Origin of the sequence: Paenarthrobacter sp., assembly GCF_031180005.1 — a bacterium.
GTDB lineage: Bacteria > Actinomycetota > Actinomycetes > Actinomycetales > Micrococcaceae > Arthrobacter.
On the sequence record NZ_JAPSHI010000001.1, the window covers coordinates 230,687 to 288,357 of the forward strand.

General features: G+C 62.3%; 46 protein-coding genes and 2 tRNA genes (2 of these 48 running past the window's edge). 14 read left to right on the forward strand and 34 right to left on the reverse strand.

Going from position 1 to position 57,671, the window contains the following annotated elements; genetic code table 11:
* The 3 genes from RIF72_RS01040 to mnmA all read right to left on the reverse strand — a co-directional run.
* A protein-coding gene (locus tag RIF72_RS01040) for an ABC transporter permease (protein ID WP_309073048.1) crosses the window boundary here: on the reverse strand, positions 1-987 show its 5' portion. It extends 105 nt beyond the left edge of the window; only the first 987 of its 1,092 coding nucleotides appear in the window; the start codon lies at positions 985-987; its stop codon lies beyond the left edge, outside the window.
* Positions 988-1,113: 126 nt separating this feature from the next.
* Positions 1,114-2,742 (reverse strand): ABC transporter substrate-binding protein, encoded by a 1,629-nt coding sequence (locus tag RIF72_RS01045; RefSeq protein ID WP_309073049.1) that lies wholly within the window; start codon positions 2,740-2,742, stop codon positions 1,114-1,116.
* Positions 2,743-2,913: 171 nt separating this feature from the next.
* The gene (gene mnmA / locus RIF72_RS01050) at positions 2,914-4,035 is read right to left on the reverse strand and encodes a tRNA 2-thiouridine(34) synthase MnmA (protein ID WP_309073239.1); all 1,122 of its coding nucleotides are present in this window, start codon (positions 4,033-4,035) and stop codon (positions 2,914-2,916) included.
* A 182-nt stretch (positions 4,036-4,217) separates the two neighbouring features.
* Between mnmA and RIF72_RS01055 the strand changes: the two genes are divergently transcribed.
* A complete protein-coding gene (locus tag RIF72_RS01055; RefSeq protein WP_309073050.1) occupies positions 4,218-5,453 on the forward strand; it encodes an FAD-dependent oxidoreductase in 1,236 nt (411 codons plus the stop codon).
* Between the two features lie 9 nt (positions 5,454-5,462).
* Here the strand turns inward: RIF72_RS01055 and RIF72_RS01060 are convergent, their stop codons facing one another.
* The 4 genes from RIF72_RS01060 to RIF72_RS01075 all read right to left on the reverse strand — a co-directional run bounded on the left by RIF72_RS01060 (position 5,463) and on the right by RIF72_RS01075 (position 9,207).
* On the reverse strand, positions 5,463-6,695 hold the full coding sequence (locus tag RIF72_RS01060) for a cysteine desulfurase family protein (RefSeq protein ID WP_309073051.1): 1,233 nt from the start codon (positions 6,693-6,695) through the stop codon (positions 5,463-5,465).
* Positions 6,696-6,751: 56 nt separating this feature from the next.
* Positions 6,752-7,435 (reverse strand): helix-turn-helix domain-containing protein, encoded by a 684-nt coding sequence (locus RIF72_RS01065; protein WP_309073052.1) that lies wholly within the window; start codon positions 7,433-7,435, stop codon positions 6,752-6,754.
* 65 nt (positions 7,436-7,500) lie between these two features.
* A complete protein-coding gene (locus tag RIF72_RS01070; protein ID WP_309073053.1) occupies positions 7,501-8,178 on the reverse strand; it encodes a hypothetical protein in 678 nt (225 codons plus the stop codon).
* A gap of 135 nt (positions 8,179-8,313) precedes the next feature.
* Complete coding sequence (locus RIF72_RS01075; protein ID WP_309073054.1) at positions 8,314-9,207, reverse strand: diacylglycerol kinase family protein; 894 nt, start codon at positions 9,205-9,207, stop codon at positions 8,314-8,316.
* 154 nt (positions 9,208-9,361) lie between these two features.
* Between RIF72_RS01075 and RIF72_RS01080 the strand changes: the two genes are divergently transcribed.
* From RIF72_RS01080 to RIF72_RS01095, 4 genes are all read left to right on the forward strand, one after another.
* On the forward strand, positions 9,362-10,306 hold the full coding sequence (locus RIF72_RS01080; protein ID WP_309073055.1) for a J domain-containing protein: 945 nt from the start codon (positions 9,362-9,364) through the stop codon (positions 10,304-10,306).
* 38 nt (positions 10,307-10,344) lie between these two features.
* The gene (locus RIF72_RS01085) at positions 10,345-10,812 is read left to right on the forward strand and encodes a tRNA (cytidine(34)-2'-O)-methyltransferase (protein WP_309073056.1); all 468 of its coding nucleotides are present in this window, start codon (positions 10,345-10,347) and stop codon (positions 10,810-10,812) included.
* A gap of 188 nt (positions 10,813-11,000) precedes the next feature.
* On the forward strand, positions 11,001-11,606 hold the full coding sequence (sigK, locus tag RIF72_RS01090) for an ECF RNA polymerase sigma factor SigK (protein ID WP_375164190.1): 606 nt from the start codon (positions 11,001-11,003) through the stop codon (positions 11,604-11,606).
* 1 nt (position 11,607) lies between these two features.
* Positions 11,608-12,441, forward strand: a complete 834-nt coding sequence (locus RIF72_RS01095) for an anti-sigma factor (RefSeq protein ID WP_309073058.1) — start codon at positions 11,608-11,610, stop codon at positions 12,439-12,441.
* 102 nt (positions 12,442-12,543) lie between these two features.
* On the opposite strand, the gene RIF72_RS01100 is transcribed toward RIF72_RS01095, so the two are convergent.
* The 6 genes from RIF72_RS01100 to RIF72_RS01125 all read right to left on the reverse strand — a co-directional run bounded on the left by RIF72_RS01100 (position 12,544) and on the right by RIF72_RS01125 (position 19,026).
* Complete coding sequence (locus tag RIF72_RS01100) at positions 12,544-13,947, reverse strand: gluconate:H+ symporter (protein ID WP_309073059.1); 1,404 nt, start codon at positions 13,945-13,947, stop codon at positions 12,544-12,546.
* Entirely contained in the window at positions 13,944-14,489 is a 546-nt protein-coding gene (locus RIF72_RS01105; RefSeq protein ID WP_309073060.1) for a gluconokinase, read from the reverse strand. The genes RIF72_RS01100 and RIF72_RS01105 overlap by 4 nt, the downstream gene beginning before the upstream one ends.
* A gap of 74 nt (positions 14,490-14,563) precedes the next feature.
* A complete protein-coding gene (locus RIF72_RS01110; RefSeq protein WP_309073061.1) occupies positions 14,564-15,343 on the reverse strand; it encodes a PIG-L deacetylase family protein in 780 nt (259 codons plus the stop codon).
* 5 nt (positions 15,344-15,348) lie between these two features.
* Positions 15,349-16,302 carry an electron transfer flavoprotein subunit alpha/FixB family protein gene (locus tag RIF72_RS01115; RefSeq protein ID WP_309073062.1) on the reverse strand — a complete coding sequence of 318 codons (954 nt, stop codon included), beginning with the start codon at positions 16,300-16,302 and terminating at the stop codon, positions 15,349-15,351.
* A 14-nt stretch (positions 16,303-16,316) separates the two neighbouring features.
* On the reverse strand, positions 16,317-17,120 hold the full coding sequence (locus tag RIF72_RS01120) for an electron transfer flavoprotein subunit beta/FixA family protein (protein ID WP_309073063.1): 804 nt from the start codon (positions 17,118-17,120) through the stop codon (positions 16,317-16,319).
* A 262-nt stretch (positions 17,121-17,382) separates the two neighbouring features.
* Positions 17,383-19,026: a trypsin-like peptidase domain-containing protein gene (locus RIF72_RS01125; protein ID WP_309073064.1), complete on the reverse strand. Its 1,644-nt coding sequence runs from the start codon at positions 19,024-19,026 to the stop codon at positions 17,383-17,385.
* Between the two features lie 162 nt (positions 19,027-19,188).
* On the opposite strand from RIF72_RS01125, the gene RIF72_RS01130 reads away from it, so the two are divergent.
* Positions 19,189-21,405, forward strand: coding sequence for a TPM domain-containing protein (locus RIF72_RS01130; RefSeq protein WP_375164184.1), 2,217 nt, complete (start codon positions 19,189-19,191; stop codon positions 21,403-21,405).
* A gap of 98 nt (positions 21,406-21,503) precedes the next feature.
* The gene (locus RIF72_RS01135; protein WP_309073066.1) at positions 21,504-22,292 is read left to right on the forward strand and encodes a PspA/IM30 family protein; all 789 of its coding nucleotides are present in this window, start codon (positions 21,504-21,506) and stop codon (positions 22,290-22,292) included.
* Positions 22,293-22,400: 108 nt separating this feature from the next.
* Here RIF72_RS01135 and RIF72_RS01140 read toward each other — a convergent pair whose 3' ends face one another.
* From RIF72_RS01140 to RIF72_RS01160, 5 genes are all read right to left on the reverse strand, one after another.
* Positions 22,401-23,198 carry a GntR family transcriptional regulator gene (locus RIF72_RS01140; protein ID WP_178996974.1) on the reverse strand — a complete coding sequence of 266 codons (798 nt, stop codon included), beginning with the start codon at positions 23,196-23,198 and terminating at the stop codon, positions 22,401-22,403.
* Positions 23,199-23,318: 120 nt separating this feature from the next.
* Positions 23,319-23,392: transfer RNA gene (locus tag RIF72_RS01145), tRNA-Met, on the reverse strand.
* Between the two features lie 296 nt (positions 23,393-23,688).
* A tRNA-Met gene (locus tag RIF72_RS01150) sits at positions 23,689-23,762 on the reverse strand.
* A 134-nt stretch (positions 23,763-23,896) separates the two neighbouring features.
* Positions 23,897-26,977, reverse strand: a complete 3,081-nt coding sequence (locus tag RIF72_RS01155; protein WP_375164185.1) for a UPF0182 family protein — start codon at positions 26,975-26,977, stop codon at positions 23,897-23,899.
* A gap of 41 nt (positions 26,978-27,018) precedes the next feature.
* Positions 27,019-28,155: a S16 family serine protease gene (locus RIF72_RS01160; RefSeq protein WP_309073068.1), complete on the reverse strand. Its 1,137-nt coding sequence runs from the start codon at positions 28,153-28,155 to the stop codon at positions 27,019-27,021.
* Positions 28,156-28,366: 211 nt separating this feature from the next.
* Here RIF72_RS01160 and RIF72_RS01165 point away from each other — a divergent pair, with 211 nt between their 5' ends.
* Positions 28,367-29,821, forward strand: coding sequence for a zinc-dependent metalloprotease (locus RIF72_RS01165; protein WP_309073069.1), 1,455 nt, complete (start codon positions 28,367-28,369; stop codon positions 29,819-29,821).
* A gap of 95 nt (positions 29,822-29,916) precedes the next feature.
* Here RIF72_RS01165 and RIF72_RS01170 read toward each other — a convergent pair whose 3' ends face one another.
* Genes RIF72_RS01170 through nudC form a run of 3 tightly spaced genes read right to left on the reverse strand, consistent with a single transcriptional unit; the run spans position 29,917 to position 33,661 of the window.
* On the reverse strand, positions 29,917-30,543 hold the full coding sequence (locus RIF72_RS01170; RefSeq protein ID WP_309073070.1) for a M48 family metallopeptidase: 627 nt from the start codon (positions 30,541-30,543) through the stop codon (positions 29,917-29,919).
* A complete protein-coding gene (locus RIF72_RS01175) occupies positions 30,543-32,675 on the reverse strand; it encodes an ATP-dependent DNA helicase UvrD2 (protein ID WP_309073071.1) in 2,133 nt (710 codons plus the stop codon). The genes RIF72_RS01170 and RIF72_RS01175 overlap by 1 nt, the downstream gene beginning before the upstream one ends.
* Positions 32,672-33,661: an NAD(+) diphosphatase gene (gene nudC, locus RIF72_RS01180; protein WP_309073072.1), complete on the reverse strand. Its 990-nt coding sequence runs from the start codon at positions 33,659-33,661 to the stop codon at positions 32,672-32,674. Before nudC ends, RIF72_RS01175 begins: the two co-directional genes overlap by 4 nt.
* A 194-nt stretch (positions 33,662-33,855) precedes the next feature.
* On the opposite strand from nudC, the gene RIF72_RS01185 reads away from it, so the two are divergent.
* Positions 33,856-35,031: a macrolide 2'-phosphotransferase gene (locus tag RIF72_RS01185; RefSeq protein ID WP_309073073.1), complete on the forward strand. Its 1,176-nt coding sequence runs from the start codon at positions 33,856-33,858 to the stop codon at positions 35,029-35,031.
* A gap of 53 nt (positions 35,032-35,084) precedes the next feature.
* Here RIF72_RS01185 and RIF72_RS01190 read toward each other — a convergent pair whose 3' ends face one another.
* From RIF72_RS01190 to RIF72_RS01200, 3 genes are read right to left on the reverse strand one after another with little or no spacing between them, the layout of a single operon-like run.
* On the reverse strand, positions 35,085-38,591 hold the full coding sequence (locus tag RIF72_RS01190; RefSeq protein WP_309073074.1) for an ATP-dependent DNA helicase: 3,507 nt from the start codon (positions 38,589-38,591) through the stop codon (positions 35,085-35,087).
* Positions 38,588-41,941 (reverse strand): ATP-dependent DNA helicase, encoded by a 3,354-nt coding sequence (locus RIF72_RS01195; RefSeq protein ID WP_309073075.1) that lies wholly within the window; start codon positions 41,939-41,941, stop codon positions 38,588-38,590. The genes RIF72_RS01190 and RIF72_RS01195 overlap by 4 nt, the downstream gene beginning before the upstream one ends.
* Positions 41,938-42,354 carry an MGMT family protein gene (locus RIF72_RS01200; RefSeq protein WP_309073076.1) on the reverse strand — a complete coding sequence of 139 codons (417 nt, stop codon included), beginning with the start codon at positions 42,352-42,354 and terminating at the stop codon, positions 41,938-41,940. Before RIF72_RS01200 ends, RIF72_RS01195 begins: the two co-directional genes overlap by 4 nt.
* 66 nt (positions 42,355-42,420) lie before the next feature.
* On the opposite strand from RIF72_RS01200, the gene RIF72_RS01205 reads away from it, so the two are divergent.
* The 4 genes from RIF72_RS01205 (at position 42,421) to RIF72_RS01220 (ending at position 45,917) form a co-directional block, all read left to right on the forward strand.
* Positions 42,421-43,131 (forward strand): 3'-5' exonuclease, encoded by a 711-nt coding sequence (locus RIF72_RS01205; protein ID WP_309073077.1) that lies wholly within the window; start codon positions 42,421-42,423, stop codon positions 43,129-43,131.
* Positions 43,132-43,455: 324 nt separating this feature from the next.
* On the forward strand, positions 43,456-44,406 hold the full coding sequence (locus tag RIF72_RS01210; protein WP_309073078.1) for an ABC transporter substrate-binding protein: 951 nt from the start codon (positions 43,456-43,458) through the stop codon (positions 44,404-44,406).
* 12 nt (positions 44,407-44,418) lie between these two features.
* Positions 44,419-45,183 carry an amino acid ABC transporter permease gene (locus RIF72_RS01215; protein WP_309073079.1) on the forward strand — a complete coding sequence of 255 codons (765 nt, stop codon included), beginning with the start codon at positions 44,419-44,421 and terminating at the stop codon, positions 45,181-45,183.
* On the forward strand, positions 45,180-45,917 hold the full coding sequence (locus tag RIF72_RS01220) for an amino acid ABC transporter ATP-binding protein (protein ID WP_017198579.1): 738 nt from the start codon (positions 45,180-45,182) through the stop codon (positions 45,915-45,917). The genes RIF72_RS01215 and RIF72_RS01220 overlap by 4 nt, the downstream gene beginning before the upstream one ends.
* Before the next feature lie 90 nt (positions 45,918-46,007).
* Here RIF72_RS01220 and RIF72_RS01225 read toward each other — a convergent pair whose 3' ends face one another.
* The 10 genes from RIF72_RS01225 to hemE form a co-directional block, all read right to left on the reverse strand.
* Positions 46,008-47,294: a glycoside hydrolase family 3 N-terminal domain-containing protein gene (locus RIF72_RS01225; RefSeq protein WP_309073080.1), complete on the reverse strand. Its 1,287-nt coding sequence runs from the start codon at positions 47,292-47,294 to the stop codon at positions 46,008-46,010.
* A gap of 112 nt (positions 47,295-47,406) precedes the next feature.
* A complete protein-coding gene (hemL, locus tag RIF72_RS01230) occupies positions 47,407-48,726 on the reverse strand; it encodes a glutamate-1-semialdehyde 2,1-aminomutase (RefSeq protein ID WP_309073081.1) in 1,320 nt (439 codons plus the stop codon).
* 5 nt (positions 48,727-48,731) lie between these two features.
* Entirely contained in the window at positions 48,732-49,850 is a 1,119-nt protein-coding gene (locus RIF72_RS01235) for an LLM class flavin-dependent oxidoreductase (RefSeq protein WP_309073082.1), read from the reverse strand.
* Positions 49,850-50,830: a porphobilinogen synthase gene (gene hemB, locus RIF72_RS01240; protein ID WP_309073083.1), complete on the reverse strand. Its 981-nt coding sequence runs from the start codon at positions 50,828-50,830 to the stop codon at positions 49,850-49,852. Before hemB ends, RIF72_RS01235 begins: the two co-directional genes overlap by 1 nt.
* The gene (locus RIF72_RS01245; RefSeq protein WP_309073084.1) at positions 50,827-51,681 is read right to left on the reverse strand and encodes a uroporphyrinogen-III synthase; all 855 of its coding nucleotides are present in this window, start codon (positions 51,679-51,681) and stop codon (positions 50,827-50,829) included. The genes hemB and RIF72_RS01245 overlap by 4 nt, the downstream gene beginning before the upstream one ends.
* Positions 51,682-51,691: 10 nt before the next feature.
* Positions 51,692-52,690, reverse strand: a complete 999-nt coding sequence (gene hemC, locus RIF72_RS01250) for a hydroxymethylbilane synthase (RefSeq protein WP_309073085.1) — start codon at positions 52,688-52,690, stop codon at positions 51,692-51,694.
* Positions 52,687-53,910: a ferrochelatase gene (locus RIF72_RS01255; RefSeq protein ID WP_309073086.1), complete on the reverse strand. Its 1,224-nt coding sequence runs from the start codon at positions 53,908-53,910 to the stop codon at positions 52,687-52,689. Before RIF72_RS01255 ends, hemC begins: the two co-directional genes overlap by 4 nt.
* Positions 53,907-54,608, reverse strand: a complete 702-nt coding sequence (hemQ, locus tag RIF72_RS01260; RefSeq protein ID WP_091468698.1) for a hydrogen peroxide-dependent heme synthase — start codon at positions 54,606-54,608, stop codon at positions 53,907-53,909. The genes RIF72_RS01255 and hemQ overlap by 4 nt, the downstream gene beginning before the upstream one ends.
* An 87-nt stretch (positions 54,609-54,695) precedes the next feature.
* Positions 54,696-56,165: a protoporphyrinogen oxidase gene (hemG, locus tag RIF72_RS01265; RefSeq protein ID WP_309073087.1), complete on the reverse strand. Its 1,470-nt coding sequence runs from the start codon at positions 56,163-56,165 to the stop codon at positions 54,696-54,698.
* 5 nt (positions 56,166-56,170) lie between these two features.
* Positions 56,171-57,286, reverse strand: coding sequence for a uroporphyrinogen decarboxylase (gene hemE, locus RIF72_RS01270; protein WP_309073088.1), 1,116 nt, complete (start codon positions 57,284-57,286; stop codon positions 56,171-56,173).
* Positions 57,287-57,444: 158 nt separating this feature from the next.
* On the opposite strand from hemE, the gene RIF72_RS01275 reads away from it, so the two are divergent.
* Positions 57,445-57,671, forward strand: partial view of a glutamyl-tRNA reductase gene (locus RIF72_RS01275; protein ID WP_309073089.1) — the beginning only. It continues 1,096 nt past the right edge of the window; 227 of the gene's 1,323 nt are visible here — the first part of the coding sequence; its start codon is at positions 57,445-57,447; the stop codon falls past the right edge of the window.

Genomic DNA, 57,671 nt, shown 5'->3' on the forward strand with positions numbered 1-57,671 from the left:
AAAGTCGCGCGCGTTAAGGTACTGCACAAGCTGATAACCCAGGCCCTTCCACTCAAAGGTGGTTTCGGTGAGGATGGCGCCACCCAGCATCAGGGCAATTTGCAGGCCCATGACAGTAATGATGGGAATCAGTGCCGGCTTGTAGGCGTGCTTGGTCACCAGGCGGAACTCACTGACGCCGCGGGAACGCCCTGCTTCGACGTAGTCCTTTCCGAGCGTGCCGATGACGTTGGTGCGCACCAGTCGCAGGAAGACGCCGGCGGTCAACAATCCGAGGGCTACCGCAGGGAGCACCGCGTGGGCCGCAATGTCCCCCAGAGCGGCGAAGTTCCCGCTGCGCAATGCATCCAGCCAGTAAATGCCTGACGGTGCAGCCAGGCCACTCATGGTCAACTCCGTCCGCGTTGAGGCGCGACCAGCCACGGGGAACCATCCAAGCCAAACGGAAAACGTCAGTTTGAGGAGTAGCCCGGAGAAGAAAACCGGTGTGGCGTAGCAGAGGATAGCGAAGAACCTCAGAAACGCGTCAGGGGTCTTGTCCCGGTGTTGTGCGGCAATGAGCCCGAAGGGGATGCCGACTGCGAGCGCGACGATCAGCGCGTTGATCGTCAACTCGAGTGTGGCTGCGCCGAAAGTGGTAAGTACCTCCACCACTGGCCGCCGGTCCGTGATGGTGCTGCCGAAATTGCCGGTAAGGAGTTGGCCAAGGTACTCGAAGTACTGGACCAGGACGGGCCGATCGTAGCCGGCCTCCTGTATTCGCTGTGCCAAGACGTCCGGGGGCAGTCGTCCGCCTTGCGATGCCGTAATGGGGTCTCCAATGACCCGCATCAGGAAAAAAACGAGAGTTACCAATATGAAGACGGTGGGGATGATCAGGAAAAACCTGACCACGATGTATCTGCCCAGCCCTCCCCCGGCTTTGGACTTGCTCTTGGGAGCAACGATGCCGGGCTCAGCCTCGGGGACCTCAATAAGTGTTGTCATTGTTACCTGCATTTCCTGCCCGTGGATTGCGCGGGGTTGTCTCGTGCGAGCCGGCCACGCGGGTGGTCAGCAAAGGAGGCGGGACACCGGATCAGTGTCCCGCCTCCCTTTCTCACAAAGGTGCGGTTACTTGGAAATTACTCCGAGACGGAACTTGAACGATGGGTCCAGCGTCTTTTCGACGCCGTTCACGCCGCTTCCGACTACCGCAACCTGGGCGCCTTGGAGCAGGGGCAGGGTGGAGATGTCCTTGGCCAGGGCGTTCTGGACATCCTTGATGGCAGCCTCGCGGCTGGTCTTGTCAGCATCCGTCAGTTGCTTGGCGATCAGCTCATTGACTTCGGGATTGTTGTAGTGGTTCTTCAGGAAGCCGCCTTCCGGGAAGAACGGTGTCAGGTAGTTGTCGGAATCGCTGAAGTCCGGGAACCAACCAAACTGGAACAAGGGGTACTCGTCGGCACGGCTGGCCTTGCTGTAAGTGACCCATTCGGTGGACTGCAGGTTCACGGTGAAGAGACCGGACTTCTCCAGTTGCTCCTTGACCATGGCGTATTCGTCGCCGGAGGATCCGCCGTAGTGGTCCGGGTTGTACTGCAGGTTCAGTGCCACGGGTTCCGTGATGCCGGCATCCGTCAGGACCTTCTTGGCCTTGTCCAGGCTCGGCTTTCCAGCGTCGCCATAGGCATCCTTGAACGACTCGTTGGCGCCGAGGAATCCGCTCGGAACGTTGGAGTACAGGGGCAGGTAGGTGCCCTTGTATACCTGGTCGGCGATGGCTTGGCGGTCAACCAGGTTGGCCACGGCCTGGCGGACGGCGAGTGCCTTTGCGGGGTCGGCACCGGCTGCCTTTGTTCCGTATGGCATGGTGTCGAAATTGAAGGTGATGTAACGGATCTCGCCACCCGGTCCAGTGAGGACTTTGACCTTTGAGTCCTTGCGGAGGTCGTCGATATCCGTGGCGCTTAGGCTGCGGAAGGCTACGTCAATGGCTCCTTGCTGGATTTCCAGCTTCATGTTGGTGGGGCTGGCGTAGTACTTGATGGTGGCAGCATCATTGGCAGGCTTGCCAAGAACGCCTTGGTAGTCCGCGAAGGCCTTGAAGCTGACCAGTTCGTTCTTCTTGTAGCTGTCGATCGTGTACTGGCCGTAGAACGCGTTCGCCTTGATGATCTCGTCGTCCGAGAGAATCGTGTCGGCCGGGAAGACTTCATCGTCCACGATCGGCGCGGCAGGGCTGCTGAGGATCTGGCTGAACGTCTGGTCGTTGGCGTTCTTCAACTTGAATACCACCGTGGTGGCATCGGGAGTGCTCACGCTTTCGATGTTGGTCAGCAGCGAGGCAGGTCCGGCGGGATCGTTGATGGCCACCTGCCGATCGAAGGAGTGTTTGACGTCCTTGGAGTCCAGCGTGTGCCCGTTGGCCCACTTGAGCCCCGACTTGAGCTTGACGGTGTATTCCGACGGCGCCGTGAACGACGACGATTCGGCGAGGTCGGGAACGGGCTCCGCACCGCCGGGCTCGGAGTTCAGGAGGAATGAGTAGACCTGGTTCATCACCATAAACGAACCATTGTCATAGGACCCTGCGGGGTCCAAGGACGTGACTTTGTCGGTAGTGCCGTAGGCGATGGGGCCGGCGGCAGCCGGGGCGGCTGATGAACCGCCGCCGGAGGGTCCCGTGCATGCCGTCAGAGCGAGCGCGGAGATGCCCGCCAGCGCGATAACGCCGTGCAGGGCCTTCTTGTTCAGTGCCATCTGGTGAACCTTCTGTTCGATGGAATCGGCGCGCCGCCGAGGGATATTTGTGACGGCGCACACTCTTGATTCCACGATTCAATCAGACTTCGATGGCCCCGAACCCTTCATTTTGTGATTCGAGACACAAAATTTACTTTCCAGTAGGTTTCGCCAGGAAGGCGCTGGCTCCTAGAGGACTTCCCGCTGAAGTGAACGGGCGGCGTCAATAGTAGCCTGCCCCAGGACGCGGCTGCCCTGATAGAGAACGACGGTCTGGCCTGGGGCCACACCCCTCAGCGGATCCGTCAATGTGACAACCAGCTGGGCACGCTCCACGCCGGATTCGTCAACAACGGATTCCACACGGGCGATTGCCGGAACAGGATCGCCGTGGGCCCGGACCTGCGCGTGGCAGTCGAACTCAGCGCCGGTGGCAACTTCGGAAATGGGCTTGCCGGCCCACGAAACTTTGATACCGCGGATTTCATCGATCGCCAGCAGGGCTTCCGGTCCCACAACAACCTTGTTTTCCTTGGGACGGATTTCCAGGACAAACCGGGGCTTACCGTCCGCCGCGGGGGTTCCCAGCTTCAGACCGCGCCGCTGCCCCACAGTGAACGCGTTGGCACCGGGATGTTCGCCAACCTTGACACCGGTTTCGTCAACGATGTCCCCGGTGGTCATGTCAATCTTTTCGGCCAACCACCCGCGGGTGTCGCCGTCGGAAATAAAGCAGATGTCGTGGCTGTCCGGCTTGTTGGCCACGGACAGTCCGCGACGCTCGGCTTCGGCACGCACCTCAGCCTTGGAAGGGGTGTCCGCCAGCGGGAACATGGAGTGCTTGAGTTGCTCGTGGGTCAGGACACCGAGAACGTAGCTCTGGTCCTTGGCCCAATCCGCGGCGCGGTGGAGTTCCCGGTTGCCGTCGGCGTCTTCGATGACTTTGGCATAGTGACCGGTGCATACGGCGTCGAAGCCCAGTGCAATTGCCTTTTCCAGAAGCGCGGCGAACTTGATCCGCTCGTTGCACCGCATGCAAGGGTTGGGCGTCCTGCCCGCAGCGTACTCATCAATGAAGTCCTGGACGACGTCTTCCTTGAAGCGCTCCGAGAAGTCCCACACGTAGTAGGGAATGCCCAGGACGTCGCAGGCACGCCAGGCATCTCGCGAGTCCTCAATGGTGCAGCAGCCCCGGCTTCCTGTGCGCAGGGTGCCGGGCATGCGCGACAACGCGAGGTGGACTCCGACGACGTCGTGTCCGGCCTCGACGGCCCGGGCTGCGGCCACGGCGGAATCTACTCCGCCGCTCATTGCTGCAAGTACTCGCATGCTGACTTTCTGTTTTTGTGGGATTTGGAGCAACTGATCCGGCTGGGAAGAGTCGGCGTGCCCATCCATTCTAGCCCGTTGTGCCACGCACGCCCTAAAACCTATTGACTGGCCCCCTCCCATCCTTCTAAAGTCAAGATTACTGGTTTTAGAAACGAGCTGACATGACAAACGAACGTATCGTCATTGTGGGCGGTGGGCTCGCCGGGGCGACTGCAGCCAAGACCCTCCGGGCCGAGGGTTTTGGAGGGGACGTCACCCTGGTGGCCGCCGAGCATCGGACGCCCTATATACGACCGCCCCTGTCAAAGGAATTCCTCTTAGGCAAAGCTGATGCGGATTCTGCGCTGGTGGTACCAGTGAACTGGTACGGGGAGAACGACGTCGAGCTTCTTCTTGGCAGCCTTACCAGCAGCATCGACCCGGCTGGTCATGAGGTTACTTTGGCCAATGGCCGACGCCTCGGCTACTCCAAACTACTCCTGGCCACAGGTGCCAGGCCTCGTACCATCCCGCTTCCCGGTGCAGACCTTGACGGAGTCCTGACCTTCCGGACACTGGATGACAGCCTGCGACTTCAGTCTCTCCTGAAAGACGGAGGACGGAGGGTGGTGATGATCGGGTCCGGATGGATCGGCATGGAACTGGCTGCCGCAGCCCGCACGTACGGCAACGACGTCACACTGCTGGGACTGGAAGACGTACCTCTCAGTGCCGCCATTGGACCAGAACTCGGCACATACTTCCAGCGGCTCCATGAAGGCCAAGGCGTCATTTTCCGCCTCCCGGCAAGCGCCGCCGGAATCGATGGTCAGGACGGCAAGGCGACGGCGGTTCGCACCAATACCGGCGAAACTCTGCCTGCCGACGTCGTAATCGTTGCCGTCGGCGTCGTACCGGACACAGCACTTGCCAAAGCCGCAGGGCTTGAAATACGCAATGGAATACTGGTGGATGCCGGGCTGAGGTCCAGCGCTCCGGATGTGCTGGCCGCAGGAGATGTGGCCAACGCACTCCATCCCTTTACCGGCGAGCATCACCGCAGCGAGCATTGGGCCAACGCACTCAACGGTGGCAAAGTGGCAGCAAAGTCCATGATGAGCCAGGACGCCACGCTGGATGCGGTGCCCTACTTCTATACGGACCAGTTCAACCTCAGCATGGAGTACTCAGGTTTTCCTTCTCTGGCCGCCGGAATCCCACCGGTGATTCGCGGATCACTGGAGGAGGGCAGCTTCATTGCTTTCTGGGTGAGGGACGCTAACGTAGTGGCCGGAATGAGCGTCAACCAGAGCCGGGTTCAGAAAGCTATCAAGGCCCTGATTTCGAGACGCGTCCCGGTAGACGCAGCCAAACTAACGGATCCCGGCGTACCGCTGGACGAACTACTGCCCGGATAGCAGAAGTCGCTACAAAGTTTCCGCCGACGCTTGCCGGGCTACCGTCGCCGCTGTTTGAATGCGCGATTCATGGCCGGCCATTCCTGCCTGCCGGGCCCTGAGGCACGCCTCGGGAAGTGCCTTCAGGAGCGCATCCACATCCGCCTCGGTGGAATTGTGGCCCAGGGAAAATCGCTGGGCGCCGCGGGCAGCGTCCTCGTCCAAACCCATGGCCAAGAGGACGTGCGACGGCCGCGGAACCCCAGCAGTACATGCCGAACCCGTTGAGGATTCAACACCTGCCAGGTCCAGGAGGAACAACAGTGAGTCTCCTTCACAACCAGGGAAGGTGAAGTGGGCGTTTCCCGGCAGCCGACCGTTCCCGGGAGCACCGCGCAGCACTGCGTCCGGAACCGAATCGAGTACCCCGCGAATGAGGCGGTCGCGCAACACGCTGAGGCGTTCACGTTCACGCTCCAGATTTGCCGTCACAGCCTCCGCTGCTGCGGCAAAGGCAGCAATTGCAGGGGTGTCCAACGTCCCGGAACGGACATCGCGCTCCTGGCCGCCGCCGTGCTGCACCGGCGTCAACTTCACAGCCCTCCCCAGGAAAAGGGCGCCGACCCCCACGGGACCACCAAGCTTGTGTCCTGAGACGGACATCGCCGAGAGTCCTGAGCCGCGAAAATCCACGGGAACGGAACCGAAAGCCTGGACAGCATCGGAGTGGACCGGGATGCCATACGGCTTGGCCAGCTCCACGACGTCCGTAACCGGCTGGATGGTGCCTACTTCATTGTTGGCCCACATCACGGTGATCAGGGCTACCGATTCGGGATCCCGTTCGATTTCATGCCTGATGACATCCAACCGGACCTTCCCCTCAGCATCCACGGGAAGCCATACAACGTGCGCGCCTTCGTGCTTTTCAAGCCACTCAACGGTATCCATGACCGCATGATGCTCGACGGCGGAGCAAAGTATGCGTATCCGGCGCGGGTTCTCTTCCCGCCTGGCCCAATACAGCCCCTTGACCGCCAGATTGTCCGCTTCCGTCCCGCCTGAGGTGAAAATAACCTCTGACGGATGCGCCCCGGCAGCCGCGGCGAGTGTCTCCCGGGCATCCTCTACCGCCCGCCTCGCGCGGCGGCCTGCGCCGTGCAGCGACGAAGGATTCCCCGTCCGCGCAAGCTCGCGCGTCATGACAGTCAGCGCTTCGGCCGACAGGGGCGTGGTTGCAGCATGATCAAGGTATACAGGCACCCTGTAATTCTACCGACGGCGAGCCCTTGGGAGCCGAGCATTCAAGAACCAAGCGCTCAGGAATCGCCCTCAAGGGCTTTGATGCGCGCACAGCACTGTCCCAGGCCATGGTCCGGAACTGGCTCTACCACGTCGGCACTGAGTCCGGAGGCCGTCGCCGCGGCGTTGAGGAAGGCGCCGTTCATGGCGCACACAACGTCCCTATGGTCCCGCGACAAGCGATGGAAAGGACAGTTAAGCAGGCGGTATCCCCCGGAGGCATCGGGGGTGGGCTGGTATCCAAGCTCCGAGATCGCACCCAGGAAGTCGCCGGGCCTTCCCGACTCGCTTCCCTTGGCTGCGGCGACCTCACGCAGGGCCGCCGCAACGGGTGCGCCACCGGCCTCAGCACGCTTGATGGCTGTTGCCATGAGGTGGCCGGCGAGGTCGTAGCGCCTCTCCGGGATGGAGACGCCGATCTCATCCATCACTGGAATGTAGAGTTTTGAAGGCCGCCCCGACCCCGGTCCCGTCCTGTCAGGCGACTTCCTGAACTCGACCCGCAGGAGTCCTTCGCGGACCAAGCGATCCAAATGGAAAGACACTGAACTGCGGGGCAACTCCAGAGCCAAGGCCGCCTCATCCCGACCCACCGCACTCCCGGAACTCAGAAGGTATTCGTACAGCCTGCGGCGGTTCTCGTCGTCCAGGGACGCGACGGCAGCGATTTTGCGAATCCACGGGAGGTCGAAGGTGCCCATGAATCAACGGTATCTCTAAAAATAAGAATCGTTGCTTTATTCGCTGACCGCACCAGGGGAATGGATCAGGACGGCGGCACCACGACAAGCCGGGATACGGTCTCACCACGCGCTTGCGTCAAGGTGTTGTCATCCGGGCATGCCAGGGAGACGTACACCGAGGATGCAGGGGCGCTGAACAACCTGGCCAAGACAATAGCTGACTGACCGCCGGATGCTGACGAGGATTCCAAACTGAGGAACTCAACGCTTTGTTGCGGTTTGTCAGAGTCTTCCCCCCAACGCAACGACCCCGGCTTCAAACTGTCCACCGCAACACCGGCATTCAGGTAAGTGAACAATTCCTTGGTGGAAGCGACGTCGTCGCCAGGCACCACCAACGGGCCCTGATTCACACTGACCCGGACCGCGAGCACGCATCCGTCCGTCTTCTTGTACCTGGTTTCGCCCTGCAGTGCGGAGTGAACCACTGACCAGCCAGGCACTTCCTCCAATCGAGTGGAGACGGTGACGGGCTCCCCCGGTGCCAAAGTTCCCCCTGCTGCCAGTGGCAAGTCCTTCTCGGCCACCGCGGCGGCGTCGTGTCCAGGAGTGATGGTGGGAGTCGCCAGCGTTGAGGCCGACGGTGAAGGCTTCGGAGCCGCCGGGTCGGGGACGTTGACGGTGCAGCCAACCAGCAGGACGCCTGCGGCTCCAGCGGCAACCGAGCCAGCCAGTCGACGTCGAACGTTGTTCCCCACCATGTCTCCTTGTCTCGTGTCCAAGCCATTGCTGCCTGAGCCGCTACTGCCTGATATCTGGCACCCTCTGGCGCGGCCTGTCGCCGCGATCGAGTCTAGCCCCCAACGGCAACGATGCTCCGCTACCACCGCAGCGCACTAGGCAAGCACCCATAGGCCTGCGGGGACAAGGTCAACGACGACGGGCAACTCCGCGATGCGCTCACCGTCGGCGTAGGCCACCACCCCGTTGGCGTCCAACTGCACCTTCCGGACGCGCTTGATCTCCACGGCCGGATGGCTGGTGTGCCTCCCAGCGAAAACCTTGGGAAACACAGCAAGGAAGCTGAGCCGCGACAATGGCTTCACCACAAACATGTCCAGCCACCCGTCGTCGGGTAAGGCGTTGGGTGTAATGTTCATGCCCCCGCCTATGAACTGTCCGTTGGCCACTGAAATGAGCAAGGCAGGTTGACGCCAGGTTACACAATCGGCGGTCACCGTATAGGTAATGTGCCGGAAGGAAACCAGCTCCCTGAGCATCGCAAGGTTGTACCGGCTCTTCCCGTGCGGCCACCGCCAGGAATTGGCCCGTTCGTTGACGGCTGCATCAAAGCCGGCGGACAGGACGCCCGCGAAGTATGTGGTCTCACCGCCTGCGGCAACCCGTCCGACGTCGATCCTGCGCCCGCCTGTCTCCAGCGCGGCCAGCAGCCAGCGGCACGCGGCGCCGGTGTCGTTCAGCGGCAACGCCAACAGCCTCGCCACATCGTTGCCTGTTCCGGCGGGAACAATGCCGAGGGGAACATCCATCCCGGCGAGCGCATTGACACCCAAGTGGACCATGCCGTCGCCACCCACCACTACCAAGGCCTCCACACCGGCCGCCAAGGTCACATCAACCGCCCTCCGCAGGGCGTAGTAATTGTCCGCTTCAAGTACGACGACGTCCAGGCCGGCGGCGCGGAGGAGACCCACGGCTTGGTGCCCGGCATCGCGCCCTCGGCCGAATGAGGCAGCAGGGTTAATGGCGACAGCGATTTTGGTCGGCATCGTCAGTGGTTATCGGTCGCCGAAGGTTTCACAGCGTGAATTATGCCAGCGGGAACCACGGGCCCCGTTACCAACGTTCACATAGTGGCTGGATAAACTTGCCTGTACCGCGCTTCTTCAGAAGCGCACCATCACCATAGAGAAGGGCCCGTGCTTGGCCGAGGGCAACAGCTCGCACTATCAGGTTCTCCGCGTTTCCGTCACCGCTACGGACAAGGAGATCAAAGTGGCCTACCGTAAGGCTGCCCGGAAGGCCCACCCCGATCATGGTGGAGAAGCGGAGATGTTCCGGCGTGTAACCCTCGCGTACGAAACCCTGATTGATCCCCAACGAAGGGCCGAATACGACCGCAGGTACGCCCGGGGGGCCTCAGGCGTGAGCCAACCGCGGCCGGGTGACTACACTGGCACTGCCGCGCCGGGTCCTTCCGCCACCACAAACGTCAAACGACCCCAGGCCCAGCGCAATACTGCGGGCGACCCCCCGGTATATGTGCCCGCCTTTGACGATCCCAACGAAGTTCCCCTCATTTCAGCGGCAGAGGCGGCTCAGCAGGTCCACGGCCTCCCACGCAAACGCGGCATCTTTGGAGCCGAGGCCCGCATTCAACGCGAGATGCGCACGGTCCAGCTCATCAGCCGGCAGGTCCTGCCCGCCATCCCCGCTGCCCGGCTGATCAACGGGCTGCGCTCGCCGTCGGACAACAATCACATCGATCACGCCGTCCTTTCCGGCTACCGGCTGGCGTTGATCGGTTCCATGCTGCTGCCCAAGGGCGCCTATGCCTGGGACGGCCACTCGCTGCGGCACGGCGGGCGTTCGGTAGCTCCACCGCAGCTCGCACACATCGTCCGCCACATGCAGGACCTCTTTCCCGAACTCAATGTCACCGGCTGGGTGGTTCTGCACAGTCCTGACGGCAACCTCCACGAGCCTGTGATCGACCAGTACGGCAAGGGCCAGTCGAGCCACAACCCTGTGGAAGTCGTCAACGCGGCAGGGCTGGTGAGGGGGCTCAAGCAATTTCTCAGCTCAGGGCCAGCCCCGAACACCGTGGTGATACCCGTCCTGGCACGGCTGCTTCGCGGGATGCACTAGGCGCTGCCAGCCTCTACGCGGCTGACTAAGATGGAACAGTGTTCCGCATCCTCTTCCACACTCCAGAAATTCCGGGCAATACGGGCAATGCCATCCGCTTGGCCGCCATCACGGGGGCTGAGCTTCACTTGGTGGAGCCCCTTGGCTTTGATTTTTCCGATGCCAAGCTCCGTCGCGCCGGTCTTGATTACCACGACCTCGCCGTAGTTACAGTCCATAAGGACATCGAGGCCGCTTGGGCTGTGCTCAAGCCGGAACGGGTTTTCGCCTACACCTCGGACGGCGAGACGTCCTATACGGATATCAGTTACCGCGAAGGCGACGTCCTGATGTTCGGTCCGGAATCCGTGGGCCTGCCGGATTGGCTCAAGCAGGATCCGCACGTTACAGCGCGTGTTCGCCTTCCCATGAAACCTTCTCTGCGCTCGCTCAACCTGGCCAACGCCGCTTCGATCGCCGTCTTTGAAGCTTGGCGGCAGAACGGATTTGCCGGCGCCAAGGTATAGCCCATCCAACGGCGCCACAGCGCCGAATACCTGATGCAGGACATTTCCTGCCTTGGACATTCGTTGAGGGAGCCTACGTGAGCGCGCTGCAGAACAGGGTGACAACGGCAAGCCGCTGCACCGCCGCGCCTTCGACGCAATCCCGTTATGCTGCCGGTTTCAAACGGGACGACATATGCTGGACGGTGATGGACATCCCCAACAATCCCGGCCCCCCGGTCTCCGAAGCTACGGGCTCTGCGACTGATCTGAACTCGCAGCTGACTGGCTTGCTCGAACTCGTGGCAGCAGGCGACCAGCAGGCTTTCGCCGAGTTCTACAGCCTCACCTCGCGGCGTGTGTTCGGTATGGCCAGGCGCGTCCTGATAGACCCTGACCTTAGCGAGGACGCCACCCAGGAGGTCTATATCCAGGTCTGGCAGGGTGCTGCAAAATTCGACCGTGCCGCAGGCAGCCCGCTGGCTTGGCTCATGACCATTGCCCATCGGAGGGCCATCGACCGTGTCCGCGCCGTGCAAGCAGCAACTGACCGCGAGGCCAGATACGGCGCAGCCAGCCAGGACCCGGACCGGGACCTGGTGGCGGAGGAAGCCGACACCAACCTGGAGGCCGAAGCTGTCAGCCGCTGCCTGGGTACGCTCACTGACACTCAGCGCGAATCCGTCCGACTCGCATACTACGGTGGACTGACCTACCGGGAAGTAGCCGAGCATCTGGGCGCTGCCGTCCCGACCATCAAATCCCGCATCCGGGATGGACTACTACGGCTGAAGACCTGCCTGGGGGCGGGTTGACATGAGTGAAAACACCAGTGGAGGCTTTATCCGCAGAATGTTTGCCAACGACATCGCCACCGACCTCGCTGAGGGCCGCGTCCTCGAACTGGCGGAAATCTATGCCTTGGACGCCGTGAGCCACGACGAACGGGACATGATCGACGACTACATCAAGGACGCTCCGGAAGGTCCTGCTTTCCTGGAGCGCGTGCGCGAAGCCCGCGAAACCCTGGCAGCCAGTTTCGCGCCTGAGGAAGCACCACCGGCCCGCCTCCTGGACAACATCATGGAACGCATCACCACCGATGCTGCTGTCCAAGCCCCTTCTGCACCGGCCGCCCCACCGGTTGCGGGTCCCGCCGTCGACGACCTCGCGGCTGCCAGGGCTAAGCGCGAGGAACGTACGCGCACCGGTGGCGCACGCAGATGGATCATCGGAGCTGCTGCAGCAGCCGTGATTGCACTCGGTGGTATCGGAGTGGGCGCCTACGTCGCGGCGCAGAATGACCCGGTCAACCAGGTACTGCAGGCACAGGATGTCCAGAAGAAGTCCGCGCCTGTTCCCGGCGGTGGCACGGCCACTATCTCTGCATCTTCGGCCAAGGACTCCTTCGTTGTTTTGATGGATGGCGTGGCACCTGCCCCGGAGGGCAAGGTGTACCAGCTGTGGACCCTCCCCAAGGACGGCTCCGCCCCTGTGCCTCAGGGCACCATGGATGCCGAGACTCTTTCCAAGCCGGCCGTTGTGAAGGGCCTGTCCTCAGCTTCGTCCGTAGCCATCACCGTGGAACCCACGGGCGGGTCAAGCGCCCCCACCTCAGACCCGGTCCTGGTGGTCGGACTCAGCGCCTGACTCTTTGTCGGATTAACACACGACGGCGGCCGTCCCACCCAAGGGCCGGCCGCCGTCGTGCGTTTGTCGGTTGCTTTCGCGGTTACAACACAGTTTTCCCAGCTACAACAGGAGCGAGAGAAGCATCACGAAGCCGAAGCCCACCACGGAGATCAGCGTTTCCATCACGGACCAGGTTTTGAATGTCTGTCCAACGGTAAGCCCGAACAGCTCCTTGACCAGCCAGAATCCGGCATCGTTGACGTGGGACAGGAACAGGGAGCCCGCGCCGATGGCCAAGGCCAACAAGGCAGCGTGTGTCGGGCTCAGGCTGCTGGCCAGGGGTGCCACAATTCCCGCAGCCGTCACAGTCGCCACTGTCGCTGAACCCGTGGCCAGGCGGAGAGCCACTGCCACGATGAAGCCAAGCACCAGAACCGACATGTTGGCGCCTTCAGCCCATTTCTTGACTGAATCGCCGACCCCGGCACCGATCAAAGTCTGCTTAAAGCCACCACCGGCGCCCACAATCAGGAGGATTGCGGCGATGGGTCCCAGGCTCTCACCCAACTTGGCTGTGATCCTGCTGCCGGTGAAGCCTACAGCGTATCCGAACGTCACTATTGCCAGGAGGACCGCCAGCGTCATGGCCACCAGGGGCTGGCCCACGAAGTCAAAGAAGATCCTGATTGCCGGTGCCGTTTCAGGGTTTGGCCAGATGATGCCACCCAAGGCCTTCAACAGCATGAGGACCACAGGGAAGATGATGGTCAGAAGTGTCACAAGGAACGACGGCTGACGCTTCACTTCGCTAAGGTCAGCTGCGTGCTGGGTATCAATGCCTCCGGCCACGGCCGGCGCGCCCACAGGTACCCACCGGGCAGCCAACCGTGAGAAGAGCGGGCCACAGATGATGACCGTGGGGATCGCCACGAGGATGCCCAAGCCGAGCGTTGTTCCAAGTTCCGCTTTGACTGCGCTGATCGCAATCAGTGGGCCCGGGTGCGGCGGCACCAATCCGTGAAGCACGGAGAGGCCAGCCAACGCCGGGATCGCGATACGCATCAGCTTCATCTTGGACCGCTGCGTTACCAGGACGATCACCGGAAGCAGCAGAACGAGCCCGATTTCGAAGAACATCGGCAAGCCGATAATCACAGCCACGAGCGTGATCATCCACACGAGCTTGTTACCGCTGGCCTTGGCCAACAGAGTGTCCACCACCCGGTTTGCCCCGCCGGAATCAGCCAGCAGCTTCCCGAGCATGGCTCCGAGCGCAATGAGCAGGCCGACCTCCTTGAGGACGCTGCCTACGCCGTCCTCGAAGTTGGTGATGACTTTGCCAAGTTCGACGCCTGACGCCAGCCCCACAAACGCCGAGCCCAAGACCAGTGCCAGAAACGGATGAAGTTTCAGCTTGGCGATCAGCGCCACAATCAATGCAATACCCAGCGCTGCCACGACAAGGAGTTGGGTGTCGTGCTCAGTCCATTCCTGTACCTGCGTCGCCGTTTCCAGGACCTTCACGAGGCGGTGGCTTCGGCGCCGGCACCTGTGGGCCGGAGACCAAGCCGTTCAATCACTTCGTCGGCTTCTTCAGCCGGCGACGCGGAAACGCACAAGGAGATGTAGTTCTCGTCCTCCGTGGGTTCCTCAAGTGCGTCGAACTGCGATTCCAAGAGCGACGGCGGCATGAAGTGGCCGTGCCGGGAGGCAAGGCGATCCGAAATCCTGTCCTTGCTCCCCTGCAGGAAGACGAACACCACACCCTCGCCCCGGAGGACATCGCGGTACTTCTTTTTCAGTGCCGAGCAGGTGATGATCGCCGGAGTTCCGGCATCCACGTGTGTCCGGATCCAATCAGAGATGATGCCCAACCATGGCCAGCGGTCCTCATCACTGAGGGCCTGCCCGGAGTGCATCTTCGCCACGTTCGCTTCAGGGTGGAGGTCGTCGCCTTCGGCGAGGTCCCATCCAAGTTTCCCTGCCAGTACGCCGGCAACAGTCGATTTGCCCGAACCGGAGACTCCCATAATCACCAGAACAGGTTGCTGCGCAGTCTTCGCCATCAAAGTCTGCCTTCCTCGAATAAATATGATTTAACCGAGATCAAGCATATGACACGGGTTACACCACGGCAACGTCAGAAGCCTGCGATGGTGCTGGAACCGTTGACGGACACCACGTGGAAGGCCTCTGCGCTGGTTCCGGCAGGGAGGCCCGCCCGCTTCCCGTTGGCCAGCATCAGGCTCCGGACTACGCTCTCCATGCCTTCAAGATCCGGGTGCTGGCTTGCATGGACGCGGATGGCATCAAGCTTTGCGTCCACCTGGTCCGAGACGTCCACAAAATGGTTCTCCCTGGCGTCCGGGCTGGAGATAAACCACAGCCATGGCAGCTTGAAGGCAGTAAGTCCTTCTGCGGCCAGCTCCGGGTAGGCAAAGGGATTTTCCACTGCCGGGTAAACCGCCCGGGTAACGGCTTCACCGGCCGCGAGATGGTCAGGATGGCTCTTCTGGAGGCGATCCCAGTTCCTTTCGGGATGCATGGTGAGCACGATGTCGGGACGGATCTGGCGAATCAGCTTCACCACTTGCTTGATGACGCCATGTGTCGGCTCCAGGTAGCCATCAAGCTCGTGCAGGTAATGGATGTCTTTGACACCCACCAGGGCGGCCGCCCGCTGTTGCTCCTCTGCACGGAGTTCGGTGATCCGTTCTCTGTCCACCGGATCGAAACCGCCGGCGTCGCCGTCGGTCATGATGCAATAGCTGACCTCGACGCCGGCCGCCGTCCAGGCCGCGATGGTCCCTGCAGCGCCAAAGTCGATGTCGTCAGGATGGGCAGTAAAACAAAGCACCCGCTCAACGCGCTCCGTGGAGGCGTCGAACGGGCTCTCTGCTGACGTAGCGTCAGAGGACAAAGGGATCAGCCTTTCCGCTTCTTGATCTCCGCAGTTGCCTGCGGCAGTACCTTGAAGAGGTCACCAACGATGCCGTAGTCGGCAATCTCGAACACCGGCGATTCTGCGTCCTTGTTGATGGCCACAATGACCTTGGAAGTCTGCATTCCGGCCTTTTGCTGGATGGCGCCAGAGATCCCGGCAGAAATGTACAGCTGCGGTGATACCGTAACGCCAGTCTGGCCAACTTGCGCGTCGTGGCCGATCCACCCCGCGTCGGTAGCAGCGCGGGACGCGCCAACTGCCGCGCCCAAGGCGTCGGCCAGCTCTTCGAGGGGCCCGAAGTCACCATCGACGCCACGGCCACCGGCGACCACGATCCTTGCTTCGCTAAGGTCAGGTCGGCCACTGACGGGCTTCTCGGTCCGTGCTGCGATACGTGCGGCGTTCGCCAAGCCGTCAGCGGGAACCTCAACCGTTGCAGTGGCCGGAGCAGCGGCCGCACCTGCGGGCGCAGGTTCTACGTTGTTGGCTTTGACCGAAAGAACCGTCACCGGGGTGGTGGCCTTCGCGGTGGTGTTGTAGGAGCCCGCCAGGACCGACTTATGAGCGGTGCCGTCAGCCTCAACGCCCACGACGTCCGTGATGACGCCGGCGTTGAGCTTGATGCCAAGCCTGCCTGCGATTTCCTTGCCCTCAGGCGAGTTGTCCAGGAGTACCGTCGTAGCTCCGGACGCTGCCACAGCAGCGGCGAGGTAGGCGGCCTTGGGCCCTACCAAGTAGTTGTCGAGGTCCTCCACCGACGGCTGGTAGACCGTAGTGGCGCCGTATGCACCCAAGGTGGCGGCGACGTCGTCGTGCAGCTGCCCGGTGAACGCGACGGCGGTCTCCCCCAGGGAACGGGCGATGGTCAGGAGCTCCAGGCTGCTCTTCTTGAGAGCTGCTCCCGGGTTATCAATGAAAACAAGTGCATTTGCCATGGTTGGAATCCCCTTTAGAGCAGCTTCTGTGCGGCGAGGAAATCGACCAGCTTAATGCCGGCGTCGCCGTCGTCGGTGATGATGGTCCCGGCTGTGCGCGGTGGGCGGGCCTCTGCAGACTCCACCACTGTCCAAGAGCCGGCCAAGCCTACCTGCGAAGCGTCCACACCGACGTCAGCCAGCGACAAGGAGGCGATCTTCTTCTTCTTGGCAGCCAGGATTCCCTTGAAGTTGGGGTAGCGGGGTTCGTTGATCTGATCGGTCACCGAGACCACTGCAGGGAGTTGCGCTTCAACAGTCTCGGAGAAGGCGCCGGCATCGCGGCGGGCACTGACCTGTCCGCCCGTTACCTCAAGGCTGGAGGCAAAGGTGACCTGCGGGAACGACAAACGCTCGGCAAGCTGGGCCGGGATGAGCGAAGTCTCGCCATCAGTGGATGCCATACCCGTCAGAACCAGGTCCACCGGCCGGCCATCGGCCGAAATGTGGCGGATGGCTGCGGCAAGCGCCAGCGATGTAGCAGCAGCATCCGAACCGGCCAAAGCGTCGTCGCTGAGGTGGACGCCGGAATACGCACCGATCTGGAGTGACTTCTTCACAGCATTGACCGCACCGGACGGGCCCATGCTCAAGGCAATGACCTCGTTTCCAGCCTTCGGGCCGCCGCGTTCCTCCGCCAGTTGGAGCGCCGCCTCGAGGGCGTACTCGTCCAGTTCGGACAAAATGCTCTCGTCACGGTCGGTTGTGTTGCCAGGTCCGGTGATGTGCCGGTCGAACTGGGCGTCCGGGACGTGCTTGACCAGAACGACAATCTTCAATGTCTCTTCCACTGTCTTCGAAGCAGCCTTCCATGCTTGTGGACGGCCAAACGCAGCAGCGTGGCCGTAAATTGCCCATCGTGCGGGCTCGTCCTAGCTAAGCATATTGCCCGCGGAAAACCACTCCCAGCGTTAAGTCCTGTTTCAGCTACGCGCGATGCTTTTCGTGTGCAGTTCTCCGCCTGGCCACAGCAAAACGGCGGGCGGCACCAGAGAGGTGCCGTCCGCCGTCGTGCGTTGTTCCTGCCTGCTGTTGGGCCGCCTACTGCTGGGCAGCGTCAAGGGTGACTTCAACCTCTTGCGTCTGGCCACCACGCTGAATGGTGACCTTCACCTTGGCACCGGCCGGCTGTTCGCGAACAGCGGCGGTCAATTGGTTGGGATCGCTCACGGTGTAGTCGCCAAACTTGGTTACAACATCGCCAACCTTTAGCCCAGCCTTGGCAGCCGCCGAACCCGACGTCACCGAGGCAACCTCGGCCCCTACGGAAAAGCCTGAATCGCTGCCCGAAGAGGACTTCGAACGAACGGACACACCAAACTGTCCATGACTGGCTTTGCCGGTGTCGATGATCTCCTGCGCGACGCGCTTGGCGTGATTGATCGGGACACTGAAGCCAACGCCGATGTTGCCGGTGGACGTTTCGGAGTTTCCGCTGCCCGCGGAAGCGATGGCTACGTTGACGCCAATAACTTCACCCTTGCTGTTCACCAAAGCACCGCCGGAGTTACCGGGGTTGATGGCGGCATCGGTCTGGATGACATTAATGGCAATCGAACCCGCGTTGGCTGCGCTCTGGCCCTGGCCACCGTTCGGTGGTGCGAACTGGAAGCCTTCGTCGTCGCCCTGGCTCTCATCCGGAGTGCCTTCCGGTACAGCAGACGACGCAACACTAATGGTGCGGTTGAGCGTAGAAACGATGCCGTCCGTCACCGTGCCGGTGAGGCCCAGCGGCGAACCGATGGCGACGGCGGTGTCCCCCACGTTGATCTTGGACGAGTCACCCAGAGTCGCCGGGACCAGGCCCGATGCGTCGCTCACCTTGATGACAGCAAGGTCCGACAACGGATCCGTGCCAACCACGGTGGCCTTCAGGACCTTTCCGTCGTTCGTCCGGACCTCGATGGCGGCGTTGGCGGTAGCACCATCCAACGTAACGACGTGGGTATTGGTGAGGATATGGCCCTGGTCGTCGAGGATGATGCCGGAACCCGTGCCACCCTCGTTGCCACTGGTCGCCTTGATGGTCACCACGCTGGGCGATGCCTTGGCTGCCGCAGCGGTAATGACGTTCACGTCGTCTTTGTTGTTCACGATGACCGTGCTGGACTGCCCGCCTGTCGTAGCAGCCGGGGCGGGGTTATCCCACAGCGCGTTACTGCCGGCCACTACACCGCCACCGATCAAGCCCGCCGCAAGCATGCTTGCCACAAGGGTACCGACGCCGAATGCCGGCTTGCGCTTGTTGGCTACCGCCGAAGAGTGGCCGGGGACCTGCTGCATTCCGGGGCCATTCTGGCCTTGGGCATTCTGGCCTTGGGCATTCTGGAATCCCTGCGCGTTGTGGAACTGGGTGCCGGCATTTCCATTGGCGCCGGGGTTTGAACCACCGTAGAACGGCTGGTGCTGGGGGTAGCTCGGTCGGTGAGCCGGTTCGTGCTGCTGCGGAGCGCCGTAGTACTGCGGCGGCTGCGGTTGCTGCGACTGCTGCTGGGTTGCTGGCGGCTGGAAGGCAGGCAGCGGAGTAGTGGGCTGAGCTGTGTCTTCCGTCCCGGCTCCACGTCCTGAAGTCCAGGCAGGCTGCTGCTGGGTGGCGGCCGCATCGCCCTGTTCCCGCGTCGTATTCCGCGGCTCTGATGGCTCGCGGTTCTCTGGTGCGGTGCCCTGCGCTGGGTTCTCCGTCATGGGTCGTCCTTTCGTCCTCGTCTCCAACAACTATGTACCTAATAACTGGAACAAAAGCGGACGTTCGCTGGGAGCTTCCTGAAAGGTCCGAACCCGTGCGGCTTACCCTTCAAAAAAGACCCCCAACGGGTCAACAATCCAGCTCTCTCCTATATTTCGCTGGTGGCATATTCACGCCTGTGGACGGGTTATGGGGTGCACCATAGAATCAAGAGGAATTGCCACAGCGACCTGCGGCTTTACACCATGCGTGGGGGCGCTGAGCATTCTGTGACGATTGGTACGCCTTGTTCCAGTCGCAGACGTGCTGAAGGGTTGCACATGCGGTCAATAGTTAAACGAGTACTCGCCGTTATCGGCCTGGCTGGAATGCTGGCCCTGCCGGCTGGCGCAGCCTGGGCCGAGAGCCCGGTGACACTCGATCCCACCACCAAAATCGTGGACTCTGCCGGCGTGCTCGGTGGAGATAAAGCGAAGGTTCAAGAGGCTATCCAGAAGCTCGGCACGGACCACGCAATGACGCTGCACGCTGTGTTTGTAAAGCGGTTCGAGGACCCTGCCGACCGTGTGGAGTGGGCTGCGGCCGTAGCGGACAAAGCACAGCTTGGCTCTAACGCCATGCTGCTCACCGTAGCTACCGACACACGGCAATATCTGCTGAGCAAACCCAGCAACAGCAAGATCACCAACGCACAGCGCGACACCATTGCCAGTAAGGCGATTGACCCCCAGCTGCGTGCGGATAACTATGCGCAGGCTGTCATTGATGCAGCAGCAGCCATCGGAGATGCTGCCGGTGGAGGCAGCGGGACAGTCCCGAACGGTAACGCCGGCGTCGGCGTCCTCGTCGGAGTTGGCGTGGTGGCAGCTGGCGGCGCGGGAACTTACCTCTACCTCCGAAACCGGCGCAAGAAGGGCAGCACCCAGGCCGTGAGCGCCAGCTACGGCCCGCAGGGTGAGGAACTTGATCCCCTGGCCGGTCTTAGCATTCCGGAGCTGCGCCAGAAGAGCGGCTCACTGTTGATCGAGGCGGACGACGCCATCAAGTCCAGCGAGCAGGAACTCGGGTTCGCGCAGGCGCAGTACGGTGATTCCGCGATTGGCAACTTCACCAAAGCCTTGGAAGAGGCGAAGGGCCACATGACGGAATCCTTCAAGCTGCAGCAGCAGCTGGATGACCACATTCCTGACACCGAAGAGCAGCAGCGGAGCTGGCTCGGCGAGATCATTCGCCGCTCAGAAGCCGCCTTGGCATCCCTACGGGACCAGAAAGCCGACTTCGACTCCTTGCGCGAGCTTGAGAAGAACGCACCTCAAGCTCTGGCAGCGCTGACTGCGGGAGCCAAGGAGGCCGATGCGAAGATCTCCAACTCAGAGCAATCCCTTGAGGGCTTGCGCGCCAAGTATGCCGAATCAGCGTTGACCCAGGTCTCTGACAACATTCTGCAGGCCAAGGAGCGCCTCGCGTTTGTGCAGAACGCCGTCACTGCCGCCCAAGAGAAGTTGGCAACGGGCGAGAACAGCATGGCTGCTGTCGCCGTTCGTGCTGCAGAGGAAAGCCTGCACCAGACCAACGTGCTGATCGATGCCATCTCCAAGACGGCGAGTAGCTTGGATGAGGCCCGCGCCTCCCTGGAAGGAGCCGTAGCGGAAACCAGCCAGGACCTTGCCCAAGCACGGGCGATGATCCAGTCCGGCGAACACCCGGAACTCGCGGGCCCCGTGGCTGGCGTGGAAGCCGCCTTGGCACAGGTGAAGACCGAGATCCAAGGCGGAAAGATCGATCCAATCGCGACGCTGAGTCGCGTTGAGTCAGCCCACCAGGCGCTCGATCAGTCATTGTCCGGCATCCGCGATCAGCAGGAGCAGGCCCGGCGCGCCCAGGCCTCGCTGCAGCAGACAATCATGGCCGCACAGGCGCAGATCAGCGCAACGTCGGACTACATTACAGCCCGTCGCGGCGGTGTGGGCACAGAGGCCCGAACCAGGTTGGCGGAGGCCCAGCGCAACCTCGACTACGCGCTCTCCATCTCGCGCAATGATCCTGTTACTGCACTTACCTACGCCCAGCAGGCGCATTCGCTTGCGGCCCAGGCGGCACAACTCGCACAGTCCGACGTTGACCGGTTCGGTTACGCAGACCAAGGCTACGGCCGTGGCGGAATGTTCGGCGGGGGTGGCGGAGGCGGTGGCCTCGGTGGCGCAATCCTTGGCGGCATCCTCATCAACTCCATCCTGAACGGCGGAGGCGGCGGCTGGGGCGGTGGCGGCAATGACGGCGGTGGCGACGGGGGCTTCTTCGGTGGCGGCGGCGATTCTGGCGGCGGCTTCGACGGCGGCGGCTGGGGCGGCGACGGCGGCGGTGGAGGCGACTTCTAGCCATACAGACTAGGCGGGGTCCATGCCCTGCATAGAAGCGGTACAACAACTGATTACTGATTTCAGTGTCACCACTGAGCAGGACGAAAGGCAACACCATGGTTAAGCAGTCCATTTTCGGTCGGATCTCACAGCTCGCCAAGGCAAACATCAACGCCTTGCTGGACCAGGCTGAGGATCCGCAGAAGATGCTGGACCAGATGGTCCGCGACTACACGAACAACATTGCCGAGGCCGAATCAGCCGTGGCCCAGACCATCGGCAATCTCCGGATGCTGCAGGCGGACTACAACGAAGACGTCAAAAATGCTCAGGACTGGGGCAACAAGGCCCTTGCGGCATCCCGGAAAGCCGATGAGTACCGCGCTGCCGGTGACGCAACTGATGCCCAGAAGTTCGATAACCTCGCCAAGGTAGCCATTCAGCGCCAAATGACTGCGGAGTCCGAGGCAAAGGCAGCAGAACCGAGCATCGCTTCCCAGACGGAGGTAGTGGACAAGCTCAAGACAGGGCTTGACCAGATGAAGAACAAACTGAACCAGCTCACCGCCAAGCGCAACGAGTTGGTGGCACGCTCCAAGACCGCTGCAGCGCAGTCCCAGGTGCACGATGCCCTTAAGAGCATCGACATCATGGATCCCACCAGCGAGGTGGGCCGCTTCGAAGAGAAGATCCGTCGCGAAGAGGCCAAGGTCCTGGGCCAGCAGGAACTCGCCAGCTCCAGCCTCGATGCGCAGTTCAACCAGCTCGAAGACCTCGGAGAGCAAACCGAGATCGAGGCCCGACTTGCGGCCTTGAAGTCGGGCGGTTCGAAGCCTGCCATCGGCGCGGGAGCCCCTGCATCAACAGGCGCAACCGTAGACGAAGCTGACTTCGACAAGCTCTAGGAACCAACCGGGCTGTAACCACCGATCGGACGGACTGTCCACAACGTACCGCTGAACCAAGAAATGGGCCGGATCCTCGCAGGGATCCGGCCCATTTTGCGTTTCCACCTAACCGGCCGAAGGAACTGGCGAATCCTGGCCGGGACTGACGTCGGTTGCCACTTCAGCGCGGATTTCGAATCCTTTGGGGTGGAAGTAGGTCACAGTGCACTCCAGGACCTCTCCATGAGGGCCCAAGGTGGTCCGCTCCAGCCGCGGCACCATGGCGAACCCGCGGACGTTGAGGGCGTCTGCCAAGTGTTCTGGCGGCGCATGCATGGTCACTGTGATTTCCGCCCTATGAAGGGGCTTCAGCGTCCTGTCCTGGATGACTTGGTAGATGGAGTTCCGTTCGGCATCCGCGAGGCTGATGTGACGGCCAATATGCGACGGGATGAAAATCTCCGCAATGGCATAGGGCCATCCGGCACTTGAGTAGGAGCGGCGAATGACCAGAACGAGATTGTCATCGGAAACCAGCTTGGCTGGCACCGATTTATCCTTCTCCATCCACTTGTATTCGATGAGTCCCTTGACAGTCTTCATGCCCGCCGCCGTGAACGTCTCCATGAACGGTGCCAGACGATTCAGCATCTTGACGGGGCGCTGAGCCATCACGAACGTCCCTTTGCCCTGCCTCCGGACCAGCAGGCCCTTCACAACCAGAGTTTCGATCGCCTTCCGGACGGTGGTCCGGCTAATGCCGTAGGCGTCCATCAGGGACTCTTCGGTGGGGATCCGCGACCCCGGCTCCAGGCGGCTGACTTGATCCGTCAGAACGTCTGCCACCTGCTGATACACGGCAACAGGGCTGTCCCTTTGGAGGACTTCACGCTCGAGGCCAAACTTGTAGTCGTCATTGACCATTGGGCCGTCCCATCCATTTCTTGCCCCAGCAATCCAGGCTTGATGCTAGCACCGGCGTGCCGGTGCACACTTAAACAAAAGATCCGGATCAGTTCTCACTGATCCGGATCTTTTCTCCAGTTGCGGGGACAGGATTTGAACCTGTGACCTCTGGGTTATGAGCCCAGCGAGCTACCGAACTGCTCCACCCCGCGTCGCAAGAACAACTCTACCGCACCCTGCAGGGTGCTTCTGACCATATGGTACCTAAGGTGCCGCAGATCACTCCCCCAAGCCTAAACACCTCACCGCACCTGTGGCCGCGGACAGGGATTCGCTTCCGCGACGGCCCGCCAACGCCTCGACAGCTCACGATTCAAGACGTCACCCATTCACCCCGTCAAGCCCGAGGGACGTAACGAGCGCCGGTCTTGGGAAGATGCCGGCGTGGCGGGCTGGGGCAAAATAAAAGGTCCGAATCAGTGTTTACTGATCCGGACCTTTTCTCCAGTTGCGGGGACAGGATTTGAACCTGTGACCTCTGGGTTATGAGCCCAGCGAGCTACCGAACTGCTCCACCCCGCGTCGCAAGAACAACATTACCGCCCGGTGAATGGCAGACCAAATCGTGGCGACGTGATGTGCGTCTCGCCAACGGAAAAGGCCGGTGCAAGCTCCCCGGAAGGGAGCAGGCACCGGCCTTTCAAGCGCCTACAGAACTAGCTGCTTGGTGAAGGCGACGGCGTCGCGGTGGGAGTGGATCCCGGCGTCGCTGCTGGTGCCGGAGTGGCGTCCAAACGGGCTTGGGCGTCGAGCGCTTTCCGCAGTGCCTCAGACAGCTTGGTCTGCTGGGCACCGTATCCAGCGAAGTCACCCTGGGCCAAGGCAGCCTGCCCGTCCTGGATGGCCTTGTTGGCCTCATCCAAGGCTGCCTTGAGGTCAGCCTTGGCATCGGTAGGTCCTGCCGGCGGAGTGGTGGTTCCCGGAGGCGTGTTCGGCGTCTGACCATTGTTGTCCGAGTCGCCGGCAGTAGCACCGGAGTCACCACCGAACAGTTGATCGAGTGCCTCATCCAAGGTGGGGGCGAAGCCGATCTTGTCGCCGAAGGCCACTAGGACGCGCTGCAGGGTGGGGTACGACGTCTCACCGGTGGATTTCAGGTACACAGGCTGGACGTAGAGCAAACCACCGCCGACAGGCAATGTGAGCAGGTTGCCGTTCAACACTTCCGAAGCGCCCTGACGGAGCAAGTTGAGTGCCTGCGACACCGTGGGATCAGAGTTGAACTTGTTTTGTGCTTGTCCGGGACCAGGAACCTGGGTGTCGGTGGGGAGCTCCAGGAGCCTCAGCTTTCCGTAGCTCTCCCCCTTGACGCCCTGGACGTTTCCGGCGTCCGAGTCAGCCGCGAGGAAGCCGTACAGGATGTTTCGGGCGCTGCCGTTGACCGTTTGTGGAATGAAGGACGAGGTCAGCTGGAACGCCGGCTTATCCTGGTCCGGCATCTGCAATGACATGTAGAACGGTGGCTGCTTGACGGCTTCCGTGACCGTGGGATCGTTCGGAACGCTCCAAGCATCGTTGTTCTGATAGAAGCTGTCAGGATCGGTCACGTGGTACCGCCCGAGCAGTTCACGCTGGACCTTGAACAGGTCCTCCGGATACCGGACGTGGCTCATGAGATCACCGGACATCTCCGAGTACGGCTTGATGACCGTCGGGAAGACCTTTTGCCATGCCTTCAGGATGGGGTCCTGGTCGTCCCATGCGTAGAGATTCACTGAGCCGTCATACGCATCCACTGTGGCTTTGACCGAGTTGCGGATGTAGTTGACCGAGCTGTTTGGCAAGGCAACGGTGCGCCCGGCACTTGTCTGCGAGTCAACCGTGGCGTTCTGCAGTTGCTGCGGCTGTGAGTACGGGAAGTACTGGCTCGTGGTGTAACCGTCCACGATCCACTTCACGCGGCCGTCCACAACTGCCGGGTAAGCGTTGCCATCAACAGTCAGGTACGGGGCGAGTTTCTCAACGCGTTCACGCGGATTGCGTTCGTAGAGAATCTGGGATTCCGCATTGACGCCATCCGAGAGCAACAGGTCCGAAGACTGGAACTTGATGGAATAAAGGATTCTATTCAGCCAGTTGCCTACATTCGGTCCGCCGTTGCCGCTAAAGGTGTACTGCGTCTCCCCGCCACCCTCACGGCCGGCTGGCCGGTCCTGCTCACGGTTCGGAGCCCCTTCCGGGGCGCCGACGATGGAGTACTCAGGAGAATTCTCGCCGAAGTAGATACGCGGCTCATATGTGGTGTCGTTGCCCAGGACACCGGTGGACGGAATACCGGACTGCAGGAATTCCGGTTTGCCGTCAACAGTAAACTTGTTGCCCTTGGCTGCGACCACGCCATAGCCGTGCGTATAGACAATGTGCCTGTTGACCCAGGTCTGCTGGTTGGCACTAAGGCCGTCCGGGTTCAGTTCGCGTACAGCGATAACAGTGTCCTGAACCTTGCCGTCAACCATGTACCGGTCCACGTTCAGAGTCTGTGGGAACTGGTAATAGGGCCGGTACTGCTCAAGCTGGGCAAACGCCGAAGAAACAAGGTTGGGGTCAAGGAGGCGAATGTTGGCAGTAGTCTGCGCATCCGCTGCCAAGGCACCGGTAGTCGCCGTGGTGGTGGCGTTGTACGCAGATACGTCGATCTTGTCCAAACCGTAAGCTGCCCGCGTCATCTTTATATTTCGATCAATGAACTCCTTTTCCAAGGTGTTCTCCGACGGACGAACCTGGAACTGCTGAATAACCCACGGGTATACGCCGCCGGCCAGAATGGCCGTGATAACCAACATCGCCGTACCAATCACCGGCAGGCGCCAGCGACCGATGATCGCGGCAATGATGAACAGGATGGCGACAAGGCCCGCGGCTACGGCAAGGATCGCCTTTGTAGGCACAACGGCATTGACGTCCGTGTAAAGTGCACCGGCCCATCGGCCGGAATTGCTCTGGACAGTCGTGTACCTGTCCAACCAGAAGTTGATGCCGAGCAGGACCAGGAAAAAAGCGCCCGTGACGGCGATATGGATTTGAGCTGCCCTGCTCGTGAAGATGCCGCGTTCCATGAGCCGGATGCTGCCGTAGAGGTAGTGCGTCAGGATGCCTGCAATACCGGCAACAACGGCGATGCTGATCAGGAACCCGGTGACAAAACCCAGGAACGGCAGTGTCATGAGATAGAAACTGATGTCCATGTTGAACAACGGATCTGTCTGTCCGAATGGCTCCTGGTTGAAGAACAACAGGGCCTTCTGCCACTGGCTGGCTGCCGCACTGCCGGCAAAGAGCCCGAACAGGATGGGCAGGCCGATCATGACAACCCGGCGGACAGGCTCAAGCTGTGCCTGGTAACGATTGAGGTTGTCCCGGGCCTCAGCATCCGGAGCATAGACGGGCCGGGAGCGGTAGGCAATCCTGATGGCGAAGTAAACAGCGGCAAACATCATGGCGAAACCGATGAGGAACGTGATGATCCTGGCGAGGTTTTCGCGGATATAAACTTCGAAGAAGCCAAGCTGCTGATACCACAGGACGTCAGTCCACACATTGGCGAAGAAAATGAAACCGACGACGGCCACTGCCACGACAATGAGCGTCGGCGTCAGGGCACCTCGTCTCAGTGGTGATCTTCCGGGCGGGTTGGAGCTGGCGGGACGGGACAAACTCTGTACCTCATTGGTGTCAGTGAACAGTCGGTGTGCGTGTGTTGACTTTCCCTGCCGCTGGGTTGTGGCAAGGGCCGTCATCTATGCCACGAGTGGCGGTGAAGCTAAGTTCCACCGTCAGTCTAGTTGTTTGTGCAGGTGGGAAGGCTCCCTGTGTCTTGACCGGATCCGAGCCGCTCCACAGCAGAGGTGGCGTCGGCCAGAGTTTCCACCTTGACCACCTGAAGCCCGTCCGGAACGTGGCCCACGACGTCCGCGCAGTTGGATGCCGGTGCCAGGAACATGGTGGCACCCTGTTGGCGGGCTCCTATCATCTTCTGGGCAATGCCCCCGATGGGACCCACTGCGCCATCGGCGGTGATCGTGCCGGTGCCCGCCACGTGTTTGCCGCCGGTGAGGTCTCCCGGCGTAAGGTTGTCCACGATCCCCAAGGCAAACATCAAGCCTGCGCTGGGTCCGCCAACATTATCCAGGGAAATGCCGACATCGAAGGGGAATGTGAAGTCGCTGGCCAGCAGCACACCCAGAACGTAGCGGTCTGCCTCGTTCTTGGCGGGGGTTATCGTTTCGGCAACCGCAACGCCATTCCTGTCCACGCCGACGACGACCGGGGCGCCGGCGCCCGCAGCCAGTTCGGCCTGGACCACGCTCATGGACGTTATCGCCTTGCCGTTGATGGAGACCAGCCGGTCACCTTCCTGGATCTTCCCGGCGGATGGCGAAGGGTCTGATAGACCTGCGACGCTGAGCCGCTGCTCAAAGGGGATCTCGAGCTCACGCAAGGCCGCGGCCACCGCGTTCTCCTGCGATGTTTCCATGGCAATTTCGCCTTGTTGGACCGTCTGCTCGGCCGTGGTGCCCTTGGGATAGATGAGCTCTTCGGGATAAATGGCCTTGGAGGGATCCAGCCAGGCGCGGAAGACATCAAAGATGGTGGCTGGAGTCTTCGGACCGCCGGTCATGACAACAGTGGTCAGGTCAAGGTTGCCATTCGCCGGAAAGGACTCGCGACCGGAAATGCTGATGACAGGCTTGTCGCCGTCCTTGCCCAGAGTATTGAACGTGGGACCCGCTGATTCAATGACGTACGGCACCGGCAACGCTGCCGCCCCGATGCCCAAGCCGAGTGCGAGGAGACCGGAGATCACCATGATCATGTAGCGGCCGTCACGGGGCGGTGCCGGCGGCGCGGAGCTGGATTCGGCGTCGGGCGTTTGACGCGGGTCCAATGAGCCCTCGGGGCTGGGCGAAGTAAGCATTGAGGCCTCTCTATGCCGGCATTTACGTGACCGGATCCATGGCTCCTGCCGCCGAAGGCGGCGGCGGCACATACCAAACATCAACACTACGCGTTCTGACGTTGCAGGACTGCTTTGCCTACAGCGAACGGCACCTCCTCCGGGCAGACAGCCTTCCAGCCGCGCGGTACGGTGAAAGAGATCACCAGCCAGTTCGACGATCGGCGGCACCATGACTTCCAACCCCAACAATCCGTCCAACGACGACGAAACCCCCAAGGATCCGCTGGCAGAAATGCTCCAGAACCTGATGGGCGGCCAGGGCATGGGCAACATCGATCCCGCTGAGCTGGCCAAGGCCGCAGGCCTGCCCAACGATCCCCAGCTCCTTCAGCAGATGTTCGCCCAAGTACAGGCGATGATGAGTTCAACATCCGTGGGCCCCGTGAATTGGCAGCTCGCCCACGAGAATGCACGGCGCGTCGCCGCCGCCGGCAGCGATCCCTCGGTCAACGCCCAACAGGCCAGGGAGATCGACGAAGCGCTCAGGCTTGCAGAACTTTGGCTGGACCCCGTTACTGATCTCTCGGCAACCGGCCTGATTGGTAGGGCATGGTCAAGGGCCGAATGGGTTGAAGCGACCCTGGGAACGTGGAAGCGCCTGACCGAGCCCGTGGCCAACAGCATCGCCAATGCCTTGTCCAACGCCCTCACCCAGCAAATGCCCGAAGAAATGAAGTCCATGATGGGCGGCGCATCGTCCATGCTGCAAAACATGGGCGGGGCGATCTTTGGCATGCAACTCGGACAAGCCATCGGCGCGCTCTCAGCCGAGGTTGTCAGCTCCACCGACATCGGAGTCCCCCTGGCAGACCTGGAAATGGCGCTGCTGCCGGCCAACGTAGCTAAATTCGGCGAAGGCCTCAGCCTCCCCGAGAATGACGTTCGGCTCTTCCTTGCCGTCCGCGAAGCCGCCCACGCGCGGCTGTTCGTCCAGGTCCCGTGGTTGCGTGGCCACCTGCTTGGCGCCATTGAGGCATATGCCCGCGGCATTCACATCGACATGTCCCGCATTGAAGACCTTGCCCGGGACCTCGACCCGAGCAACCCCGAAGGAATCCAGGAAGCACTGTCCCAGGGTGTCTTCACGCCCGAGCGGACGCCGGTCCAGACGGCCGCGTTGGAAAAGCTCGAAACTGCTCTTGCCTTGGTGGAGGGCTGGGTGGACGAGCTCACAGCCGAAGCAACCGACAAGGTGCTGCCGTCAGCGACCGCGCTGCGCGAAACCGTGCGTCGTCGTCGCGCCACAGGTGGACCGGCCGAGCACGCATTCTCGTCCCTGGTCGGCCTGGAACTTCGCCCCCGCAGGCTCCGGGAAGCGGCAACCCTCTGGGCCACTTTGAAGGAAGAACGCGGTATCGCCGGCCGCGACGCGCTCTGGCACCACCCGGATCTCCTGCCCACCGGTGAGGACCTGGACGATCCCAAGGGCTTCTCCGAACGTCGGCGCCTTGCCGAGGCAAGTGACAGCGAGGTTGACGACGCCTTGCAGAAGCTTCTGAGCGGCGGCTACGACTCCGAGGCCGATGAAGCTGAAGCCTCGGGTTCCAAGGCAGATTCCGCGGAGAACCCGTCCGGTGATGAAACGGCAACGGACGACAACGACCCCGAGGCGCCGGGCAAATAAGCAAGCCGCGCAACGGCCGCCATCTCATGGCGGCCGTTGTGCAGTTAAGGACAGTTGCGGCTAAGAGAAGCTGTGCGGCCAAGCTTCTGACGTTTTTAGTCAGACAGGTCCACAGTCAAATCGCCGGGATCCTCGGAGCCTGAACCTACCGCGAGTCCCCGGGACGTAGCGAAAGCAACGCCTTCCAAGAAGGCCTTTGCCCGCTCCGTCTCAGGGTAGGCCTCAACCAATCTCCAGAATTCGGCATTGTGACCCGCCACCAGCAAGTGCGCGAGCTCGTGGACCAGTACGTAGTCAATAACCCATTGCGGCATGGGCTGAAGTTTGTTGGACAGCCGGATGGTGCCGTCCGCAGGAGTTGCCGAACCCCACCGCGAGTTTTGGTTGGCTACCCAGCGGACCGACGTCGGGACTGCCCGCCCGCCGAGGTACGTGATTGAAAGGTGCTCGGCATGCTTGGCGAGGGCTTGGTCCGTGGCAGGACGGCGCCTGCCCGCACCCGATTGCCGCTCCCCCTGCTTCTTCAACTTGGCCAGCATTCGCCGGACCCACTCCCGCTCCTGGGATTTGGTGAAGCTGGCGGGGATGGCGACCACGGCCTTGCCATCTTCCCAGAATGCGGCAACGGTTCGCCGCCGCCTGGCGGACCGACGCACCACAACGGGAGCACCGTCGTCGGTGGTGTGTGGAATGCCGGTGTCGGAAGCAGGTTGGCGGGTCATCAGAGTTCGCTGCTCTCAGCGAGTACTGCCAGAACAGCTTCGCCGTAGCGTTCGAGCTTGGACGGGCCAATCCCCGCGAGGCCGGACAATTCCTCCAGCGATGACGGTTTGGCTTCTGCGATGGCCGTCAGCGTAGCGTCCGTGAAGACAACATACGCAGGGACATCGGCCGACTGGGCCTCGTCCCGGCGCCACTGCCTCAACGCCTCGAAGGTCTGTTCCTCGTAAGTAGGCGGGCACTGATGGCAACGCCCCACCTTCCGTTCCGCTCCACTGGCTAGCATGCTTCCGCAGACCTTGCACGACGCCGGAGCGGCAGCTTTCCGCCGAGTGGGACCCGACTTGCTGCGTGCGTTGGCGGAAGCCACGGAATTGGGGCGAAGTCCGTCCAGGAACCGGGACGGTTTGCGGTTGGCCCGGCCACCCGGGGTTCGGGCTGTGGACCATGAGAGATTCAAGTGCTCCCGGGCCCGGGTGATGCCGACGTAAAGCAACCTGCGCTCTTCATCCACATCCTCGGGCGTATCTGCGAAGGAAATGGGCATGAGCCCTTCGCTGAGGCCTACTAGGAACACCGCATCCCATTCCAAGCCCTTGGCGGCGTGGAGGGAAGCAAGAGTGACACCCTGAACGGTGGGTGCGTGTTGCGCGACCGAGCGCTCCTGAAGCTCATTGACGAACTCAGCCAAGGTGAAGGACTCCCCACGGCTGACAGCAAGCTCATCGGCCAAGGCGACCAGGGCCGCCAGGGATTCCCAACGCTCACGCAGTGCTCCACCACTATGGGGGGCGGCCTCCGTGTAACCAAGTGAGGCAACGATGTCCCGCACGATTTGACCCAAGGGTTCCTGTGGCCCTTCCGCCACGGCGCGGGTTGCCGCGCGCAACTGGAGGATCGCATCGCGGACTTCCTTGCGAGCGAAGAACCGCTCGCCTCCCCGCAGCTGATAGCCAATACCGGCAGAGGCCAGGGCTTGCTCGTACGCTTCAGACTGGCCGTTGGTGCGGAACAGGATGGCGATCTCACTGGCCTTGACTCCTGTGTTGAGCAGCTCCTGAATTCTGCCTGCCACCACAGCGGCCTCAGCCTCGTCATCAGGGCACTCCATGAACCGCGGTTCCGGACCAGGAGGCCGCTGGGCGACAAGCTTAAGGGGCGGCGCCCAGGCGGCATCTGCCACCGGGCCACCGCTTCGGCGGGAACCTAAGAGGTCGTTGGCCAATCTCACCACTTGCGGGGTGGACCTATAGTCACGGATGAGCTTGACGATGGTCGCTCCTGGGAACTGCCCCTTGAACCCGAGAAGATGCTTGGGCGAGGCTCCGGTAAAGGAGTAAATGGTTTGGCTGGCATCTCCCACCACGCACAACTCGTTCCGGCCGCCGAGCCACAAATCCAAAAGCCGCTGTTGAAGGGGTGAAACGTCCTGGTACTCGTCCACCACGAAATGGCGGTATTGCTCCCGGACCGTTGCCGCTACTTTCGGGTCCTCCTGGAGGATGCCCACTGTTATGAGCAGGACGTCTTCGAAGTCGATGACGTTGCGGTCGGTTTTGATGTCCTCATAGGCCTGGAACACCCTGGAGACCGCGGTGAGGTCGAAGCCTCCGGGAGTCCCACGGCCCTGTGCATTCTCCAAGTAATTAGCGGGCGTCAGCATGGACACCTTGGCCCACTCGATCTCGGCTGCCAGGTCCCTGATGGATGCACGATCAGTGCTCAGCCGAAGCCTGCGGGAGGCCTCTGCGATCATGTTGGCCTTGTGGTCCAAGAGATTAGGCAAAGTGCCGCCAATTGCCTGCGGCCAAAAGAACTGTAATTGCCTCAATGCTGCGGCATGGAATGTGCGGGCTTGAACGTTGGCGACACCAAGATCGCGGAGCCTGCTACGCATCTCAGCTGCGGCCCGGGCAGTGAAAGTCACGGCCAGCAGTCTCTGCGGACTGTAAACCCCGGAGTGAACACCATAAGCAATGCGATGAGTGATGGCGCGTGTCTTTCCCGTGCCTGCCCCTGCAAGGACGCACATGGGACCCGTCAAAGTACTGGCCACTTCTCGCTGTTCTTCGTCCAGCCCGCCGAGAATGCGCTCCTCGAGTGAGCCACCGCCGTCGAAAATCCCTTCAGTCACGGCTGGAGGTCTTCGATGACGCCGCCATACCAATGCTCAATCAATGAACGCGCGATGGACAGGCGCGTTGAGATGGTGATTTCACCGCTCAGCACGGCTTCCTGCAGCTCCTCACGGCTGAACCACCGTGCTCTGGTGACCTCTACGCCGTCAGGCCGGGCAACGGCGTCGTCTGTCCTTGCGGTGAACCCCAACATGAGGGAGGCCGGGAATGGCCAGGACTGCGAACCGAGATACTGGCAGGCCGTCACGCGGACACCCACTTCTTCCTCGATTTCCCGGACGACGGCCTGCTCCAGCGATTCACCAGGCTCAACGAATCCTGCGAGCGTCGAGTAATTCTTAGCGTCGACGGCCCCTCCTCCACCTAGCAGGAGCCGGCCATCAGGGCCAACCACCGTGACAATGATCGCGGGATCTGTCCGCGGGTAATGCTCGGAGTTGTCCTGGGGGCACCGCCTGACCCAGCCGCCGACCTCGATGTCCGTGGGCGTGCCGCACTGTGGGCAATGCGTGTGGGTTGCATGCCAGTTGGAGATTGCGCTGGCCTCGATGAACAAGGCGGTGTCCTCGGCGTCAAGACGTGCCGCGACATCCCGAAAGCCGGCCCACTCAGCATCCAACGGCACCGCGGCGATGCCGGAAGCCGGCGGTTCAGCAACAGTGAACAGCACAACGGACGTGCCCTCCGGCAATGAGGACGACGTCAAAGTGGTGCCCAGGTAGATGGCAGCAAGAGCACCGCTTTCCGACCCATTAAGAGCTTTCCAGAGCGGCGCAGCGTCTCCGAACCACAGACCGTCAGCAGTCACCAACGCTTTACGCTGCGAAATGACCATGGCCTTGGCCGTGCCGGAGGCGATGAGATCCTCCACCATGCCCGGCTTCATCCGCACGCCTGAGCCGCGGTCCACCATGGCAGGACGGACGGGAAGTACGGTCTCCATCAGGTGATTGGCAAGCGCCGGCGACTCCGTTTGACTCATGTATCTACCGTACTGACTCGTTTCGACAAAGAACATTTGGATAGGTCCACTGTTGTGGACACCACCCCATAGGGTTGCCCTCTTAGGCACATGAGCCATGTTTTGATCCACATTTCCTGCGCATTTGCTGCGGATCTGAAGACTCGCCGCACTGCATCATGGCCACAGGCCGCACTCAATCTACCGTGGAGAACGTGAGAAGAACACCGCTCGAACTGGCCGCCATAGCAACAGCGGCGGTACCAGGCCTGTCGCCGACGGCCGCAGCCTACTCCCCCGACGACGACGCCGACTTCGACTCGGCGTTGTTGCTGGACGCGGAAGGCAAGCGCTGGCGGGTCCGTTCACCGCGCCATCCGGAAGCCAGCACACGGCTGGAAACCGAATTTATGGTGCTGCGGGCCTTCGCGCCCGCCATTCGCGCTGAACTGCCCTTTCATGTGCCCACCATCGCCGGCACAGTGAGGCAAGGTGCGCTGACGACTTTCGTCTACGCCCATCTTCAGGGCTCCGTGCTTTCCATCGAAGAACTGTCAGCCGGCAGTCCCTCCTTGGCCCAGGAGGTCGGCGCGGCTCTGGCTGCCGTTCATGACCTGCCACTGACTTTGGTCACCAATGCGGACCTTCCCAGTTACTCGGCCAATGAGTTCCGGCAACGCAAACTCAACGAACTTGACCAAGCAGCAACCACCGGCAAAATTCCTGCGACCCTGCTGCGTCGCTGGGAGCACGCCCTCGAAGATGTTGCCCTTTGGCGTTTCAATCCCTCAGTGGTCCATGGCGACCTTCATGAAGACAACCTGATGGTTCAGGATGACACGGTGACCGCCCTAACGGGGTGGACCGACCTCAGGATCGGTGATCCAGCAGACGACTTCGCCTGGCTGGTGGCATCCAACGAGGCCTCGTTTGTTGAGGCTGTCTTGAGCCACTACACGCAAGCACGCCGCGAGATCCCGGATGCGCACCTACTCCGCCGGGCCGCCCTGCTGGCCGAGTTCGCCCTCGCCCAATATCTGGTCAAGGCAATGGCTGCAGGGCATCAGAGCATGACGGCGGAAGCAGAGTCCATGCTGCAGGCACTCGCCGATGACATCGACGAGCAGGTGCGTCGCGACGAAGAAGCTGCACAGGCCGCTGAGGTCGAGGCCGCCGAGAACGAAGCTGCTGAGCACGAGGCCGCTCGGCAGAGAGCAGCCGATTCACGGGCCGACAAACCTGCAGTCAGTGTCGCGGCTATTCCCGACGCTGATGAGTCAAAGAGCTCCGAAGAAAGCGGCTCCGGCACGGCATCAAACCACGACGACACCTCCACCGCCGCTATGAGTGTTGTCAGCGTAACGCCGCTTCACGCGGCCGACCGTTCCTAGAACACAGAACACAAACCCCGGGAACCCAGTGCCTTCCCGGGTTCCCGGCGTTCCTACAGGTCCGCGCTGTTCTTCAATGCCTTCGCCACGATCAGTTCCAGTTCCTCGGCGCTGCCAAGATCGTGCGGACGCACAACGGCATCGTCTGCCACATAGTAGAACGCGGCACTGACATCCTCGAGGGGTACATCCCTGAGTCGCGCCCATGCAAGCCGGTAAACGGCAAGCTGCACCGCCCGGGTGGCCAGTTGCTGACCTGCGGGGCGTCGCCCGGTTTTCCAGTCGATGAGTTGCCAACGGCCGTCAGCATCACGGAACACGGCGTCGATGCGCCCACGCACCACGACGTCGCCAATCCGCGTTTCCACAGGTACTTCGACGAAAGCCGGAGCGCGCTGAGCCCACTCGGACTGCTTGAAAGCCGCCACCATGTCATCCAAGCCATAGGCCTCGTCGATGTGCGAGTCCGAACCCGGCGCTTCATCAAGGTCCAGCATGCCGGTTGTGCCGAAGTACTCCTCGACCCATGCATGAAAGGCGGTACCTTTGCGCGCCGAGATGCCCGGTTCGCGGGGAACGGGCCTGCGCAGCTGGGACAAGACGGCGGCAGGGTCTGCACCGAGGTCAACGAACAGTGAGGCAGAAATGTGGCTGGGTAGGTGGACGTCCTGAACGGTCTTGAGTTGCCGTTGGCGATCCAGCAGTAGTTCGGCCTCCTGGGACCATCTCCCGGCGGCCCCGGTCAGATCATCTGAAGGGGCCCGGGGGGGTTCCTCGATGTATCCACGGACCATGGCTGCGGCGCGATCCATTGCAAGCCGCCTGCCCGGAGTCAGCCTTAGCCGGGCGCCCGTCCGTGGGTCCGAAGGCCCTTCCAGGGGGTCATAGGGGAATTGGGCAACTTCGAGCACTGCAGTCAAGGGGCTTTCATTGGGCAAGGCCTCTTCGGCCACCGATTCCGCGTGGACCACTGCACTGACGAGCGACTGCGGCCGGCCGGCGTCGTTTTCCTCTCCATCAACTCCGGCAAGCGGCGCCAGTTCGGAGAGGAAGGCAGACATGCTGGCCATCCCCGATCGAGAGCCGTTCCAGGCAGCGCTGGAAGCCCACAGGACGAACTTCGCCCGAGTGTAAGCGACGTACGCGAGCCTCCTCTCTTCGGCCTCACCATGATGCTGGACCTCGGATTTGAATTCCTTCTCTGCGTCCAACCATCCCTTTTGGTCAGGCTGATCGAGGTCCCACTGGGGAAGGTCTGCTCGATCGCCCCGCAGGGGCCACGGCAAGGCCGCGGCACCGGTGCTCCACCGCGAATCCCTGTTGCTGGGGAACGAACCAGCGTTGAGGCCGGGGACAAAAACAACGTCCCATTCCAATCCTTTCGAAGCGTGGACGGTCAGCAATTGGGCGGCTTCCCGGTTGGCCTCAACGGGGGCGACATCCAAGCCGCCTTCCTCGGAGGCTGCAGCTTCCAGCCACGACAAGAACGCCAGCAGGTCAATGCGTTGCGACGTCTGCAGGAACCCGGCTGCCGCATCCTGGAAAGCATCCAAGTTGCGGCGAGCCTGGTGGATGCTCATTCCCGGCTTGGCCGCTACTTCGATGTCCAGGAGCATCGCACGTTCCACTTCGCCAAGGAGCGTGGTGAGGTCGTCGCCCATGTAGCTCCTCAGAGAGCGCAGTTCCGAAGCAAGGCGGGTCAACCTATCCAGAGCAGCAGCGCTGAGGCTCCTCCCATGGCCTGACGTCCAGCCAGGCCGCGGAAGGAAGTCAAGGGCCTCCACGAGGCTTGCGGCATCGGTGATGTCACTCTCAATCACGGTCTTTGACGGTTCTTCGTTGTCATCAAAGGAATCAGGTTGAGCTTCCAGTGCCGACCGTCTGCGGGCCAGGAAGCGGGACCAGTCACTGAAGGCCATCAAGTCTGCCGGACCGATCCGCCATCGTGCCCCAGCCAACAACCTCATCAGGGCATCCGAACGTCCCGGATCGGCCAGGACCCGCAAGGTCGCCACCAGATCCACGATCTCCGGGGTGTCCAGCAAGCCGCCAAGTCCAACGATCTCGTAGGGAATCCCTTGGAGCTCGAACTCGCGGCGGAGGCACTCCATCTGCGCCCGTCGACGGCAGAGGACCGCCATGGCGGGTTTGACCGGAGTGCCGTCCTTCTCTTCTTCGAAAACAGTCCGTTGGTAGCGACGGACATCGCGGGCTATCACTGCGGCTTCGTCCTCATCCGTCCCGAAGCGACCGATCACCACACTTCCATCCGCCGCGGCCGGGCTAGGAACCAACGCGGGGACTGAGACATTACTCGCTCGTTCCCTCTCCCCCGCCGGACCGTCCAGTTCCGCCGACCTGTTTAAGGGCGCTGCGATGGTGTTTGCGGCCCGTAGGATGTTTCTCCCGTTACGCCAGGCGGTGGTCAGATACGAAGTGGGGGCAACGGAATAGGATTCAGAGCCGGAGGGGTCCCCTTGCCGGACGGGAAACTCCTGCACAAAGTGGAAGAGCTGGCCCGCGGAAGCGCCTCGGAAGCCGTATATCGACTGGTTGGGGTCGCCCACCGCAGTAACTGCGTGGCCCTGACCGAAAAGACGGGAGAACAGAACAAGCTGGGCGTGGGAGGTGTCCTGGAATTCATCCAGGAGCACCACTTTGTAGCGGGCACGTTCCGTGGTGGCTGCTAGCGGAATATCGCTCGCAATTCGGGCCGCGAGCGCCACGAGGTCACCAAAATCAAGGACACCGCGCTGACGCTTCGCTTCTTGGTAACGAACCACCATGTCGGCAACGCTGGCGCGTGTCCTTAGCATGGCCGCAAGTTCTCCTGCGGCCTGCGTTGGATTCTTCTTTGCACCGGCTACATAGGGAAGCTGCTCAAAGGTCTGAACGCGCTCCAAGACCCAGTCCCGCACTTCCCCGGGATCCTGAAGGTGCTCTGCGCATTCCCCGGCCAGCTGGATGACTGCATTAACGAGCGTGGATTTGGCGGCAGTGAAGTGCTCGTAGTCGCCGTCATATGCTTCCACGACTTCGCTGGCCAGCTGCCAGGACTGTGCCCCTCCCAGCAAGACGACGTCCCGCTCGATGCCCAACCGCAGGCCGTAGTCAGACACGATGCCGCTTGCATAGGAGTGGTACGTGGACACTTTGGGTTCGAGGTCGTCTGCGCCGAGAAGTCCCTCGGGGAAGCCTGTGCTGCCATCGTCCGCCGCCGCTATCCGCTGGAGCGTGGCCAGCTTGGATCGTATCCGGCTCGCCAGCTCTCCGGCAGCCTTGCGGGTAAAAGTCACGCCGAGGACTTCTTCGGGGCGCACCCAGCCGTTGGCCACCAGCCACACCACACGGTCCGCCATGGTGGCTGTCTTACCCGAACCTGCCCCGGCAATCACCAGGCGCGGTGAAAGAGGGGAGGCAATGATGGCCGCCTGTTCAGCCGTAGGGTGGTTCTTTTCGCCAAGGATGTTAGCCAGTTCAGAAGGAGAAAACCTTGGCTCGGGGACTGCCTCCACGCCAGGATTGCTGGTGGCGAAGCCGTCCAGGAGTTCGGTTGTCATTCAGTGACCTGCTTTCCTCTGGCACACAACGGGCATACGTCCGGTAGGCGGCATCCATGGCCGCTATGTCCTCCCTTGCCGGGGTCGTGCCGTGCTTCAAATGTTGCACCGGCCATCAGGGCAGCCGCCTCATGCACCAGCACCTCGGCCCAGTTGTCCGTGGGATCCAACGGGTCCTGCTGCTGTACCGCTGGGCTCTTGGTCTTGGTCCCAAGTTGGGCCAGCACGGCGCCGCCGGGGACAAAGCCGTTCCCGGACGCTGCAAAAGAGCCGCGGTCGGGCGTTTCGTCCCCTGTTTCGGCGTCCCGGAAGGCACCTTTGAGGACGGCAGCCTGGTAGGCACCCAGTTGTGGGTGCTCGGCAACCTCCGCTTTGCCGGGTTGCCGTTTGCCGGTCTTGAGGTCAACAATGACGAGCCTGCCTTCCGGATCGATTTCGAGTCGGTCCACCTGACCGCGGAGTACTGCGTGGCGGGTGGACTCCCCTTCACGAGCAGGGGAACCACTGACGGCGCCAGCGTCCAAGGTGACATCAGGTAGCTGAACTTCAAAGTCGTGCTCCACGGCCAGCAAGCCTCTTCCGTCACCGCGCATGATGAGCACATACTGGGCCAACTTTCGAACCATCAGTTCCGCCCGCTGGAAATCGAGCTTTCCTTCCCAGTTGTCCTTCATACCCAAAGTGGGCCAACGACGTACGAGCTCAGCCACGTACTCGGCTCCTGAAGCATCGGGAAGCTCCTGGGCAATGCTGTGGACCAAGGTGCCCAGGCTGCGTGCGAAGTCGGTGGCAGCTTCACCTCCGGCTGCTTGGACGAACCAGTCCAACGGCGACTTATGTACGGCCTCCACCTTGGACGGTGAGACGGAAACGGTACCGCCGGGTGGCACCACGGCTTCCTGGGAACTCAGCGCCGCCAAACCCCACCACGTGTCCGGATGTGCACCCGGAACGGGTGGTTCGGTGCTGGCGAGCCTGGCCAATATCTGGGCGGCCTCGTGCGAGGTATGTGCTTCGCCGCTACCGGCGTCTTCCGACTGGGCGTGCTGCCGCAGTTCCGCGACCAGGGCCCTCAGGGTCATGGGACGGTCGACTGGGGTGTAGTCACGCTTGTACTCGCCGGCCCCCAAGGGCGCCACGTAGTCCAGGAAAGCCGAGGGTTGCTCATCCTCAGAAGACACCGCAGTGCAGATCAATACTTCACGGGCTCGGGATACGGCGGTCGAAAAACTCCTGAGTTCGTCGTAACGAATATCCCGGAGCCTGCTTAAGGGCCCGCGCCGAAGGGCATAGTCCACTCCGTGTTCAACTGCGTCGGCATAGACAGTGCTTCCCAGCAGTTCTCCACGCAAGCGTGTGTTGGGCCATACGCCTTCCTGGAGGCCAGCTACGATCACCACCGGCCATTCCCGTCCGGCTGCGCTCGCGGGAGTCATGATCTCCACGCAAGCCTCCAGCTGTGCCCGCGCGGCAAGGGTGTCCATGGGCAGTTCCTGGTTCAGCAAGTAGTCCAGGAACTGTTCGGGACCTGAACCGGGCAGTTGATCCACGAAGCGTTCGGCTGTATGGAACAGCGCCATCATGGCGTCAAGGTCCCTATCGGCACGTGCACCGGCATTGCCGCCTTCAAGCGCCATTTCTGCCCAGCGGGAAGACAACCCGGTGGCGTGCCACAAAGCCCACAGAACAGATTCCGCGTTGGCACCGGGTTCCGCGGCAGCGGCGGAACCGGCCGCTAGCATGCGGGCGAGCCGACGGGCAGAACTGCCTTCAATGCCCAGCGACGCCAGAGCACCGGGTTGAAGCAGGGCCTCAACCAGCAAAGCGTCACTGGAGCGGCCGCCACCGCCTAGGAGTTCCTCGCGGCGCAGGGACTGGCGCAGCCTGCGCAGTTCGATGGCCGTGGCTCCGCCGATGCGGGAGGTTAGGAGGGAAACGGCAGTTTCAGGCGTCAGCTTTACCGGGTCCAGCACTATGGCAAAGGCCTCCAACAGGGGACGCACCGCGACTTCGTCACGGACGGCCGAGTCTGCCACGGGAACACGTACCGGGATTCCCTGGCCGCTCAAGTAACGCTGCAACTGGGAAATTTGCCCGCCGTTCCGGACGATCACCGCGATGTCGCTGAATTCCCGCGATTCCCGCAGTTGAGCTTCGAGGATGCGCTGTGCAACGTACCGCAACTCGTGGACGGCTGACGGCAGCACATGGCCCTCCACCCGACCATCCCGGGCAGGTGCGGAATGCATGCCTTCCGGATGTTGTGGTTGTTCCATTTGCCTGGCCAACTGGCCACCCGAGCGCTGTGAGATGTGGCCCGCGACCCGGATCCACGCCTCAGCTACCTCAGGCGCGTGCCTGTGGGTAACCGACAGTGGGCGTTCGAGAACCTTTTGTTGTATGCCGCCCAACAGTGTTGGCAGCTCTGACACCAGGTCCGGGCGTGCGCCGCGGAAACCTTGCACGACGGTATCCGGTGAGTAGGTCACCACGACGTCTTTACCTTCGCCGATGTCGGCAAGGAGCTCGAACACGGCAGGATTCGATTCCTGCGCGTCGTCCACGAGGATGAGTTGGAGTCGGTCCCGCTCGGCAGCTAGAAAAGCCGGCGAGTCTTGGAAAATCTGCCGGGCCGTGGTGATGATTCCAGCAGGGTCAAAGGCCTCAGGCATGCGGAGGTCCAGGACGTCCCGGTACTCGCTGTACAGTTCGGCAGCCGCCATCCAATCGGGCCGTCCGCACTCATAGGCCAGTCCGACCAGGTCCTCGGCGGTGCGCCCCGATTCGATAATGCGGTCGAACAACTGCCGGATCTCGTGACGGAAGCCGCGCGTGGGAAGTGCCGCTGCCAGATCCTCCGGCCAAGGCAGCTGGAATCCCGGACGGGAGTGGCCTTCCAGTAACTCCTTGATGATGAGGTCCTGTTCGGGGCCCGACAAAAGCTTCGGTGGCCGCGTCAGCGGCAATATGCCTTCCGCCTTTGCCCGCCGGATAACGTCGAAGGCGTAGGACGCCCAGGTGCGTGCCGGCGTCGTACTGAGACTGCGGTCCAGCCGTCCTGTGAAGGTGTCGCGCAAAGCTGCCGCGGCGTGGCGCCCGGGAGCAAGAACGAGAACCTGCTCCGGGTCCAATCCGTCCTCACTGACGCGTCGGACGGCGGATTCCACCAGCACAGTTGATTTGCCCGTTCCCGGGCCCCCAGGCACGAGGACAGGGCCGCTCCCCTGTGGGAGGGAAACGACCGCACTTTGGTCCGAAGACAAAGCAGGAGCCGCATAGTGAGTCTCACGGGGCGGGAGCAGGCGGAGAGCTGCCGGTGCTTGGCGGGTTTTGGCAGGAGTCGCGGTCACACAGTCATTTCATCATCGGGCACCGACATTTTATGGAGTTGACGCTCCAACTGGTCCGAGATCACATCCAGTTGGTCGAAACCGGAGTCGGTAGGCGCCCATCGGGCCGCTGTCAGATCGACACGCCAACGACCTTCGCCCGTCCTCAGGAAGGCCTCATATGCACCATAGAGAGGGGTGGATTCTTCCATGTAATGCCGCAGGGCGGCGACTTCGTGGCCAGGAGGCGCTTCCCCGCTGGCCCGAAGGACGCGCCACCAAGCGACTGAGCTGCCGTAGTGGCTCATCACCGCGCCGACCTGCCGCGGCCCGCCGGCTCCCAAAAGCTCTGCGACGTCGCCGTAGGAGACCGCCGAACCCGACGGAACAAGGTCCACAACGGCCAGAACCGCCGTCACATACTCCATCCGCATGTGTTCAGCGTAACGGCAGGAGTGTCGTGCCCGAATAGTGTCGGACCCAGCCGGTAGCTTGAAGACATGAGCTCCTGGAACACCCTCTCCCGTGCCGCGTTCGACCTCGAGACCACTGGGAAAAACTCACGGTCAGCGCGAATCGTCACTGCTTCCATCACTGTCGTGGATGCCCACGGGGAGCTCATCGCAGAGCACGAGTGGTTGGCAGATCCCGGGGTTGAAATCCCGCTCGAAGCCAGCGAAGTGCACGGCGTCACCACAGAGAAAGCCCGTGCAGAAGGCCGTCCGGCCGCAGAGGTAACACGCGAGGTGGCCGCGGTACTCCAAGGATTATTCGACGACGGCACTCCCGTCATTGCTTTCAACGCCAGCTACGATTTCACCGTGTTGGCGGCCGAGTCCGCCCGCTACGGCGTTCCCCAACTCAGCCGCTTCCCCGTGCTGGATCCCTATGTGATGAACAAGCAGGTGGACCGTTACCGCAAGGGAAAGCGTACGCTGACGGCTTTGTGCGAGGAATACGGCGTTGACTTGACGAACGCGCATACTTCGGCGGCTGACGCTCTCGCCACGCTCCGTGTATTGGATGCCATGGCCGGCAAATTCCCCAAGCTGCAGATGCCTGCGTCCACACTGCACCAGCTGCAAGTAGACTGGGCGGCATCCCAGGCCGCTGATTTCCAGCAGTACTTGCGGCGCAGTAAGCCCACAGCTGTCATCGAGGGCGAATGGCCCGTCCTTCCGCCCGAAGACGCAAGCCGGGGCGGCTTCTAGCCCCTGAGTGCAGCTGACTGCTCCCTATTGCGACACAAGTCACAGCAATTTCAGGAACCTCATTTTCAGGATCGGCTGCCCGCGGATTCCACGCGAGCCCCTGCCATCGGAATAGTCCGGCGCCGGACGGTCTGTTAATGGGAACATCGTTCGGCTAAATCGAGTGTCAGCAACCGTTTCTTCGATTCACCGTGGGCTAGCGGGCTGGTGACATAATTAAGTTTGGCGGGTTGAAGTCTGCTAGAGCAGCCAAACCTTCGTACTGCTGCCGCATTCCCCGCCCACCGCGAAACGTCTCCGTGACCCGATGAAAGTGATTTCTTCATGAAATTCAAAGCCCCTAAGTGGCTGTCTGTTGCCCCCGTGGCTGCAGCCCTGGTGATTTCCCTGGCAGCATGCGGCGGAGGAACCTCCGAGCCCAGCGGCTCTCCCACCGACGCCCTCGCCGGTAGCGACCAGAAGTCGCTGGACACGTTCACCACCGCCGACGTTACGGCGCTGGACAAGATCGACAAGTCCCAGCTGGGCCTCATCACCGACGGCACCCTGCGCGTGGGCACCCTCTCCGACGCCCCGCCGAACATCTTCATTGATCCTTCCGGCAACTTCACCGGCTACGACAATGAACTCCTGCGCGCCATTGGCGACAAACTGGGGCTCAAGGTCGAGTTTGCCTCCACTGACTTCTCAGCGCTCCTGTCCCAGGTGGGCAACAAGCAGTTCGACGTCGGATCCTCCTCGATCTCCACCACGGACGCCCGTCGCGAGACGGTCGGTTTCACCAATGGCTACGACTTCGGCTACATGGCAATCGTGACCAAGAGCGACTCCAAGGTCACCGGCTTCGCGGACGTCAAGGAAGGCCTGCGCATCGGCGTTGTCCAGGGCACCGTCCAGGATGACTACATGACCAACACCCTGAAGATCGAGCCGGTCCGTTTCCCTGACTACAACACCGTTTACGGCAACGTAAAGAACGGCCAGATCGATGCCTGGGTTGCACCTTCCCAGCAGGCCGAAGGCCAGGTCAAGGACGGCGACAACACCAAGATCGCCGAGAAGGTTGTCAACACCCAGAACTTCACCGCTTACGCAGTGAACAAAGACAACCAGCCGCTGATTGATGCCCTGAACTCCGGTCTGGACGCAGTCATCGCTGACGGAACCTGGGCCAAGCTCACAGCCGAGTGGTACAAGGACCGTCCGACTGCCGCCGAGCAGACCCCCCAGGGCTGGAAGCCGGGCAGCAAGGCCGTCCAGCTCCCCGCCAAGTAACCAAGGCGTTCCATGGATATCCTCAATCAATTAGCCAACACCTTCTTTGACTGGAAGGCGATGGGCGAAGTCATCCCCAAGATGTTCGCCGTCGGTCTGCCCAACACCATCGTCCTGGCTGTCGTCTCGGGCGTCATCGGGACCGCGCTCGGGATGTTGCTCGCCCTGATGGGGATCTCCCGGAACGCGGCAGCACGGTGGGTAGCCCGCATCTACACGGACATTCTCCGCGGGCTCCCTCCAGTGCTGACTATCCTGGTCATCGGGTTTGGCTTCGGCCCGATCATTCGTGAACTAACCGGCTCAACCAGCCCGTACCCCATGGCCATCGCGGCGTTGTCCTTGATGTCCGGCGCGTACATCGGGGAGATCTTCCGTTCCGGCATCCAAAGCGTGGACAAGGGCCAGCTCGAAGCGACCCGTGCGCTCGGGTTCAGCTACGGCTCGTCCATGCGCCTGGTGGTAGTGCCTCAAGGCATCCGCCGCGTTCTTCCGGCCTTGGTCAACCAGTTCATCGCGCTGATCAAGGAATCCTCGCTGGTGTTCATGCTCGGCCTTCTGGCGACGGAGCGTGAGATCTTCCAGATCGGCAAGGACGCAGCTGCCAACAGCGGCAACCTGTCCCCTTACGTGGCGGCAGCCATCTTCTACCTGGCGCTGACCATCCCGCTCACGCACTTCGTGAACTTTATTGACGCCCGCATGCGCGCTGGTCGCCCCGAGAAGAAGGAACCGGACGAGGCAGCAGCCCTCGTAGGAAAGGGAGCCCAGGCATGAGTGAATTCGCATCAGGCACGTTGACGGCGAAAAACATCCACCTGTCGTTCGGCAGCAACCATGTGTTGCGGGGCATCGATCTTCACGTCGAGAAGGGCACCACGGCCTCCGTGATCGGCCCGTCCGGCTCAGGGAAGTCAACGCTGCTCCGTGTCATGAACCGGCTTATCGAGCCGGATCAAGGCGACATCCTGCTGGATGGACGTTCGGTCCTCAAGGACAACCCGGACGAACTGCGTCGCCGCATTGGCATGGTCTTCCAGCAGTTCAACCTCTTTCCGCACAAGACGGTGGCTGAGAACATCTCGCTGGCGCTGCGCAAACTCCGTGGCATGTCCAAGGAGCAGGCGCGAGACGAGGCCCTGGCCCAGCTGGATCTGGTCGGTTTGAAGCATAAGGCCGATTCCCGTCCGGCCAACCTCTCAGGCGGACAGCAGCAGCGTGTAGCGATTGCACGTGCGCTGGCCATGAAGCCTGAGGTGATGTTCTTTGACGAAGCCACCTCCGCGCTGGACCCGGAACTCGTCAAGGGTGTTCTTGCGCTCATGACGGACCTGGCTCAGGGAGGGATGACCATGGTGGTGGTAACCCACGAAATGGGCTTCTCCCGCAACGTCTCGGACATCGTGACCTTCATGGACGCTGGCGTGGTTGTTGAATCCGGGCCTCCGGAACAGCTGTTCACCAACCCGCAAACAGAACGCCTTCAGGGTTTCCTTTCGGACGTCCTCTAATAACCTCTCAGCAGGATTACACCCGTTACAAAGAACCCCGCCTTCCAAACGAAGGCGGGGTTCTTTGCTGTTCTCAAAGCCCTGGAGCCGCTACTGACCGGCCTTGACCCGGAGCACCGTAAGCGCCGCGGCGTCCACCTTGGCCCGGAACGCAGGATCTGCCGTGGCTTTCTGCACCACAGCCTGGTGCATCGCTGGAATGCTCGCGGGATCAGCACATACCAGCATGGTTCCGCCTGCGCCGAAGAAATTCAGTGCACGCTCGGCATCGGACCATGCTTCCAGCTGGGCCGCACTGCAGAGGTCATCCGATAGGACGATCCCCTTGAAGCCTGCGTCAGCACGCAGCATCGTATCCATCACCGTGGATGAGAACGGTGCAATGTTGGCGGCGTCGATCTTGTCGTAGTAAGCATTCGAAACCATGACCCACTGGGTGCCCGATTTGATGGCAGCATGGAACGGCTCCAATGCGGGATCGTTCTGTGTGGTTGTCGTGTCACGGACATCGCTGGTGACGTCCGTGTTGGGAACAACCCTGCCAAGCCCTGGGAAATGCTTCACCACCGGGGCCACGCCGGCGTCCTTCATGCCATCGGCAAAGGCATTGCCCAGCAGCGAGACGTTGGCTGGATCATAGCCGTACTCCCGCTGAAAATGGCCGATGGGGGCATTGGACGGTGCAAACTGAGGGCTGGTCACTGTATCCAAGACTGGCGCGAGGTTAACGTTGACGCCAACGCTGCTAAGTTCCTTCCCCCACGTTGCAGCATCCGCGCGGAGTTTGGCCGCCCCTGAGGACGCTTGGACCAGGGCCGTGGGGATGGCGGAGAACCCCGGACCGGAGAGGACCTGGACGTATCCGCCCTCTTGGTCGGTGGCCACGAAAAGGGGCACTCCGCCGGTGGTTGCGGCAGAGACCGTGCCTGTCAACGAAGACACAAGGGACGCCGTGGGGGCGGTTCCGGCCTTGCTGCGTCCGCTGAGGTAAACGTTCCCGGCGTGATATCTGGTCAACGCTTCCATGGTTCCCGGTTCGGCGCCGCTGGCTTTGGCTGCCACCATGAACAGTTGTCCCACCCGCTGCTCAAGGCTGAGTGCGGCGAGCTGCTGCTCCGCAGTTGACGGCGCGCTGGGCGCCGGCGCAGGCAAAACGGACGGGGGCGGGGAAGGAACCGCGGACTGGGTAGCTGACGCCGGCGGCGTTGTCGGAGCGGGCGTCGCGGAAGGCGAAGAAGCAGCCGCCGACGGCGTTCCCTCCCTCGGGCCTTGGCCGGAACTTTGTGTGCCACTGGAACAGCCGGCGGCCACGACCAGCAGCACTCCGGCGGTGGTGATGCTGACACTCAATGATGCAATGGATGGGGACTTGCGCATGGTAAACCGTGAATTCGTTGGGGGTGGGTTTCCACCTACGAGCCTACCCCGGGACAGGCAACGATGCCCCGGCCAGCAGCTTCAAGCAACTGCCCGGGGCATCACCAAATAACTAGGCCGTAGCGCCCGCTGCAGCTTTCGCTGCTGCCGGAAGGGCGTCGATAATCCGGTTCATCGCGGCGTCGTCATGGGCAGCGGAGAGGAACCAGGCTTCGAAGACAGACGGCGGGAGGTAAACGCCGGAGTCCAGCATGGAGTGGAAGAACGGGGCGTATCGGAAGCTTTCCTGGCGCTGGGCGTCGTCGTAGTTGTGCACGCCGCGGGCAGAGGTACCAAACGCAAGCGAGAAGAGGTTGCCCGCCCGCTGGATTGAGTGGTCCACACCGGCCTTATCAAGGGCCGAGGAGAGGGCGGCAGAGAGCTCCAGAGAACGGGCATCAACGTAGGCGTAGACCTCAGGGGTTGCATTCGTCAGCGTGGCCACACCTGCGGCCATGGCCACAGGGTTTCCGGATAACGTACCGGCCTGGTAAACCGGGCCTACGGGAGCGAGGTAGTCCATGACGTCGGCGCGGCCGCCGAGTGCCGCCGTCGGCATTCCGCCGCCGATGACCTTGCCGAAGGTGAGCAGGTCCGGAGCCCAGCCTTCCTGGCGGCCGGTCAATCCCCAATAGCCGGCGTAGCCAGTGCGGAAGCCGGTTAGGACTTCGTCGAGGATGAGGAGCGCACCGTGTTCCTTCGTGATACGGGATAGGCCCGCGTTGAAGCCCTCGCCCGGGGTGACGACGCCCATGTTCGCGGGAGCCGCTTCCGTGATGACGGCAGCGATGTTTTGGCCGTGGGCAGCGAAGGCAGCCTCGACGGCAGCGAGATCGTTGTAAGGCAGAACCAGGGTCTCAGCTGCGGTGGCCTCTGTGACACCGGCAGAGCCGGGCAGTGCCAACGTGGCGACGCCGGATCCAGCGGCCGCCAGCAGTCCGTCCAGGTGCCCGTGGTAGCAACCGGCGAACTTGATGATCAGGTTGCGGCCCGTGAAACCGCGGGCCAGGCGAACGGCCGTCATGGTGGCTTCGGTTCCGGTGGACACCATCCGCAGGCGTTCGACGGCGGACACCCGGTCCTTGACGATCGCGGCAAGGTTGGCTTCATCCGGCGTGGAGGCTCCGAAGGAAAGGCCGCGGTCCACAGCTGCGTGAACGGCGTCAAGCACGGCGGGGTGGGCGTGGCCCAGCAGCGCCGGCCCCCAAGAACAGACAAGGTCTACGTATTCCTTACCGTCGGCGTCCGTCAGGTAGGCGCCCTTGGCGGACACCATGAACATCGGAGTGCCGCCCACCGACCCGAAGGCCCGCACCGGCGAATTCACGCCGCCGGGCATCAGGGACCGGGCGCGGTCGAACAGTTGATCGGACACGGGGGTGTTTGACGTCATGGTTCCTATTCTTTCAGTGATTCAGGGAGCGGCATGGCCGCCACCTGGGATGCTGTGGCCAACAGCTCAGCAACCCGCGGGGCTACCTCGGTGCCGTAAAGCTCGATGCAGCGCATCATGGATTGATGCGGCAATGTTCCATTGCTGTATTTGAGGTCGAAGCGGTCCACGCCAAGGTTCCGCTTGAGCAGGACGATTTTCTGCGCCACGGTTTCCGGGGAGCCAACGTAGAGGGCACCCTCAGGGCCGCACATGGCATCAAACTCCCCACGGTTGCCTGGGCCCCAGCCACGCTCGGAACCGATCCTGTTACGCTGCTCCAGCCAATGCGGGAAGAGTTCCTCGCGGGCGGCCTCGTCCGTGTCAGCGATGAAACCGGGTGAGTGCGTTGCGATCTGACGCATCGGATGGCCGTACTTGGCCATCGCCTCACGGTACAGGTTGACCAGCGGTGCGAAGCGGCGGGGCTCTCCCCCGATAATGGCGAAAATAATGGGGTAGCCATACTCGGCACAGCGCAAAACAGACTCAGGTGTTCCACCAACACCAATCCAAGCCGGCAGCAGGTGGTGCTGCAGTTTCGGGTACACCTGCAGCCCATTGACGTTGGGCCGTGTGCGCCCCTCCCAATGGACCGGTTTTTGTGCCCGAACCTTATCGAACAGCTCCAGTTTTTCCTCGAACAAGACTTCGTAGTCCGCCAGATCCAAGCCAAACAGCGGGAACGACTCCACGAACGAACCCCTGCCAAGCATTACCTCTGCCCTGCCGTTGGACAACGCATCCACTGTGGCGAAACGCTGGAAGACCCGGATCGGATCATCGGAGCTGAGCACGGTAACGGCTGACCCCAAGCGAATCCGTGAGGTCACTGCGGCTGCCGCTGCAAGGAAGACTTCGGGCGCGGACACAGCGAAATCGCGGCGGTGGTGTTCGCCCACACCGAACGCATGGATTCCGACGGCGTCAGCCAGCTTTGCTTCCTGGAGCAGTTCACGCAGGACGCGCGCATGTTCCTTCGGGTTCCCATCGGCATCCACACCGGCGTCGCCAAAAGTGTTCAGGCCGAGCAGGATCTTGTTGGCCCCCACCGGAGCGGTGGGGTCGGAGGAAACGGATGTCATCAGGACTCCTTCAGCCAGCCTGCCAGTTCGGAGGCCCAGTAGGTCAGGACGGTGTCGGCCCCGGCACGCTTGATGCCGAGGACAGACTCTGTGATGGCACCGCGCCTGTCAATCCAGCCGTTGGCCGCGGCCGCTTCGATCATGGCGTATTCACCCGAGATTTGGTAGGCCGACACCGGCACCGGGCTCATTGCAGCGACGTCGGCCAGGATGTCCAGGTAACTCATGGCAGGCTTGACCATAACCATGTCAGCGCCTTCTTCAAGGTCCAGCTCAACTTCCAGGACGGCCTCCCGACGGTTGGCCGCATCCATTTGGTATGTCCGGCGATCACCCTTGAGCTGGGAATCCACGGCCTCACGGAACGGGCCGTAGAACGCTGATGCGTACTTGGCAGCATAGGCAAGAATGGCCGTGTTCTTGTGTCCGGATTCCTCCAGGGCTTGGCGGATGACCGCAATCTGGCCGTCCATCATTCCCGAGGGGCCCAGCATGTGGGCTCCGGCATCGGCCTGGGCGACTGCCATCCGGCCATAGATCTCCAGCGTGGCGTCGTTGTCCACATAGCCATCGGCATCAAGGACGCCGCAGTGGCCGTGGTCCGTGAATTCGTCGAGGCAAACGTCGCCCATGATCACCAAGTCATCGCCGACCTCGGCCTTGACGTCACGAATGGCCTTGTTCAGGACGCCTTCAGGGTCCAGCGAGGCGGTGCCTTGCGCGTCACGTACCGCGGGCACGCCGAACAGCATGATGCCGCCGACGCCCAACTCCACGGCTTCCGCGGCCGCCCGCTTCAGGGACTCGGTGGTGTGCTGGACGACCCCCGGCATGGAACTGATGGGGCTCGGCTCGGTAAGTCCCTCCCGGATGAACGCTGGAAGGATCAGGTCCGCGGGCGCCAGACGGGTCTCGGCGGTGAGCCTGCGCATGGCGGGAGTTGCGCGCAAGCGGCGGGGACGATGGTTCGGAAAGCTCATTGCGGGTTCCCTTCGTTGGCGAAAATAGACTGCAGGGCGGCCACAATGCCGTCCGGGGTTGGTTCTTTGGCTGTGACTGCAACGGCGAGGCCGATCCGCGAGGCCTCTGCCGCCGTCGGACGCCCGATGGCGACTAAGCGGCAGGTGCCCAATGCAGGAAATAATTGGGCGATGCGACGCGCGGCACTGGGAGAAGCAGCCACGATTGCGTCCAGAGTTCCAGCATCGAGTGCGGTGCGTGCCTCTTCAGGGCTGAGCGTTGCCGGAACGTCTGGTGCGGAAAGCACGACGCCGGATTGAAGTTCCGCTGTCAGGCGGAGTTCCGCACGGGCAGGGTAATCAACCGTGTGGTAGGCGACAACGGAGGTCACGTCCGCACCGCTGGTGGCCAGGCCTTCCCGGAGGACTGGCGAGGCGATGTCAGCTTGGGGCAGGAAAACCCGTCCACTGCTCGCTTCCCACACAGCGAGCAAACCCTCGGCCGACTGGACTTGCGCAGGCGCCAAGGCGACGGTGAGGCCAACGGATTCAAGGACTTGGCGGGAGGAGGAGCCGACCGTGGCCACCTTCGTATCGGCTGGGACAAGGTCCGCGAGGGCGACGCCGCGCTGAGCAGCTTTCTCCAACAAAACCTGCACGGTAGTGATGCTGCTGATCACCATCCAGTCGAAGTCGCCGGCTACCAAACGGTCCAAGGCAGCGTCAAGGGGAGCCTGATCCCCCGCCTTCTCAAAATCGATGAGCGGGAGCACCAGAGGCTCCGCTCCCAAACCGCTCAAAAGCGATGCCAGCGGGCGCGCACGGTCGGCGGTCCTGGTAATCAGGACGCGCCGACCGGTCAACCCGTTCAATTCATGCGTCTCAGGACGCCGCAAGGTCCGCGATCTCCGCGGCGCCGGCAGCGAGCAAGAGCTCCGCCACCTCGATGCCGAGCAACGTGGCTCCGACTTCCGTGAGGCCGTCGGTGGCTTTCTTCTCGCGCACAGTCTTGGTGCCATCCACGGCACAGACTACTGCTTCAAGGTGCAGCATGCTGCCCTTGCGGAAGGCGTAGGCACCAACGGGAGCTGCACAACCGGCTTCGAGCCTGGCCAGGACTGCACGCTCGGCTGTGACGGCGAGGCGGGTGTCGTCGTCGTTCAGTGCCGCGAGGGCCTGTGCGAGCACGCCGTTTGACCCTTCGGTGGAACCCGCTGTACTCGGGGCGTCGTTGGTCCGGCATTCGATGGCCAACGCTCCCTGTCCGGGCGCGGGAAGCATGACGTCGGATTCGAAGAACTCGCTGACAGTGTCCAGGCGGTCCATGCGCTCCAAGCCCGCAGCAGCCAACACCACGGCGTCGAGGTCACAGGACTTGCCCGGAACAACTTCTTCGGTGAGGTTTCCGGGCAATCCCGGGACACGACCGAGGCGCGTGTCCACGTTCCCTCGGATATCGAGAACCTCGATATCCGGACGTGCAGCCCGAAGCTGAGCGGCACGCCGTGGCGAGCCTGTGCCTACTTTGGCACCGCCCGGCAGCTCGGCAAGAGTCATACCGTCGCGTGCACAGAGAACGTCACGGACATCCACCCGCTTGGGAGTTGCTGCGATGCTCAGGCCAAGTGCGGCTCCCGTGGGCAGGTCCTTCAGGGAGTGCACGGCTACATCACAGGTATCAGCGAGAAGGGCATCACGCAGGGCAGCAACGAACACGCCTGTGCCGCCCATCTGGGAAAGGGATCCGGTTTTGACGTCGCCCTCGGTCTTGATGTGCACGAGCTCTACGGGGAAGCCGCCGACGGCAGCCAACTGGTCCGCAGTTTGCTGCGTCTGCGTCAGGGCAAGTTTGCTCGCCCTGGTGCCGATGCGAACAGTCACTTGGCAGCCTCCGGAGCCGGGTAGGCGTCGTGGCCGATACCGATTCCGGCGCCAACTTCGGAGATGACGGGTTTTGCCCCGCGGAAGTTCTCGCAGCAGTTGGGACGGCAGACGTCGTACCAAGGGCCCAGATCGGTGACGTGGGGACGTTCGGCGATGTTGTTGTCCACTGTGCGTTCGCAGATCAGGTCCACCAGGCCGGACACGAAAGCCGCGTGCGTACCCGGTGTGGGCACACGAGTGGCCTCGATGTCCAGGTTCTTGCAGGTTTCCAGTGCCTCGGTGTCCAGATCCCAGGCAACTTCCATATGGTCGCTGACAAAGCCAAGGGGAACGATGACCACACCGCGGACGCCCTCGGGGGCGATCTCCTCAAGGTGGTCATTGATGTCCGGTTCCAGCCAGGGAATGTGCGGGGCCCCCGAGCGGGACTGGTACACGAGGTCCCAAGCCACATTCGGTGCCACAGCGTCCATGATGGCTTTGGCGTTGGCAAGGTGCTGTGCAGCGTAGGCGGAACCTTCAGCGAATTCGCGCGGCTCGTCCTCAGACCTGCCCGCGGCTTCTGCATCCCGGGTCGGAATGGAATGGGTGGCGAACAGCACTCGAATCTTCGAATCCGGGTCGCCTTCGCCTGCCGCGGCCAGCTTCCCACGGATCTCCTCCAAGCCGGCGGCAGTTCCCTCGAGGAACGGCTGGACTACGCCGGGGTGGTCGAAGTATTGGCGGATCTTGTCCACCTCAAGCTTGCCGTCCAAACCGGTTTCAGTCAGCGCAATACCAATGTCTTCACGGTACTGGCGGCAGCTGGAGTAACAGGAGTAAATGCTGGTGGTGAGCATCAGTATCCGGCGGTGACCGGCGTCGTAGGCGTCCTGGAGGACCGGCGCGATGTACGGGTCCCAGTTCCGGTTTCCCCAGAGGACCGGCAATTCGATGCCGCGCTGTTCCAGTTCAGCCTCGATCGCAGCCTTCAGCTCACGGTTCTGCTGGTTGATGGGGCTGATCCCACCAAAAGCCCGGTAGTGGTGCGAGACCTCTTCGAGGCGCTCATCCGGGATACCGCGACCACGGGTGACGTTGCGCAGGAAGGGAATGACGTCATCCTGGCCTTCAGGACCACCAAAGGATGCGAGCAACACGGCGTCGTACCGCTTGGGTTCCTGCCGTCCACGCTCAGTCACCGCGTTCGGGGCTGTGGAGATAACGGGCTGGGTCATGCCAGGACCTCGGCAATCTCGGCAGCCGTGACGCGGCGGCCGGTGTAGAAGGGGATTTCTTCTCGAACGTGGTGGCGCGCCTCGGTGGACCGCAGGTGACGCATCAGGTCCACGAGGTCCACCAGTTCAGGTGCTTCGAGGCCGAGGATCCATTCCCAGTCGCCCAGGGCAAAAGAGGAGACAGTGTTGGAAATGACCTGCGGGAATTCGCGTCCGAGCAGGCCGTGGTCGCGGAGCATCTTGCCACGCTCGTCCGTGGGCAACAGGTACCACTCGTAGGAACGCACAAACGGGTAGACGCAGAGCCAGGTGCTGGGCTCGACGCCACGGGCGTAGGCGGGCACGTGGCTCTTGGAGAACTCAGCTTCGCGGTGCACGCCCATGGCGGACCAGACGATGTCCGTTCCTGCGAAGAGCTTGCTGCGGCGGATGGACCGAACAGCTGCCTGCAGGTCCTCCGGCTTGGGCCCATGGAGCCACACCATGATGTCAGCGTCCGAGCGCATGGCCGAGACGTCGTAGCTGCCCCGGAGGATCACGCCGCCCTCCGCGAGCTTCTCAGCAAGGGCTTCGAATTCCTGCGCAGCATCGCCGCTGCGCAGGACGTCGGCCGAGCGCTTGAAGACCGTCCACAGCGTGTAGAACTGTTCTTCGGTTTCAGCAGTTTTAGTGACAGATTCGGCAGAAGTGTGGCTCATGGTTCAAGTTTGCCCCGCGCCAGCCCCTAAGTCGAAACGGATCAGTTCTACAAACCGTAGAAGTGATGCAAATCACAAATCTGACAGTCAGTCGGCCCGTACGGCGGCGAGTTGCGCGCGCGTGTCAGCCACAACTGCGGCAAGGCCGTTTCCGGCCAACCAGCCGCCCACCACGCTAAGTCCGTCCGCTGCGGCACACACCTGGCGGACTTGCGCCACGCGCTGTTTATGACCGACGGCGGCGAACGGTAAGGCGCCCGCCCACCGCACCACATCCCAGTCAACGATGTCCGCCCGCGAAATGGGAACTGTCAGCAGTGTGGAAGCATCCTCCAACGCCGCCGCCAGCAGAGATTCGTCATCGAGGACAACATCCCCGCCCCCGCCAGCTTCTTCACGCCGGCCGTAGGAAAGGCGCAAAACGTGGGTGCCGGGACCAGCTTCGTCGGCCAGCCAATCCCACTTGGCAGTGGCATGAGTCAGCGCCTTCGCCTTAATCCCCGGGGTTTCAGGCGCCACCAGGATCCCCGTCCCCCGCGGCCTGCCATCGAGCTGGGGCAAGTCCACCACCATCGTCACAAGACTCACCAGCGGACCGGGAGCCGGGCGGAGGCTGGACAGCTCAGGCAAGGACTTCTCCAGCAGCCCGACAGCGGCCGGGCCGTCGAGCGCGACCACCAGCCTGTCGGCGTCGTACGCGGCGTTCCCGGTGGTAACCCGCCAGCCATCCTGCGTCTTCACGACGTCGTCGGCGTGTTGACCCAAGCGCAGCTCGACTCCCCGTTCCCGGAGGTCCGCTACGAGCGCTTCAACGAGAGTGTGCATTCCACCCTTCAAACCCGCGACGGCGGAACCCGCCTTGGTCGGACCGGACGCGCCGCCGGAAGCGGACGCTGAACCTCTGCCGGCTATGCGTTGAGCCGCAACAGCGGCAGCGAGGGAGCCCTGGGCGCGAATGCCCGCGCGCAGCCCTGGGGCCACCATGTCAACATCCAAGAGGGCGGGGGCGGCCGAGTGAACGCCACCGACTACGGGTGAAACAAGTCGTTCAAGAACTTTTTTACCCATCCGGGTACGAACCAAGGAAGAGACGCTGGTGACCTCCGAAGACGTTCCAAGAGAGGCCGGGAGCCAGCGGTCCAAGGAGGCCCTGATAGCTCCTGTGAAGCCCAATGATCGCCGCACTTCGGGGTCCCAGGGGTTCGCCGGAATCCCAAGTACTCCCGTCTTTGGGAGCTCTTGCGGGCCGCTCGGCAGCTGCACCCAAGCACCGCCGGGGTGCGGGGCTACGATCCTGTCCGCCAGTCCAAGCTCACGCGCCAAGTCGGCTACAGCTGTTGAGCGGGTGGCGAACGATTCCGCCCCGCTGTCCAGGTGCAGCCCGGCAACAACGTGACTTCCCACGCAGCCGCCCCAGGCCTGGTTGGCCTCAAGGACGGTTACCGCAGAACCGGCCACGGCCAGTTCCCGTGCGGCGATCAGGCCCGAGATGCCACCGCCCACTACGACGGCGGCTGGTCCTGCTGCTGCTTTGGGCGTTGCGTGTCCCCCGCGCATTGTTCCTACTCCGCGGGGATGGAGTGAATGAGCTCCACGACGCGCGTCAGGACTGTGGGGTCCGTTTCGGGGGGAACTCCGTGACCGAGGTTCAGCACGTGGCCCGGTGCGTGGGAACCGGCGGCAATTACTTCGCGGACGTGGGCTTCAAGGACCTCCCACGGGGCAGACAGAAGAGCGGGGTCGATGTTGCCCTGAAGCGGCACAGTGCCACCGAGCCGCCGGTTGGCCTCGTCCAAGGGCAGCCGGTAGTCCACGCCCACGACGTCCACTCCGACGTCGCGCATGGCAACCAGCAGCTCGGAAGTGCCTGTGCCGAAGTGGATCAGCGGTGCCCCGAGTCCACGGGCGTGGTCAAGCGCGCGTGTGGATGCCGGCGCCACGTACTTGGTGTAGTCAGACAGGCCCAGGGATCCGGCCCAGGAGTCAAAGAGCTGCGCTGCCGAAGCTCCTGCCTCAAGCTGGGCCTGAAGGAACATGCCGGAGGTATCGGCAGCCCAGTTGGCCAGCGCGGCCCAGGTCTCGGGCTCCGCATGCATCATGGTCCGCGGGCCGAGGTGGTCACGCGAGGGCTTCCCTTCAACCATGTAGGCGGCGAGTGTGAATGGCGCACCGGCAAAGCCGATGAGCGGGGTCTTGCCCAATTCGGCAACCGTCAGGCGGACCGCTTCACGAATGGGCTCCAGGGCTTCCCACGTCAGCGTGGGCAGGGCAGCAACGTCAGCTGCTGTCCGGACCGGCTTATCCAGGACAGGTCCCACGCCTGGAACGATGTCCACACCGACACCCGCCAGCTTCAGCGGAATGACGATGTCAGAGAAGAAGATGGCGGCGTCCACATCGTGGCGGCGAACAGGTTGGAGGGTGATCTCGGCGGCGAGTTCCGGGCGGAGGCAAGAGTCCAGCATGGCCACGCCCTCGCGCACCTTCAGGTACTCCGGAAGGGAACGGCCAGCCTGGCGCATGAACCATACCGGCCTGCGCGAAGGGGCGCCGCCGCGGTATGCCGTAATAAGCGGCGAGTCCGAGGTGCGACCGTCCTTCAGCGGGTGGTTGGCGTCGAGGGTTCCCGCCGGGGCGTTGGAGGCCGTACTGTTGGATGCTGCCGCGCTTGAAGTCATGCCTTCGATTGTGCCGAAAATCCGAGGCAAAAGATAACGACAAGCTGTCACGTCGCGCCCCGCCCGGGCCGTTGTGGCCGGGATCACTCGCCTGCGTGTGGATCACCACGGCGCCACATTGTTCTACCGGGCTACGAAAAAGCTATGATTGGGGTGCTGTGGTTCTTTTCTCATTGGTGGCTACACACGCCGACATCGACCTCGAAACCGTCGCTCAGTTGAGCAACGGTTCCTCTGAGCTTGCCTCGGCAGCCCTGACAGACTCCTCTGTGGTTTCCGGAGCCGTGGTCCTGGCCACGTGCAACCGCTACGAGGTTTACGGCGAAACTGCCAACGGCGCTGACCTTGAGGCAGCCCGTTCCGCCCTCGTTTCACAGATCAGCGA

Coding starts and splice junctions, on each gene's coding strand:
- RIF72_RS01200 (WP_309073076.1), bottom strand. CDS start 42,354: ATGCGGATGGAGTATGTGACGGCGGTTCTGGCCGTTGTGGACCTTGTT.
- hemG (WP_309073087.1), bottom strand. CDS start 56,165: ATGCGCGGGGGACACGCAACGCCCAAAGCAGCAGCAGGACCAGCCGCC.
- RIF72_RS01235 (WP_309073082.1), bottom strand. CDS start 49,850: ATGACATCCGTTTCCTCCGACCCCACCGCTCCGGTGGGGGCCAACAAG.
- RIF72_RS01170 (WP_309073070.1), bottom strand. CDS start 30,543: ATGACCCGCCAACCTGCTTCCGACACCGGCATTCCACACACCACCGAC.
- RIF72_RS01190 (WP_309073074.1), bottom strand. CDS start 38,591: ATGACAACCGAACTCCTGGACGGCTTCGCCACCAGCAATCCTGGCGTG.
- RIF72_RS01155 (WP_375164185.1), bottom strand. CDS start 26,977: ATGACGGCCCTTGCCACAACCCAGCGGCAGGGAAAGTCAACACACGCA.
- RIF72_RS01165 (WP_309073069.1), top strand. CDS start 28,367: ATGACTTCCAACCCCAACAATCCGTCCAACGACGACGAAACCCCCAAG.
- RIF72_RS01215 (WP_309073079.1), top strand. CDS start 44,419: ATGGATATCCTCAATCAATTAGCCAACACCTTCTTTGACTGGAAGGCG.
- sigK (WP_375164190.1), top strand. CDS start 11,001: ATGGACATCCCCAACAATCCCGGCCCCCCGGTCTCCGAAGCTACGGGC.
- RIF72_RS01065 (WP_309073052.1), bottom strand. CDS start 7,435: ATGGGCACCTTCGACCTCCCGTGGATTCGCAAAATCGCTGCCGTCGCG.
- RIF72_RS01125 (WP_309073064.1), bottom strand. CDS start 19,026: ATGACGGAGAACCCAGCGCAGGGCACCGCACCAGAGAACCGCGAGCCA.
- RIF72_RS01210 (WP_309073078.1), top strand. CDS start 43,456: ATGAAATTCAAAGCCCCTAAGTGGCTGTCTGTTGCCCCCGTGGCTGCA.
- hemQ (WP_091468698.1), bottom strand. CDS start 54,608: ATGAGCCACACTTCTGCCGAATCTGTCACTAAAACTGCTGAAACCGAA.
- RIF72_RS01070 (WP_309073053.1), bottom strand. CDS start 8,178: ATGGTGGGGAACAACGTTCGACGTCGACTGGCTGGCTCGGTTGCCGCT.
- RIF72_RS01225 (WP_309073080.1), bottom strand. CDS start 47,294: ATGCGCAAGTCCCCATCCATTGCATCATTGAGTGTCAGCATCACCACC.
- nudC (WP_309073072.1), bottom strand. CDS start 33,661: ATGAGTCAAACGGAGTCGCCGGCGCTTGCCAATCACCTGATGGAGACC.
- RIF72_RS01160 (WP_309073068.1), bottom strand. CDS start 28,155: ATGCTTACTTCGCCCAGCCCCGAGGGCTCATTGGACCCGCGTCAAACG.
- hemE (WP_309073088.1), bottom strand. CDS start 57,286: ATGACTTCAAGCGCGGCAGCATCCAACAGTACGGCCTCCAACGCCCCG.
- RIF72_RS01115 (WP_309073062.1), bottom strand. CDS start 16,302: ATGGCAAATGCACTTGTTTTCATTGATAACCCGGGAGCAGCTCTCAAG.
- hemB (WP_309073083.1), bottom strand. CDS start 50,830: ATGAGCTTTCCGAACCATCGTCCCCGCCGCTTGCGCGCAACTCCCGCC.
- RIF72_RS01140 (WP_178996974.1), bottom strand. CDS start 23,198: ATGGTCAATGACGACTACAAGTTTGGCCTCGAGCGTGAAGTCCTCCAA.
- mnmA (WP_309073239.1), bottom strand. CDS start 4,035: ATGAGCGGCGGAGTAGATTCCGCCGTGGCCGCAGCCCGGGCCGTCGAG.
- RIF72_RS01205 (WP_309073077.1), top strand. CDS start 42,421: ATGAGCTCCTGGAACACCCTCTCCCGTGCCGCGTTCGACCTCGAGACC.
- RIF72_RS01045 (WP_309073049.1), bottom strand. CDS start 2,742: ATGGCACTGAACAAGAAGGCCCTGCACGGCGTTATCGCGCTGGCGGGC.
- RIF72_RS01055 (WP_309073050.1), top strand. CDS start 4,218: ATGACAAACGAACGTATCGTCATTGTGGGCGGTGGGCTCGCCGGGGCG.
- RIF72_RS01105 (WP_309073060.1), bottom strand. CDS start 14,489: ATGGCGAAGACTGCGCAGCAACCTGTTCTGGTGATTATGGGAGTCTCC.
- RIF72_RS01095 (WP_309073058.1), top strand. CDS start 11,608: ATGAGTGAAAACACCAGTGGAGGCTTTATCCGCAGAATGTTTGCCAAC.
- RIF72_RS01135 (WP_309073066.1), top strand. CDS start 21,504: ATGGTTAAGCAGTCCATTTTCGGTCGGATCTCACAGCTCGCCAAGGCA.
- RIF72_RS01075 (WP_309073054.1), bottom strand. CDS start 9,207: ATGCCGACCAAAATCGCTGTCGCCATTAACCCTGCTGCCTCATTCGGC.
- hemL (WP_309073081.1), bottom strand. CDS start 48,726: ATGACGTCAAACACCCCCGTGTCCGATCAACTGTTCGACCGCGCCCGG.
- RIF72_RS01255 (WP_309073086.1), bottom strand. CDS start 53,910: ATGACCCAGCCCGTTATCTCCACAGCCCCGAACGCGGTGACTGAGCGT.
- RIF72_RS01220 (WP_017198579.1), top strand. CDS start 45,180: ATGAGTGAATTCGCATCAGGCACGTTGACGGCGAAAAACATCCACCTG.